This window comes from Xanthomonas sp. 4461, from assembly GCF_024806475.1.
Taxonomy (GTDB): domain Bacteria; phylum Pseudomonadota; class Gammaproteobacteria; order Xanthomonadales; family Xanthomonadaceae; genus Xanthomonas; species Xanthomonas arboricola_F.
This window is the reverse complement of sequence record NZ_JANTYV010000005.1, coordinates 346029-403699: the sequence shown is the minus strand read 5'-3', so window position 1 is coordinate 403699 and position 57671 is coordinate 346029. Positions and strand designations below refer to the sequence as shown.

Sequence of the window (57671 nt, the reverse complement as noted above, 5' to 3'; positions counted from 1 at the left end):
GCCGCAGGCGCTGAGCATTTCATCCAGATGCGCCACCTCGCCCAGCATGCGCTGGCGACGGGTGTGGTGCGCTTGCAGCTGCGTGCGCGCCAGCCAGTGGTCGATCACCGCGCGGCCGCGCGGGCCGGCCTGCGCATCGTCGGCCAGCCACACCCGCGTGCCGGCCGGCGTGGCTGCATCCAGTGCACCCAGACAGGCATCCAACGCCTCGTCGTCGGTGCCGACCGGCACCAGCACGACGGGCAGTGCCGCACTCATTGCGGCTTCTGGCTGGGTTTCAGCGGCTCCATGGCCTTGAACTTCTGGCCGTACTCATCGGTGAGATTGCGTGCTTCCTGCGGGTTGCGCACGATCGACGGGGTGATCAGCACGATGACTTCGCGGCGGGTGTTGCTCTTTCCCTTGGTTCCGAACAACGCGCCGACTACAGGAAGCTTGCTCAGGAAGGGCACGCCATCGCTCGTATCCGTGGTTGTGTCATCAATCAGACCGGCCAGCATGATCGTGTCACCGCTTTGCACAGCAGCTTCTGTTTTGACACGGCGGGTGTTGATGTCGACGTTACAGGCTGCTGCGTTTACCGTTGCGGTCGCCGAAGTACATGCGGCAGGTCGATCACCGGGGCTACTTACTTCTTGGACGATATCCAAAAACACCATCCCGTCCTTCGTCACACGCGGACGCACCTTCAGAATCACGCCAGTATCAATGTATTGCACAGAAGAGAAACTACTGTCGCTACCAAGGCCGGTGTTGATCGACGTTGAATTGATTGCGATGCGCGAGCCGACGTTGAGCGTTGCCTCTGCATTATTTCGCACAAACACCGAAGGCGTTTGGAGCAGTCGCACATTTGTCACCCGATCCAACGCCGTGATGATGGCAGCCGCATTCTTGCCCAGGAACGTCCACTGAGCGCCACCTGCACCGGTGATTTTCCCCGCGATATCGCCCCAGATGTTTCTCCCCGCCGCGCTCGCCAAGCCGGCACCAGCGCCAATTCCGGTTGCATTGACGGCCGAGTCTGCTGCTGCATTGACTGCGTTTTCGAAGTACCAATTGACGCCGTAGCTCAGGTCACCCGTCAAATTCACCTCGGCCACCTGCGCTTCGATATGCACCTGCATCGGCATCACGTCGAGCTTTTCGATGACGTCGCGGATGGACGTCCATGCCTGCGGGGTGGAGCGCACCAGCAAGGTGTTGGTCTCGGCCACGGCCGATACGCCGACCTTGTCGCCTTGCACTTCCAGCGTTACCGCGCCATTGCCGTTGCTGCGCGGCGACAACTGCAGGCTGCCGTTGCCGAGCCCGCCGCCACTGCTGCCACCGGTGCCGCTGCTGCCGAACTCACCGCCCACCGTGCCGCTGCTGCCCCCACTTTCGCCGACGCTGCCGCCGGTCATGCCGGAGCTGCCGCCCATGCTGCTGTCGCGATTACCCAATGCGCCGCCTAGCACGCTGGTTTCCGAGCCCGGCGCCAGCGAAGCGCTGGAGTCGCCGCTGTTGCTGCGCCCACCGAACACTTCCGACAACCGATCGGCTAGGTCCTTGGCCTTGATGTACTTCAATTCGTAGGAGAACAGCCGCACGCCGCCGCCGGCGCTGTCGATGCGGTCCAGCCACTGCTGGATCTGGTCCAGATAGCGCGGCTGCGGGGTGATCACCAGCACCGCATTGGCGTTTTCCAGCGGCATGAAACGGAACATGCCGGCGCTGGGCGTCTTGCTCTGTTCGCCGAACACCTTTTCCAGGTCCGCGCTGACCTTTTCGGCCTTGCCGGACTGGATCGGGAACACGCCGACCGACATGCCCGACAACCAGTCCACATCGAAGATCTGCACGGTGCGCAGGTAGTTTTCCAGCTCGGCGCGGGTGCCGCCCAGGGTGATCACGTTGCGCGCCGGATCGGTGCCGACGATGGCGTTCGGGCGCGCGTACGGCTCCAGCACCTTCTTCATTTCGCTGGCGGAAATGAACTTCAACGGCACCACGCGCACTTCGAAACCGCGTGCGGCCGACGGCGACGCGGTGCTGGGCGCGACGGTGCCGGCCAGCGCCTGGTCGGCCGGCACGATGTTGTAGCGGCCACCGCTGAACACCATGCGCGCATTGTTCCAGCCCAGCACCATCTCCAGCAGGTTCAAGGCCTGCGCCGGAGAGACCGGGTTGGGCGTGGCCAGGGTCACGGTGCCCTGCACGCCGGGGGCAATGACGTAGTTCTGCCCGAGCATGTCGCCCAGGATCGCCTTGACCACCGCCTGCACCGATTCGCCTTCGAAGTTGAAGGTGGCGCTGCCGCTGCTGGCCATGCCCAGGGTCGGAGCGGGGGCGCCGGCAGCGCTCTGGTTGATCATGGTGCCGCTGCCGCGCCGGATCACCGGGCTGGGCTTGGCGCTGGCGTTGCCATTGCCGTCGGCGCGTTGATCGGCAGCGGTCTGGGTGGCGCCGGCAGCGCCGACTTGCGGATCCAGGCGCGCATTGCGGCGCACGTCCGGCGGCGGAGTGGTGGCACAACCGGCCAGCAGGCCAATCAGCAGGGACACGGGAAACAGGCGCGGCGTCATGCGTTCACTCATTGGGTCTGACCGGGGGTAGAGCCGCTTTGGCGCTGCTGTTGCAGCTGGCGGCGTCGGGCTTCGATACGTTCGCGGATGGCACGCATCTGATCGTCGGAGGGGCGTGGGGCTTCCTGCGCGCCATCACTGCGTTGCGGCGGCACCGTCGGCGGGGCTTGCCCGCCAGGCTGCTGCTGTGTCGGCGGGGTGGCAGGCTGCGGCTGAGGCGGTTGCACGGTCGCGGCGGCATCGGGCGACGGCAACGGCGGGACCGCGCCCGCAGCACCACGCGCGGCGGCGTTGGCGGTCGGCGGCTGCCCGCCCTGACCGTTGAACACGTGCAATTCCAGGGTCTGGGTGCCGCCGGGGCCTTCGATGGTGGCACTGCGCGGCTGCAGGGCCAGCAGGCGCCAGCCCTTGACCGCTTCGCCGCCGAGCTGCACGCGCACCGAGTCCTGCGGGTCCAGGGTCAGCGTGGCCATCTTGAAGTTTTCGGTCAGCAGCACTCCGGTCAGGCGCACCGTCGAGGCCGCGCCGCTGCCGTCGTTGCCGGACAGGAAGAACGGATGCGGCAGGCGGTCTTCGGCGAAAGCCGGGTGCGCGGCGATCTCCGAATATTTTTCGAAAGCTCCCAGCCGCTCCGGCGCAGGCGCCGGCAAGGTGGGCAGGCGCTGCACCAGCGCCGGGTCGTCCGGGAGCAGTTCCACGCGCTTGCCCAGCCCGGCCACGGCAAGGATGCATACCAGCAGCGCCCAGCCGACCACCGTGGCCAGCAACCAGGTGCGCAAACCGATCAGGTCAAGGCGCATTGCTGGCCTCCCCGGCGGCGGCGGCGGGCGCGGCATCGGTATTCAACGGCGCAGCGCTGGCACCGGGACGCAGATACCCTGCCAGCTCGAACGCGATGTCCAGGCCGTTGCCGCTTTCGTTGGGCGAGAGTTGGTAGCGCTGTGCCATCACATTGAGGTTATCCACGAACAGCCGCGGCGTGCCGTTTTCCAGGCTGTACAACACCGAGGCGAGCTCCGGCGTGCCGCAGCGCAAGCGCACCTGCACCGCCACGCGGGTGAAGCGGCCCTTGCTCTCCGGCTGCAGCGGGGAGCGGTTGCTTATGGCGCAACTGCGATTGCCGGGGCTGGCGTCCACCACGGCGCGTTCCAGCCGCTGCACCAGCCCGGCCGAGGCCAGTTCGGCAGAGGTTTCCGGCAAGAATCCCGGGCGGCTTTCCAGCGTTTGCCGCGCCTGTCGCAGCCGCTGGCTGACCTGTGGCGCCTGCTGCAGTTGCACGCGCACGCGCAGCTCGCGCTCGCGCAACGATTGCAGCTCGTCCTGCACGGCGATCATCGGCTGGGTGAACCATGGGTGCACCAGCACCAGGTAAGCCACGCCGAGCACCAGCAGCAGCAGGCCCAATGCGATCCAGCGATCGCGCTTAACGCTGCGTGGCATCGGCCGCCTCCTTCGCATCGGGGCCGGCCAGCTCGGCGGTGATGGTGAAACGGTCGACATTGCGACCGGCATCGCTCTGCAGCACGCCGGTCAGCGATGGCGTACGCCACAGCGGCGAGCCTTCCAGACGCCGCACCAGCGAGGACGCTTCGTTGCTCAAACCGATCAGCTGCAACTGCCCGCCTTCGACCGAGAATTTTTCCAGATAGGTGCCTCCGGGCAGGCGCCGGCTCAGCTCGTCCCAGATTTCCACCGAGGTCGGACGCGTGGCGCGTTGCTGCTGGAAGAAGCTGGCACCTTCGACCAGATCCACCAACTGCTGGCGCTCGGCAGCCACCTGCCGCGCGCGCGCGGCGTTGGCCTGGACCTTGGCGCGCAGGTCGTCGGCGGCCTGACGGCGATTGTCCAGCAGCAGCCAGCCGGCCACTGCCAGCAACACCACCGCGGTGGCGGCGAGCAACAGGTTCCAGCGTTGCATCGGGTCGCTGCGCCGCAACCGGCGTGCCGGCGGCAGCAGGTTCACACCCAATGGGGCGCCCTGCGCATCGGCCACATCGATGCCGGACAACGCGTTGGTCCAGGCGTCGGGCACACCGGCCGGGCCATCGATCATGCGCCGCGGCACCACCACCAGCTCGGCATCGAGCTGGCCGTCTTCGCGCACATCGAGCACGCGCGCATCGAAATACACCTGGTCGGCGGTGAACGGGGTCTGCCGGTCGATTTCAAAACGTGCCACGTCCTGCAGCCGCGCGGCGGCGGCGGCGGGCAGGCGCAACGGGCGCCGCAACGCATGCGCCGACGGCAACAGCCAATGCCGCGGCAGGCCATCCAGCGCCGTCGGCAGCACGGCGTTGACTTCCTGCGGCTGCACCGGCCACGGCAGGCTGGCGATCGCCTCGCGGGTCTGATCGCGGTGACGCAGCAACTGCAAGGTCTGCCCATCGAGTTGCAACAACAGGCGCGCCTGCGACAGGCCCAATTGCCATTGCCAACGCTGCGGCAACCACGCCAGCAGCGAGTGCTGCCACCAACGCCAGAAGCCTCCGGCTCCCGGCATGGCGCGTACGCCGATACGACCCAAGGTATCCCGCCATGCGGTCATTGCACTGCTGCTCCCTCTTCCCAACGCAACACGGTGTAGGCCGATCCCGGAACTGCAGACGCGCTTGTCGACACGACCGCCCGCAATACAGCCTCGCGTCCCTGACTCAGTCGCGCCCGGCTCTCGATACTATAAGTGTCAGACCCACCGACCGTCGCCTCGCTGCCCGGCAAACCCGGCGGCGCGTCACGCTGGGCCAGCAGTTGCTGCGCATCCAGGCCCATCGCGGTCAACACCGGGCCGGGCGCAAAGCGCGCTTCCGGGCGCGAGCGGCCGCTGTACAAGGTGATGTTGGGCAGCAACTTGCGATACAACTCGCTGTCCATGCCCAGCACCAGGCGCAGTTCGCCCAGGGTCTCGAACGGGCTGTCCTTTGCGCCATACGGCAGGCCGGCATCGGCGTAATCGCGGTCTTCCGCGCCGCCGCCGGGCTGGCTCAGCGAATCGCCATCGCGCCAATCGACGATGGCACCGGCAATGCGCGTATCGCGACCCTGCTCGCCGCCCACGGCACGCACCAGCCCGGCCAACAGCGCCGGCTCGGCCATGTTCAGATCCACCTTGCCGCTCTCGTCAGTGATACGGATCTCCACGCTGGCGTCGTCCATCTGCCAACGATAGCGCCGGCCGTCTGCGCGCCAGCGTGCCTGGGTATCGGCGCTCTGCAAGCGCGACAGTGCGTATTCCAGGCCGGCACGCGCGTATTCCTGCGCCTGCGCGCCGTTGCGCAGCATAGTGCCTTGCAGGGCTTCCACGCGCGCGGTGAGCGCAAACGCGCCGATCATCGCGGTGAGCAGGGCGATCAGCCACAACACCAGCACCAAGGCGGCGCCACGTATCCGGCTCATTGCCCCGCTCCAGGATTGCTGGATTGCGGCAACGCCACTATCAACGGCGGCCATGCAGCGCCGTCGCTGCGGATCTCGATACGCACCATCAACGGCAGGCGGTCGTGCCATTCCCACTGCGGCAACCATCCGCTCAGGCGACCGTTCTGCGGATCCATGCCACGGTAGCGAAAGCTCACCTGCTGCACGCCTTGCGCCAGCGGCTCCGGCGGCAGCTTGCTGCCTTCCTCGATCGACTTGCCCGATTGCAGCATCGTCAACGCAATTTGCAAGGTGCGCTGCTCACCATCGCCAACCACCGACAACTCGTGCAGGTACGGGCCGCCGCGCCCCAGGTAATCCGGCACATCGGCGGCAAAGCGCATGCGCTGCGGTTCGCCGACGAACAGCATCGGTTGCTGGCTTTGCGGGTCGATGCTCATCGCCAGCGGCAACGCGGCGGCCAACCGACGGCGCAGGAATTCTTCCACCGCGCGCACGCGCTCGCTGCGTTGGGCAATCGCCTCGCCGCGCTGGCTCACCGCGCTGGCCGAGCGCAAGGTGGCAAACGCCAATGCCAGCCCGCCGACCAGCAGCATCGTGGCCAGCAGCACTTCGATCAGGGTGAAGCCTGCGCTGCGCGAACGGATCACGGCGCGGTGTCCTGCGCGGTCGCGGCCACCAGGCGCAAGGTGCGCCATTGCAGCAGTTGATTGGGCGCCTCGCCCCAACGCACCACCAGGGTCAGTTGCAGCAGCTTGTGCGCGCCAGGGGCCACCGGCGCCTGCGGGTTGCGTCGCGGTTCGTCGTAGGGGCGCACATCCATCGACCAACGGAAATGCCCGTCCTCGAAGGTGCCTTGCTGCTGCTCGGGCACCAGCGGCTTGTCCATGCCTTGCAACGCCAGCAGCGATTGCGCATGCAGGGTCGCACGCGTGCTGTCGTCAGCCGCGCGCACCTGGCGTGCAGCGCCGGACAACGACCCCAGCAACAGGCTCAATGCCAGGGCAAGCAACGCGAAGGCGACGATCACCTCGATCAGCGTGTAACCGCGTTGACGCTTCATGGCGCAGGCGCCCGCAGCGGGCCGGAACGCACTTCGCCGGTGATCCAGCCCACATCCACGCGCCAGCGCGCGTCCTTGACCTGCAGATCGATGCGGCCGCCGGTGGAAGCGCCATCGGGGAAGAACTGGATGGCGCCCTGATCTTCCCGCGACTGTACCTGACGCGCGCCGGTGAAGCGCACCTGCAGCGACGACGGCAGATCGCCATGATGGCCGCCGGGCGCTTCCCAACGGCGCTGCAGCGGGTCGATCAGGAAGCGTTGCGGGGTGCCGGTGGCGATTGCCTGGGTGCGCGTATAGCGCAGTTGCGATGCGATCGCCTTGCCGGCGGTGCGCAGGCGCATGCCATCGATGCCGCCGTTCAATGCGGCCGCAGCCAGCACACCGGCCATCGCGATCAACGCGATGACCAGCAGCATTTCAAGCAGCGAGCTGCCACGCGTGCGGGTGCGGCCAGGACCGACTCCATGCGGACGACGCAACGGCTGACACGCAACGCGCATGGCGAGGGCTTATTGGTACTTGATGTCCGAGTCGTAGCTGCTGCCGCCAGGGCGACCATCCTTGCCCAGGCTGATCAGGTCGAACGGCTGGCCATCGCCCGGCGCCCGGTACTCGATGGTGTGACCCCACGGGTCGTTGAGTTCCGCCGGCTTGGCGTACGGGCCCAGCCAGCCGCTGCTGCCGCCGGGCTGGGTGACCAGGTCATCCAGCTTGCTCGGCAGCTTGCCGGTGTCGAGCTGGAAGTTTTCGATCTTGCCGGCCAGGGTCTGGATCTGCGACTTGGCCAGATTGGCCTTGCCGCGATCGGCACCACCCAGCACACGGCTACCCACCAGGGTGAGCACCGCGCCGATCAGCACGATGACGATGATGATTTCCAGCAAGCTCATGCCGGCCTGGCCTGCGCGCGACGGACTACGGGTGATGGAGCGCTTGATCATGAACGATTTCCTTGCACGTCGATGAAGGATGCTGCCGCTACCAGATGACACAGCGGCGATTGCATTGGTTCCCGCGTAGGTGTCGAGCGGTCACCGGAACGTTGTTGTGAAGACGCCGCGCAAGTGAAAGCGCTGCGTGCGGTTAAGCCAGTGTACGAGCGATGCGGGCCGCTGCCGAGTCCCGCTTGCGCCCGCCTGGCTGCGCAGTCGTCTGGCCCGCCGCTCTCAGCCGATCGCATTGGTGAGGTCATACAGCGGTACCAGCACCGAAATGATGACAAGCCCCACCACCGACGCCAGGACCAGCGTGATCAGCGGCACCAGTGCGGCCAGCGCACGGTCGATCGCTTGCGCGGTTTCCAGCTCGAAGGTATCGGCGGTCTTGAGCAACATCGTATCCAGCGCACCGGATTCTTCGCCGACCTGGATCATCTGCAGGGCCAGCCGCGGAAAGCGCTTGCCGCGCGCCAGCGACATCGCCAGGCCATGCCCGTTCTTGACGTCGTCGGCCGCGTTGGCCACATCCTCGACCAGGGCCAGATTGGACATCACGTTGCGCGCGATGCCGATCGCCGCCAGCAACGGCACGCCGTTGCGCAACAAGGTGCCCAGGGTACGCGTCAGCCGTGCGGTTTCCAGGCGCGCGATCAGGCTACCGACCACTTTCTGGCGCAGCAGCCATTCGTCCAGGGATGCGCGGAAGGCGGCATTGCGCCGCTTGCGATCCAGCCATAACCCGAGCACGCCGGGCACCACGATCAGCACGAGCCACCAGTCGCGCACCAGCAAACCCACGCTCAGCACCGCCTGGGTGAACCACGGCAACGCGACATCCAGGCTTTCATACATTTGCGCGAATTGCGGCACCACGTAGCCCAGCAGAAACAACAGCGCGCAACCGACCACCGCCAGCAGGATCGCCGGATAGATCAACGCGTTGATCACCTTGCCCTTGAGCGCGCGGCTGCGTTCCAGGTAATCGGCCAACCGTTGCAAGGTGTCCTGCATGCTGCCGCCGGCTTCGCCCGCACGCACCATGTTGATGTAGAGCTTGGAGAACAACCCGTGCTGCCGCTCCAGTGCAGACGACAGCGGCGCACCGCCGCGCACGGTGTCGCGGATGTCGCCGATGACGCGCCGGCTTTTTTCGTCTTCCGGCAGATCCATCAGGATCGACAACGCACGATCCAGCGGCTGCCCGGCACCGATCAAGGTCGACAGCTGCTGGGTGAACTGTACCAGCGCCGCATTGTCGAACGGCTTCTTGCGCAGCAGCATGCGCAGCGACGGCGAATCGTTTTCGCCGGTGGCCAGCCGCGTTTCCACCGGCAGATGGCCCTGTTCCTGCAGACGCAGCGCCACCTCGGCATCGCTGCCCGCCTCCATCTGGCCGTCGAGCATTTCGCCGTGGGCGTCCAGGGCTTTGTAGCGGTACAGGGGCATCAGGATGGAAGGCCGGGATTCGGGATTCGGGATTCGGGATTCGGTAAAAGCGCGATACCGCGCTGCGTTGGCGCGACTGGGCGCACCTGTGTGCGTGCGCGACGCGTTGCCGAGACCTTGCCCTGCTTATCTTCCGATGCTGAGCATCCGATGCTCATTGTGGCTCCGTTGACTCTCACGCATCCTCCGTCACGCGCAGCACTTCTTCGATGGTGGTTTCCCCGCGCAAGGCCTTGGACAGGCCGTCTTCGTACATGGTGCGCATGCCGGCCTTGCGCGCGAGCTGTTCGATCTCGCCCATGCCGGCGCGGCGCATCACCGCGCGCCGCAGTTCGTCGTTCATCACCAGGAACTCGACGATGGTGGTGCGGCCGAGATAGCCGGTCGGTGCAGCGGCCGAAGCTCGCGGCCGATACAGGTAAATCTCGCCATCGGGCTGCAGACGGCGCAGATCGAACTTGTCGATCTCCTCCGGCGATGCGGCGTAGCGTTCGGCGTTGTCCAGGTCGAGCTTGCGCACCAGGCGCTGCGCCAGGATGCCGTTGATGGTGGAGGTCAGCAGGTAATCTTCCACGCCCATGTCGAGCAGACGGGTGATGCCGCCGGCCGCGTTGTTGGTGTGCAGCGTGGACAGCACCAGGTGGCCGGTGAGCGCGGACTGGATCGCGATGCGCGCGGTTTCCAGATCGCGCATTTCGCCGATCATGATGATGTCCGGGTCCTGGCGCACGATGCTGCGTAGCGCGTTGGCAAAATCCAGCCCGATCTGCGGCTTGGCCTGGATCTGGTTGATGCCTTCGATCTGGTACTCCACCGGGTCTTCGACGGTGATGATCTTCACGTCGGAGGTATTGAGCTGGCTCAGCGCGGTGTACAGCGTGGTGGTCTTGCCCGAGCCGGTGGGGCCGGTCACCAGCATGATGCCGTGCGGTTGCTCGAGCACCTTGCGGAACTGCGGCAGGAAGTCTTCGGTAAATCCCAGCTTGTAGAAATCGAACACCACTGTTTCGCGATCGAGCAGACGCATCACCACGCTCTCGCCGTGCGCGGTCGGCACGGTGCTGACGCGCAGATCCAGCTCCTTGCCCTGCACGCGCAGCATGATGCGACCGTCCTGCGGCAGGCGGCGCTCGGCGATATTGAGCTTGGCCATGATCTTGATGCGGCTGATCACCGCGGCGGTGAGCTTGGCCGGTGGACTTTCGCCTTCCACCAGCACGCCATCGACGCGATAGCGCACCTTGAGGCGGCTTTCGAACGGTTCGATATGGATGTCCGATGCGCGCAATTCCACTGCGTGCTGGATCACCAGATTCACCAGGCGAATCACCGGCGCTTCGGAGGCCAGATCGCGCAGCGCTTCGATGTCGTCGCTGCTGTTGGCATCGCCATCGGCGGTCTCGACGATGGTACCCATCGCACTGCGGCCCTGGCCGTACCAGCGCTCGATCAGATCGTCGATTTCCGAACGCAGGCCGACCTGCAGGAACAACGCACAGCCGGTGGCAAGACGCACTGCATCGATGGCGTAATCGTCGTACGGATCGGCGATCCACAGATCCAGCCGGCCATCGCGTTCGCCCACCGGGCACAGATGAAATTGTTTGAGGAAGCGCAACGACAGGCCCTGCACGTCGGGCAGCATTTCCGGCGGTGTATCGCCGAGTTGACGTGCATCCACCAACGGCAGGCCGAGCACATCGGCGCAGGTCTCGGCATGATCGCGCTCGGACACCAGGCCCAGGCGGCCGAGCAGGGCCAGCAGGCCCATCCCGGATTCGGCCTGCAACTGGCGTGCGCGCAGCAGGTCGGAGTCCTTCAGACGACGGCGTTCAAGCAACGCTTCGACGATGCGCGTTTCCGCACTTCGATGCTCAATTGGATCGACGGCAACCGCGTTCACACTCGTCTCCACTGGTCCGGCGCCGACTGTAGCAGTTTGCCGCGACGATCAACCGCACACATCTGAATCGTCCTGAAAAACAATGCCCCCGGTAATTGGCCGGGGGCATTGGTCACACTATTGCGCTACTTACTGTCGTGCAACGAGGGTCAGCTTCGCGTAATCGGATGCGCCTACCAGCTTGATGTAGTAGGTGCCCGCCTTAGGTGCAGTGAAACGGACGGTTTCGCTGTTGCCGGGACGCGTGGACTTGGCATCGAAACTGGTGGCGCTGGGCTCGGCTTCATAGCTGACGTACACCGACACATCGCCGGTACCGCCATAGGTCATGAAGCTCAGTACCGCACCGGCCTTGGCCTCGAAGCTGTACAGCGTGGAGCTGCCGTAGGTGCCGCTCAGACCGGTCACCGGCGCCTTGTTGGTCAGTGCGATGGCAGTCGGTGCGCAGGTCTCGGTGGCCGGATCGCACGGCTCCACCAGTACCGCTTCCAGCGCAGCCTTGGCGTCGACGATGCCGCTGCCGATCGGGGTGCTGGCCGGCGGGGTCACCGGGAAGCGGCGGCTGGTCTGCTTGAGCAACGCCTCGACCGCAGCCGGAGTCAGCGGGCCGTCGCCCAGGCCGATCGCTGCGCTCTGCACCAGGGCCACGACGCCCGCCACGTGCGGGGACGCCATCGAGGTGCCGCCCAAGCCCATATAGGTATAGCTTCCCGAGGTCGGCGTGGTCGCACCGGTGTAGCCGGCCTGCCATATGTAACCACCCGGATTGCCGTCCACGCTGCCGCCGCCGCCGGGACCGGACAAGTCCACCTTGCTGCCGTAGTTGGAGTAATAGGTGATGCCGCCGGTGATGCGGGTGGCGCCCACGGTGATGGTGTTGTTGCAGCTGGCCGGCGAATGGTTGGCCGCATCTTCGCCGCTATTGCCCGCCGCCACGACCACGGTGGTGCCGCGCGACACCGCACCGTTGATGGCCAGCTGGGTGGCCGAATCGCAGGGCTCGCCCCCACCCAGGCTCATGTTGATCACCTCTGCCGGGTTGGTGTTGGCCGGCACGCCTTCGACCGTACCGCCGGAGGCCCACACGATGGCGTCGGCGATGTCGGAGGTGTAGCCGCCGCAACGGCCGAGCACGCGCACCGGCAGGATGGTCGACTTGGGCGCCACGCCGGCCATGCCGACGCCGTTATTGGTCGCCTCGGCCACGGTGCCGGAGACGTGGGTGCCGTGCCAGGAGCTTTCCTGGGCGACCGAACCGCTGTAGCAGACGTTGTCGGCCTCTTCCCAATCGCCGTAATCCAGTGCACCCGGGACGCGGGCGTCGGTCGGGCGACGCGAGACTTCGGCGTCGGTGATGAAGTCGTAACCCTGCAGGAGGTTGCCGGCAAAATCGGGATGGCCCGGCAGGATGCCGGTGTCCAGTACCGCCACCACCACACCGGCGCCCTGCGACAGATCCCATGCGGCCGGCGCATTGATGCCGCCGTTGGGGTTGCTCAGGTGCCACTGGTACTGCGCATACAGCGGGTCGTTGGGAACCAGCTGCGGGCTCACATCTGTGGCGGCAACACTCTTCTTGATCTCGACCGGACGCAACATGCGGTCGATCTGCACGTCGGCGACGGACGGGTCGTTCCTGAGCTCGACGACCACCTTGTCCACCTGTGCGGCGGTCAGCGTGCTGGACAGCTTGATCAGGTCCGAGCCGATGCCGAGCTTGCGCACATACGTCGCCTTGGCGGCGGCTGCGCTGCTGCGTGCGCCGGTCGCGGCGCCGACCCGGCCGACCGCGGCCTGCACGGCGTTGAGCTTGCTGCCGCGATCGGTCGCAGCGGCGGTGCTGTCCTTGTAGCGCACGATCAGGCGGCTACTGAATGGGGCGCCGGCCGAAGCGGACTGGGTCGGTTCCTTGACCAGCAGTTTCGGTGCGGCAGCCAGGGTGCCGGACGCACCAAGGGCCATCATCAGGATGGCGCCGGTCAGCGGGGTGAGGCGGAAGGTCTTGTCGATCACGGTGAAATCCTCTTCGTGTTTTTCGTGAATCAGGCTTGGAACGGGGTCGACAACACCGCGCAGCCGTGAGCCGGCCTGCGGCAGTTGATCGATCGCTCCTGGTACGGCCATCACTCCATGCGAATCCGTTGGCTGGCCTAGCCACGGTCCTTGCCCGCCCCCTCAGGCCTTACCGCGGCGGCGCAGCTCGGCGCCGCCGCGTTTGATGCAACCCGTGTTACCAGCCGAAACCGGCACCCACGCCGATCGAGCTGTCGTCGCCGCTCAGCGCACCGCCCACGGTCAACGTGGCGCGTGGGCTGATCGCACGCTGGTAGCCCACCGACAACGCCGATTCGCCGTTCTGGAAACCGACACCGGCACCGATGCGGTTTTGCGAGGCGATACCGGCCACGCTGGCGGACATGTTCAACATCGCCGAGCTCATCGCGCCCTGACGATCCAGGCGACGGTTCTGCCGACGCAGACGGTCTTCGATATCGCCCTGATAGCTTTCGAAGCTGTCGGCCATCGCGCTGTAGCGGCTGTCGGTGTAGCTGTTGGCCGCGGCAACACCGCTGTCCAGCTGGCCCTTGTTCACCGCATCGGTGGCACGCGTACCGGCCGCCACATTGGCCACCTGCCGCTCGCCCCCGACGCTGCCCACCGACACCGTATTGGCGCGATCGGCCACCGAGCCCTGACCCAAGGCCACCGCACCTTGTGCACTGGCACGTGCGCCCTGGCCGATGGCGGTACCGGACGCCGCACTGACCTGCGCACCCTCGCCCATCGCCACCGCATTGGTCGCCACCGCCGCAATCTGCGTGTTGGCACCGACCGCAGTACTGCCGTCGGCATTGACGCGCGCATTGCTGCCGATCGCGGTGTCGTTGGGGCCGTGCGCGTAGGCGCTACCGCCGATCGCGGTACCGGTCACGTGGTTGGCCACCGCCGACGTACCGACTGCGGTGGAGGTTGCCGCCGGCGTGATGCTGCCGACCACTGCCGCCGTCGGGGTGCCCTGCACGCCGGCAGTCGCGGTGGCGGTGCCGACGTTGCTTGCTGCATCGCTGGCAGCGGGTGCAGCGACAGCCGGCACCGCGGCGGTACGCAGCGACGTGGTGCTGGCAACCGCAGTGCCGCCACGTGCATCCAGTTGGGTAACCTTGGTATCCAGCGCGGTCAATGCCGCGCCCACGTTGCTGTAGCTGGCGCCCTGAATCACGTAGGTCGGCGCAACGAACACGCCTTGCGCGCCGATCGCCGCGCCGCCGCCGAGGAAGCTGGCGGCATTGCTGAGCGACTGGAACAACTGACCGCCGTTGATCGCGTCAAGGCTGGCATCGGCGATCGCGCCGGCGCCCACGTTGACGATGCGGCGCGTGGCCGGACCGCCGCGGCCATTGCCGCTGCCCACCGACACCGTGTTGGCCTCGTAGGTGCGCGAACCCGAGCCCAACGCCACCGAATCGGCGCCGGTTGCGCCGGCATTGGCGCCCAAGGCGACGCTGTTGACCGCACTCTGGCGGACAAAGGAGTTGTAGCCCAGCGCCACGCTCTTCTCGCCGATGGCGTTGGTCTGCTGACCCATCGCGGTGCTGTTCGTGCCGCTGGCGCTGCTGTCCACGCCCACCGCACTGGCACCTGCGCCGCTGGCGCTGCTGCCGGCGGCAATGGCGACACTGCGTGCACCGCTGGCAGTGGCACCGGCACCTGCGGCGGTGGCGCGATCACCGGTTGCCACGGCCACGCCGGTGCCGGTGGTCTTGACCATGCCACTGGTGGTTTGCACATCGGCCGCCAAGGCATCGAGCTGCCCCTTGTTGACGGCATCGCTGGCGACCTGGCCGTCGCTGACATTGACGATGCGACGCGTCGCCGGACCGCCGCGGCCATTGCCGCTACCCACCGACACCGTGTTGGCATCGTAGGTGCGCGAGCCCGAGCCCAAGGCCACCGAATCGGCACCGCTGGCACCGGCATTGGCACCCAGGGCCACTGCATTGCTGCCGCTTTCGCGCACGAAAGAGTTGTAACCCAGCGCCACGCCGTTTTCGCCGATGGAATTGGTCTGACGGCCCATCGCGGTGCTGTTCACGCCACTGGCGCTGCTGTCCACACCCATCGCACTGGCACCGGTTGCCGAGGCGCTGCTGCCGGAGGCAATGGCAACGCTGCGTGCGCCGGTGGCGACAGCGCCGGAGCCGGCAGCCGTGCTGCGCTCGCCGGTTGCGGTGGCCACTGCATCGCCGGTGGTCTTGAACTTGCTGCTGGTGTTCTGCACATCGGCCGACACCGCATCCAGCTGGCCCTTGTTGACCGCATCGGTCGCCGCCTGGCCATCGCTGACGTTGACGATGCGACGCGTCGCCGGACCGCCGCGGCCGTTGCCGCTACCGATGGACACGGTGTCGGCTTCGTAGGTGCGCGAGCCCGAGCCCAAGGCCACCGAATCGGCGCCGGTTGCGCCGGCATTGGCACCCAGGGCCACGCCGTTGACCGCACTCTGGCGAACGAACGAGTTGTAGCCCACCGAGACCGCGTTTTCGCCGATCACATTGACCTGGCGGCCGACACCGGTGCTGTTGACGCCGGTGGCCGACGCATCCACGCCGATCACGCTGGCGCCGACCGCATCGGCGCGGCTGTTGCCGCCCAGTGCGAGCGTGTTGTTGGCCAACGCCGCAGCGCTCTGCCCCAATGCGGTGGCATTGGTGCCGTCCGCATACGAGTTCCAGCCGATCGCGGTGGTGTAGTCGGCGGTTGCCCACGCACCCGCACCGAAGGCGGCCGCGCCGGTTCCCGAGGCACGTGCCGGGATGAAGCCGAAGAACGTGCTGCCGCCGACCGCAACGCTTTCGTCGCCGGTGGCTTCGCTGAACTCACCCACGGCCACCGCGCTGGCGCCGGAAGCCAGCGATGCGGCGCCGACGGCGGTGCTGTAATCGCTGGACGCCACCGCGCCGTAACCCAGGGCCGACGACAGCCGGCCGCTGGATTCGCTGTAACCGCCAAATGCCGCACTGCCGACGTTGGAGGCCGCACTGCGGAAGCCTGCGGCAGTGGCCTGGTTGTCCGATGCCACTGCCTCGCTGCCGAGCGCAGTGGTGTAGGTGGAACTTGCCTGCGCACCCGCGCCGTTTGCGGTGGCACCGATATCGCCGGCCAGCGCATTGCTGCCGAACGCGCTGCTGTTTTCGGCCAACGCCTGCGCGTTGTTGCCCACCGCAGCGGCACTGGCGCCGCTGGCCAGCGCATCCAAGCCGACGGCGGTGGCCGCATCGGCCACCGCCTGTGCACCTGCGCCCAATGCAGTGGTGCCGGTACCGGTGGCGTTGGCGCCCTCGCCCGCAGCCAATGCGTTATCGCCTTCGACGTACGCGCCGGCATCGCTGTCGTCGCTGCCGCTGGCCTGGAAGTACTTGCTGGTGGCTGCACCGGCTTCGGCAACCGCGTTGAGCTGGTCCAGGTTCACCGCATCGGTGCCCTGGGTACCGGCCGCCACGTTGGTGATCTGGCGCTCGTTGCCGGCGCTGCCCACCGACACCGCAAAGTCGCGATCGGCGACCGAGTCGGCGCCCAGGGCCACGCTGCTTTCGCCGGTGGATTCGGCAAAGTTGCCCAACGCGGTGCTGTTGAGGCCCGGCGCCCACGCGGCGCCACCCACGGCGGTGGAGAAATCGCCGGAGGCTTCGGTCGGCAACAGGCCGAGCAAGGCGCCGCCGACCGACACGCTGTTGTAGCCGCTGGCCACACTGCCCTGGCCGGCGGCAACGCTGTAGGCGCCAGTGGCGGTCGCGTCGCTACCCACGGCGAGCGTGTTGGAGCCGCTGGCGGTGCTGAAGTTGCCCAGCGCGGTGCTGTTGAAACCGCTCGCGGTGGAATAACCGCCGACCGCAGTGGCGTAATTGGCCGTCGCCTGTGCGCCGAAGCCGAGTGCCGCGGCGGTGGTGCCGTCGGCGACGCTTTCTGCGCCGATTGCCGTGGCCGATTCGCCGCTGGCGCTGGCGAAGTAGCCCAGCGCGGTAGATTCGCTGCCCTGCGCCTCGCTCAGCGCACCGACCGCCAGCGACCCATCGCCATATGCGCCGGCCGCTGCACCCAGTGCAGTGCTCTGCGCGCCGGCCGCTTCGCTCTCGCCACCCACGGCCACGGCATAGTCGCCGCTGGCCTGACTGAAGGCGCCGTTGGACACACTGCCGAAGCCGCTGGCTGCAGCGTTGTAACCGGCGGCATTGGCGTACTGCGCCGTTGCGCTGGCGCCGCTGCCGATGGCCACTGCACCGATCGCGGTGGCATTGCTGCTGGCACCGAAGGCGCTGCTGTAATCGCCATCCGCGGTGGCATTGGAACCGGCCGCCGTTGCATCTTCGCCCTGGGCGACGGCAGTGCCGTCGCCGGTCCCGGCATACAGCCGCGCGGTGGTTTCGGCGGTGCCGGCCACTGCGTTGAGCTGATCCAGATTCACCGCATCGCTGCCTTCGGTACCAGCAGCGACATTGGTGATCTGACGCTGGCCATCCACGCTGCCCACCGACACCGTGTTGGCGCGGTCGGCAACCGAGTTGGCACCCAGCGCCACGCTGTTGTCGGCCGATACACTCGTCGATGCGCCAACGGCAACCGAACCGTTGCCCAGCACGATGGCGGTGTCGCCGATTGCGACCGAGGCATCGCCACCTGCGGCCGAGGTGATGCCGACAGCCACGCTGCCCCTGCCATACGCGGTGCTTTCCGCGCCGATCGAGGTGCTGGTGTCGCCGAACGCCACGCTGGCAAAACCCAATGCGGTGGATTCAAGCCCGTTGCCGATGCTTTCGAAACCGACCGCAGTGGCGCCGCGACCGAAGGCCACGCTGGTGCTGCCAAGCGCGGTGCCGTAGAAGCCCGACGCAGTGCTGTCTGCGCCCAGCGCAGTGGCGTAGCGGTCGCTGGCGATGCTGTTGAAACCCACCGCCGTGGCGTTGTTGACGTTCGCAACTGCACCGCTGCCAACGGCCGTGGTGTTGATGTCCGATGCACTGCTGCTGGACCCCAGCGCCGTGCTGTAATCGGCCAGCGCCGACGCATTGGAACCTGCCGCAACGCTGTCCACGCCTTCGGCGATTGCAGCGCCCTCGCCGGTGGCCACGAAGGTGCGTGCGGTGGTGGATGCGACATCGGAAACGGCGGTGAGCTGATCGAGATTGACCGCATCGGTGCCTTCGGTACCGGCAGCGACGCTGGTGATCTGACGTTCTGCGCCGGCCGCGCCAACCGACACGGTATCGGCGCGCGTGGCGACCGAATTGGCGCCGAGCGCCACCGAGTTGGCGCCGCGTGCGGTGCTGTAGTAACCCAGCGCCGTGCTCAGCTCACCGCTGGCCCAGGACTCCGGACCGACTGCGGTTGCGCCTTCGCCCGGTGCATAGGCGAAGTAGCCCACCGCCGTGGCTTCGGTTCCCGACGCCTCGCTCAGCGTGCCGACGGCGGTGGTGTAGGTGCCCGATGCGATCGCACCGGCGCCCAGCGCAGTGGACGCCTCGCCACTGGCCTGGGTCTGCACGAAGAAACCCAACCCGGGAATCAGATCCACCGGCCCGCCCACGGCGGTGCTGCTGGTGCCGCTGGCGCTGGTCTGGGTACCGACGGCAGTGGCGTAATCGCCACCGGCGTTGGCCACCGCACCGAATGCCGATGCCTGGGCACCGGCGGCATATGCGCCGACGCCGAACGAGGACGCCGCGAACCCATCGGCATTGGCGCTGGCGCCGACCGCCGTTCCGCCAACACCGGCACTGGTGGCACCGGTGGTGACCGGCACCCCGCCGTTGGTGACCAACGGCTGGCCGTCTGCGTCGACCGCAGCGCCGCCCACGGCCACGCTGGCCGGGCCATTGGCCTGTGCGTTATGGCCGAACGCTGCGCTGTTCTGACCGGAAGCGAGTGCGTTGGCACCCACGGCCGTCGCGTTCTCGGCCACGGCATTGGCGCCGGTGCCGAGCGCGGTGGTTGCAGTACCGACGGCATTGGCGGCATTGCCTGCGGCCAATGCGCTGTCGCCCTCGACATAGGCGCCGACGCTGTCGTCGCCCGGGCTTGCCTTGAAGAACAGCGCGGTGTCTTCGGCCACATCGGCCACATCGCGCAGCTGCGCCACGTTGACCGCATCGGTGGCGTTGATGCCGGCACCGACGTTGGTGATGCGGCGCGTTGCAGGGCCACCGCGCCCATTGCCGCTGCCGACCGACACCACTTCGTCTTCGTGGGTGCGCGAGCCTGCGCCCAGCGCAACCGAGTTGGCACCGGTGACGCCGGCATTGGCGCCCAGCGCCACGCCGTTGACGCCGGCCTGGCGCACAAAACTGTTGTAGCCGATGGCCACGGCGTTTTCGCCAATCGCGTTGGTCTGGCGACCGATCGCGCTGCTGTTCACGCCGCTGGCGCTGCTGTCGGCACCGGTGGCGACGGCGCCGGTGGCGCTGGCCTTGCTGCCGGCACCGATGGCGGTCGCCTTGGCGGCAGGTGCGGAGGCGCCGCGGCCGACTTCGACCGATTGCGCGCTGGCGGGAAGCGGGGTGGCCAGTCCGGCGCCACCGAGCGCCAGGGTGATGGCGGCAGCCAGTGCCAGGCTTTGGCGGCGGTCGATGAGCGAGGCTGGAGCAACGGCTCCGGGGCTGTCACCGCTGGCCAGTTCCGAGGCCACGGCCCACACGCCCAATGATTTGTTCCAGACCTTGCGATAAATCCGATTCATCGACGTACGACTCCTGAGTTGTTGGGACTGGTTTTTGGCGAGCGCCCACCCTCGGAAGGCCTTTCGGCCACGCGATTCCCCGTGGTTGTGCGCGCTATGGGCCTTGCGGCGATGGGCGGCTTGCGCCTGCACCCTGGGTAGTCAAAAAGTGAACGCTACCCAACCATAGAACTGCGCAAAGTGTTAACAGCCGTCAAATCAGGCGTCAAGTTTTTGACAGAAAGCGAAGATATGAGTGTTTTCCGTCACACTTCTGCTTGCGTTTATTAGATTTTTGATAATTGTTTGGAAAACAGCGACCTAGATCATGTCTCGCAAGACATTTCCAAGCTGAATAGCCAAGCCCATGACGGACAAAAAAACCCGCTGGCGAGACGCCAGCGGGCTTGGTTGCGCAAAAACGCAGCAGGAATGGGTCAGACGGCAGGTCAGCCCACCGCCAGCCGGCCACAATTGCCTGGCTGGCTCGCCGGGGTCGGCGCCGGAGGCAATTGCGCCAAGGAAATGACGACTACGCCAGGCGCCGCTGCCAGGCGTCGACTCATTGGCGCGCCAGCAGACTCACGCCATCGAAGCTGGCCCCCTCCAGTTTGAGCACATAGGTGCCTGCACGCGGCGCGGTAAAGCGCACCGTCTGGCTGGTGCCGCTACGTGTGGAGGCGCCATCGTTGTCGTCGGCACTGGGGACGCGCCCAAGCGCCACGTACAGCGACGCCTGGCCGCTGCCACCGAAGCTGAGAAAGCTCAGCACCTGGCCTGCGGATGCCTGAAAGGTGAACACACCCGCATCCCCGGCCACATTGGACACGCCGCGCTGGACCGTGCCGTTTCGCAAGGTCTGGGCATCCAGCGTGCAACCCAGGTCATCGGCATCGCAACGCCGCAGTGCGCGGGCGACCGCCGCGCCCGCGTCGACGATGCCGGTACCGGCCGGGGTTGCCGCAGGCGGCAGCACCGGGAACGTCCGCGCGCTGCGCTTGAGCAGATTTTCCAGTGCCGCCGGCGACAGCGGCGCCTTGCCATCGGCAATCAATGCGCTTTGCACCAATGCCGCCACGCCAGCCACGTGCGGAGAGGCCATCGAGGTACCGGCAAACGTGCTGCCGCCGTAGGTGTACTGCCCCGAGGTCGGAGTGGTTTTGCCGGTGTAGAACGTCTGCCAGATGAAGCTGCGGATCGGGCCATCGTCGGTGGCAAAGAACTGCGAGCTGCCACCGGGCCCGGCCAGATCGACCTGACGGCCGAAATTGCTGTAATCGGTCAGCCCGCCGGTCGCGCGCGTGGCAGCCACCGCGATCACATTGGCGCAATTGGCGGGGCTGGACGTCGACACGTCCGAGGCCTCGTTGCCCGCGGCAACCACCACCGTGGTGCCGCGCGATACCGCACCGTTGATCGCTGACTGGGTTGCCGCATCGCAGGCCCCGCCGCCGCCCAGGCTCAGGTTGATCACTTCGGCAGGATCGCGGTTGTCCGGCACACCGTCGACATGCCCACCGGACGCCCAGACGATGGCGTCGCTGATGTCCGAGCTATAGCCGCCGCAATGCCCGATGACGCGCACCGGAAGAATCTTCGCCTTGTTGGCGACGCCGGCTCCGCCGATTCCGTTGTTGGTGAGTTCGGCAACCGTGCCGGCCACATGCGTGCCGTGCCAGCTGCTGTCTGCAGCCAACGAGAAAATGCCGCAATCGCCATCCTGTTCGACCCAGTCGCCGCGATCCAGCCCGCCCGGTGCGCGCGCATCGCTGTCGCGCCGCGAAACGAACGCATCGGTGATGAAGTCATAGCCGGCCAGGACGTTGCCTGCCAGATCGGGATGGCTGGGCAGGATGCCGGTATCCAGCACCGCAACCACCACGCCTTCGCCGTGCGTGCTGCTCCAGGCCGGGGCAACATTGATGCCGCCCACCGGGTCGAGCAGATGCCACTGGTTGGTCTGCAGCAGCGGGTCGTTGGGCAAGCTGCCGCCGGTGGTTTGCAGCGGATACATGCGTCGATCGACCTGTGCAGATTCCACTGCTGGATCGGCCGCCAATGCCTGCACAAGCCGATCGGCATCGGCACGACCGAGCTGGGCGGGCAGCCTGATCAATGCACCACCCACCGCCAGCGTGCGCAGATACGCAGGCGCCACAGTGCCGCCCGCACGCGCAGCCGGTGCCAGGCGGATCGAGGCACGCGCTGCCGCAGCGGTGATCGTCATCGATGCACTGCGCCCCACATCGCGCGCAGCCACGCGCCCGGCGCGGTATTTGACGATGATTCTGCTGACCGGCGCGTCGGCCATGGCCTGTCGACGCTGCGCGCCAGCTGCTGCCGGATCGCGTGTTGCCGCGCCGGCCACCCCGATGCAAGGGGATAGCAGACATGCACAGCAGACGAGTGCAACGATGCGAGAAGAAAAGTGCTGGATCACGATGGAGTTCCTTCAAGGTGGATGCAACGACAAGGACGGGGAAAGCGCAGCCCGGCGTCAGACCGCGCATTTGGATGCAAGCGCGCACGCTGTTGCTGAGGGCTACCAGCCGAAACCGGCACCCACGCCGATCGAGCTGTCGTCGCCGCTCAGCGCACCGCCCACGGTCAACGTGGCGCGTGGGCTGATCGCACGCTGGTAGCCCACCGACAACGCCGATTCGCCGTTCTGGAAACCGACACCGGCACCGATGCGGTTTTGCGAGGCGATACCGGCCACGCTGGCGGACATGTTCAACATCGCCGAGCTCATCGCGCCCTGACGATCCAGGCGACGGTTCTGCCGACGCAGACGGTCTTCGATATCGCCCTGATAGCTTTCGAAGCTGTCGGCCATCGCGCTGTAGCGGCTGTCGGTGTAGCTGTTGGCCGCGGCAACACCGCTGTCCAGCTGGCCCTTGTTCACCGCATCGGTGGCACGCGTACCGGCCGCCACATTGGCCACCTGCCGCTCGCCCCCGACGCTGCCCACCGACACCGTATTGGCGCGATCGGCCACCGAGCCCTGACCCAAGGCCACCGCACCTTGTGCACTGGCACGTGCGCCCTGGCCGATGGCGGTACCGGACGCCGCACTGACCTGCGCACCCTCGCCCATCGCCACCGCATTGGTCGCCACCGCCGCAATCTGCGTGTTGGCACCGACCGCAGTACTGCCGTCGGCATTGACGCGCGCATTGCTGCCGATCGCGGTGTCGTTGGGGCCGTGCGCGTAGGCGCTACCGCCGATCGCGGTACCGGTCACGTGGTTGGCCACCGCCGACGTACCGACTGCGGTGGAGGTTGCCGCCGGCGTGATGCTGCCGACCACTGCCGCCGTCGGGGTGCCTTGCACGCCATCGGCTGAGCCAAGGCTGCGTGTCGCCGCGCCGCCAGCTGCAGCGACAACAGCCGTCTGCGCGGCCGCGGTGGATGTGGATTGCACAGCGTCCACCGCATCGCCTGTAGCGCCCGCCCCCATAGACCGCGCACCTGCCGACGTCATGCGCGCTGCAGACGCGCGCGATGCGGTTGCAGTCCCCGCACGCGCATCCAGCTCGGTGACCTTGCTGTCCAACGCAGTCAATGCAGCCCCCACGTTGCTGTAACTGCTGCCTTGAATCACATAGGTCGGCGCAACGAACACACCTTGTGCGCCGATCGCCGCACCGCCACCGAGAAAGCTCGCCGCATTGCTCAACGATTGGAACAGCTGGCCACCGTTGATCGCCTCCAGGCTGCCGGCGGCGATCGCACCGGCACCGACGTTGACGAGACGACGCGTTGCCGGACCGCCACGGCCGTTGCCGTTACCCACCGACACCACATTCGCCTCGCTGCTGCGTGCGCCCGCGCCCAACGCCACCGAATCGGCACCGCTGGCACCGGCATTGGCTCCCAGAGCAACCGCGTTGCGACCGCTCTCGCGGGTAAAGGCGTTGTAGCCCAGCGCCAGGCTGTTGTTGCCCAGTGCGCGCGCCTGTACCCCCAAGGCCACTGCGGCACTGCCCGCTTCGCCGACGAATACACCGACGCTGGCATCGCGCCCGATTGCAATCGCATCCGGCGCATCGGCCTTGGCATTGGTGCCCAAGGCGATGTTGTCGCCGTAGAAGATCGAGGTATCGGCGCCGCTGCCGATGGCGATGCTTCTGGTCGATGCGGCACGCGCGTCGTAACCGATGGCAACCGCTTGTTCGGCCTGCGCGGACGCAGATGCGCCCAGCGACACCGTGCGTGGCCCGAACGAGCCAGCGCTATGGCCGATGGCCACCGCATCGACGTTGTCGTCGTTACCGAAGACATTGGCGTTGTAGCCCAGCGCAATCGCGTAATCGGCCTGGCTGCGCGCACCGGCACCGATGGCGACACCGCCCATCCCCGAACTGGCTGCGTTCTGCAGCGTGTTGCTGATCAGCGAATAGCCGCCGATGGTGATGCTGCGCTCCCCGAAGGCTGCCGCGCTGCTGCCCACGGCCACGCTGCTTTCGCCGTTGCTCAGCGCGTCGAAACCGACCGCTGTGGTCAACCTGCCTGCGGCGATCGCATTGAAGCCCAACGCCGACGAAGCAGCACCACGTGCGGCCGAAAAGCCGCCGAGCGCCGTCGTGGTGTCTTCCAGCGCCTGGGCGCCGAAGCCGACTGCGGTGGACTGCGCGCCGACTGCCGATGCACCGGTGCCGACCGCCGTGGCGAACGTCTGCATCGCAAGCGCACCGCCACCCAATGCCAGCGCACCGCGCGCCTGTGCGGTGGTCGCACGCTCCTGTTGACCGACGATGAAGCCGCTGGCATCGAACAACGGCACACTGGCCACACCGCCCAACGCGACGGCGGATGCATCCGACGCGCTGGCATTGCGGCCAACCGCCACCGCATCGCGGCCGACCGCCGCGCTCCCGGAGCCGAATGCGTTCGCGCCCTCGCCCAGCGCATTGCTGGCGCTGCCCAGCGCAATGGCGTTGCTGCCCTCTGCAAATGCGGCCGGCTCGTCCACATCGGACTTGGCCGACGCCAGCTGGCTGTCCAGACGCAGGGCAACTGCACGCACGCCATCGAGCTGGCCCACGTTCACCGCGTCGGTTGCTTCGGTGCCGGCGGCGACACTGGTGATCTGTCGGGTCAATCCGGCCTGCACATCGCCCACCGACACCGTGTTGCTGCGGTTCGCATACGAATGCGCGCCCAAGGCCACCGCGCTGGCGGCCGAGCGGTTCCAGGCGTCGTCGATCAGGTTGCCCACCCGCGCACCGTAGCCGATCGCCAGCGCATCCACGCCATATGTCTGCGCGTCCGCACCGATGGCGGTGTTGTTGCCATTGAACCAGGAAGTGGCCGCACGCGCGCCCAGTGCGATGCTGTTGTCGGTCACGCTGGCTGCGTCATAGCCAATCGCCAGCGCACCGTCGCCGGACGTCAGCGCCCCGCCACCCAGCGACACCGCACGCGGCGAAAACGCGCCGGCAGAATGCCCGATGGCGATCGCATCGGTATTGCCCGGCCGATTGGGGAAGATATTGGCGTTGTAGCCGATCGCAATCGCGTAATCGGACTGACTCTGCGCACCTGCGCCGAGCGCGATGCCGCCAAGCCCGGTCGCTGCATTGATCGCGTTCTGCGTGCTTTGGCTGGCGCCGCCGATGGCGACGCTGTCGGCACCGCTGGCAAGCGAACTGTTGCCCACCGCCACCGTGCTGATGCCGGTACCGCGTGCGCCAAAACCCACTGCAGTGGCGAAATCGGCGCCTGCATTGGCGCTGTAGCCCAGCGCCGCACCGCCAAACCCGGAGACCTGCGACAGGCCGCCCACGGCAGTGGCACCATCCTGCGACGTGCGTGCGTGATAGCCCAGCGCCGTGCTCTGCACACCGGCGGCAATGCTGCCGGTGCCGACCGCCGTCGTCAGCGGGTCGACTGCCTTGGCACCGCCACCGATTGCGGTGGAGGCGACGCCGGTGGCCTCGGTGGTCTGCTCGCTGCTGCCGACGACAAAGCCGAATTCGTCGTAGTCGTACACCGTTGCAACGCCGCCAACCGCCACCGCAGAGGTACCGATCGCCACCGCATTGCGCCCCACTGCCGTGGCATCGCGCTCCAGTGCCAGGCTGCCCGCTCCCAGCGCGCTGGCGCCATCGGCAAGCGCATTGCTTGCCGCCCCCAGCGCAATGGCGTCGCGCCCGTCGACGAAGGGAGGCAGGTCGGCATCGTCTTCGGTCGGCATCGACGCGGTGGCCATGGAGGTCGGCGCTGCGGCACCGGCAACCAATCCCGTCGACGCACCAGCGGCAGCCAGTGACTGCGCGCACAGACGTTGACCGTCGACCACGCTGCACTGCGTGGCCGGATGGCGCGCCTGCGCCATTGCGTCGACCGTGATGGAACCGCCCGCCAGCACCATGCAGATGGCAGCGGCAAGGCCACCGCGTGCATGCACGCGGCACCGCGCCTGCATGTTCGAGATAATCGAGCAATGCTTCGCCTTGCCGGAGGGCGACTGCCCCTCGGCATTTTCGATATTTTTCATTAAACACTTACTCCCCATTATGGTCTGGCGTGTGAGAACCGACCACCGCACGCCTGATCGGCGCGCAGTCCCCCTGAGGTTTTATCGAGCGCAGCAGCTCTCCTTCACCGGAATTCACCCGAAAAAGAAGCGACAGTTGAGTGCGTAGCGGACGAGCGACGTGTACTGGATACGTAACGCTCGATGAATTTATTGAAAACCCGAATAACTAAATGCGAATCGCATCACGCACACAGAAAAAATTACCTTCGATTCTAATAACTAGCATTTTTGATAGTTACTCGAAGCAAACCTTATGGTTTTTACGGAACCTTGTTGCGGTTGCGCAGCCGCACCTGATCACGCGCCGCAGCGTGTCGATCGCCGCGCTGCAGCCCGGTGTGGGACACGCTGCCGGCTGGGCAACCCCACCGACCGCCACGCAGGACCAGACTGACCAGAACGCGTCAGCAGTCGCCCAACACATGGGGATTGCACGCGTCTTCGGGCGACAGCACCGATGCAGTGCGATGTGCGGTACAGCCCGTCACACCAAGACAGCCATGCACGCACTTGCGATGACGTGACCGCGCACGCCATGGCATCACACGAAAACGGCCGTGTGCATCGCTGCACACGGCCGTCGGGGGGAGGCACGCGCGCACTCAGCGCACGCGGCTTCGGATCATCGACTCAACCGCACCACACCCGCGCGTTACGGAACATCCGCAGCCACGGCGAATCGTCGCCCCAGTCGGCCGGATGCCAACTCAGGTTTGCCGTGCGCGGCGTGCGCTCGGGATGCGGCATCAGGATGGTGGCGCGGCCATCGGTACTGGTCAGCCCGGTGATACCGTCCGGCGACCCGTTCGGGTTGAGCGGGTACTGCGATGCCACCGCGCCGTTACCGTCGACGAAACGCAGCGCCACGCGTGCGGCGGCCTGGTCCACGGCCGTGTCGAACTCCGCACGGCCTTCGCCATGCGCCACTGCCACCGGAATCCGCGAGCCGGCCATGCCGCGCAGGAAGATCGACGGCGACTCCACCACCTCCAGCAACGCGGTGCGCGCTTCGAACTGCTCGCTGCGATTGCGCAGGAAACGCGGCCAGTGCCCGGCACCGGGAATGATGTCCTTGAGCTGGCTGAGCATCTGGCAACCGTTGCACACGCCCAGCGCGAACGTATCGCTGCGCGCGAAGAACGCGGCAAACGCATCGCGCAATGCCGCGCGTTCCAGGATCGAGGTGGCCCAACCGCGGCCGGCACCCAGCACATCGCCATAGCTGAAACCGCCACAGGCGGCGAAGCCGGAAAACTGCGCCAGATCCACGCGCCCTTCGATCAGGTCGCTCATGTGCACGTCGAACGCGCTGAACCCGGCACGTTCGAAGTTGTAGGCCATTTCGATCTGCCCGTTGACGCCCTGCTCGCGCAGGATCGCCACCTTGGGCCGCGCACCGGTCGCCACGAACGGCGCGGCCACATCCTCGGACGGGTCGAACACCAGCTTGGGACGCAGGCCGGGCGCCTGGAAATCGCGCGCCAGCGCGCGCTCCTCGTCGGCGCTGTCGGGGTTGTCGCGCAGCTTCTGCATGGCGTGGGTCACCGACCACCAGGCATCGAACAATTCTTCCCAACGCCATTCCGCCAGCACACGCCCCTGCCCGCTCACGCGGATACGCGGCGCGCCAGTGGGGCGTGCGATGCGCTGCGCGCATTCGGTCAGTGCATGCCGCTCGACCAGATCGGCAAACGCGGCGCGATCTTCGCTGGCGATCTGCACCACCGCACCGAGTTCTTCATTGAACAGGCTGCGGAACGCGTCTTCGCCCCACGCATCCAGGGTGATATCCAGGCCCTGACGCGAGGCGAAGGCCATCTCGCACAGCGCCGCAAACGCACCGCCATCGCTGCGATCGTGATAGGCCAGCAACAGCCCGCTCTGGCGCGCATCGCGGATCAATTCGAAGAAACTGCGCAGCCGCTGCGCATCTTCCAGGTCCGGCACTTCGCCACCGAACGCCGGCAAGGCCGCATCGTCGGCATACACCTGCGCCAGTACCGAGCCACCCAGACGCTGCTTGCCGCCGCCCAACCCGATCAACCACAGCTCGCTCTCTTCGTCGTTGCGCAACAACGGCGTCAGCTGCGTGCGCACATCGCCAACGGGCGCGAATGCACTGATGATCAGCGAGACCGGTGAAACGCTCTTGTGCGTTTCACCGGGAATGGGGAATGGGGAATGGGGAATGGTGGAAGCGGAGGGCTGCGGCGTTTCGCCATTCCCGATTCCCGATTCCCCATTCCCGACAACCCACTGCGCCTGCATCGACAGCGAGTCCTTGCCCACCGGCACGCTCAGCTCCAGCGCCGGGCACAGCTCCATGCCGATCGCACGCACGGCGTCGTACAGCAAGGCGTCTTCGCCGGCATGGCCGGCCGCGGCCATCCAGTTGGCCGAGAGCTTGATGCTGTCCAGCGTCTGCACCGGAGCGGCGCACAGATTGGTGATTGCCTCGCCCACCGCCATGCGCGCGGACGCTGCTGCGTTCAACAGCGCCAGCGGAGTGCGCTCGCCGATCGACATCGCCTCGCCAGCGAACGTCTCGAACCCGGCCAGGGTGATCGCACAGTCCGCCAGCGGCAGCTGCCACGGCCCGATCATCTGCTCGCGCGCGGTCAAGCCGCCCACGCTGCGGTCGCCGATGGTGACCAGAAAGCTCTTGGACGCCACCGTGGGATGCGCCAGCACGCGCAAGCCGGCCTCGTGCAAATCCAGCCCGGCAGTCTGCAGCACCGGCCACTGCGGCGCCGGCGGATGCACCGCGTCGCGATGCATCTTCGGCGCCTTGCCGAACAAGACATCCATCGGCAGGTCGATCGGCAATGGGGAATCGGGAGTGGGGAATGGAGAATGGTGAGAAGCGGCCTCGGCAGCCGGCAACGCGCCGTTACGATTCCCGATTCCCCATTCCCCATTCTCGGCGTCGAAGACGCCATAGCCCACCACCAGCCGCTCCTCGGCCGTCGCCACGCCAACCGCCGCAAACGGGCAGCGCTCGCGCGCGCAGATGGCGGCAAATTCGTCCAGCCGCGCCTGTGGCACGCCCAGCACGTAGCGTTCCTGCGATTCGTTGCACCACAGTTCCAGCGGCGACAGCGAGGGGTCGTCGGTGAGCACGCGACCGAGGTCGATGATGCCGCCCACGCCCGAATCGTGCAGCAGCTCGGGAATGGCGTTGGACAGCCCGCCCGCACCCACGTCGTGGAACCAGCGGATCGGATTGTCGATCCCCAGCGCCACGCAGCGGTCGATGACCTCCTGGCAGCGGCGCTCCATTTCCGGGTTCTCGCGCTGCACGCTGGCAAAGTCCAGCGCCTCGGCGCTGTCGCCGGCCGCCACCGAACTGGCCGCACCGCCGCCCAGGCCGATCAGCATCGCCGGGCCGCCCAGCACGATCACCGCATCGCCGGGCTGCAGGCGCAGCTTTTCGACCTGGTTGCGATCGATCGCGCCCAGGCCGCCGGCCAGCATGATCGGCTTGTCGTAGGCACGGGTCAGGCCCGGGCCTTCGGCCAGCTCGAAGCTGCGGAAATAGCCGAGCAGGTTCGGCCGGCCGAATTCGTTGTTGAATGCAGCACCGCCCAGCGGCCCGTCGAGCATGATGTCCAGCGCCGGGGCCATGCGCGGGTTCAGCGCGCGCGGCGCTTCCCACGGCTGCGGCAAGGTGGGGATGCGCAGGTGCGAGACGGTGAAACCGGTCAGGCCGGCCTTGGGTTTGCCGCCGCGGCCGGTGGCACCCTCGTCGCGGATCTCGCCGCCGGCGCCGGTGGCCGCGCCGGGAAACGGCGCGATCGCGGTCGGGTGATTATGCGTTTCCACCTTGATGGCGAATGCCGACGGCAGCACCGCTTCGCTGCGGTACTGGCCGGTGGCCGGGTCCGGGCGATAGCGCGCGGCCGGCACGCCTTCCACCACCGCCGCGTTGTCGCTATAGGCCGACAAGGTGTGCTGCGGGGTCTGCTGGTGAGTGTGCTTGATCATGCGGAACAGCGAGCGTTCCTGCGGCTTGCCGTCGATGGTCCAGCTGGCGTTGAAGATCTTGTGCCGGCAGTGCTCGGAGTTGGCCTGGGCGAACATCATCAGCTCGACGTCGGCCGGGTCGCGCCCCAGCGCGGCGAAGCGCTCGCGCAGGTAGTCGATCTCGTCCTGCGCCAGGGCCAGGCCCAGGTCGCGGTTGGCCTGCTCCAGCCCATCCAGTGGCACGCGCTGCAGATGACCGGGCTCGGGCACGTTGAACAGCGCTTCGGCGGCAGCGGCCGAGCCGAGCAGCGACTGCGTCATCGGATCGTGCAGCAGCTTGGCCACGGCGGCCTGCGTCGCGTCGTCGGCCGGCCAGCCGGCCAGATCGATACGGGTGCCACGCTCCACGCGCTGGATCGGCTGCCCGGCGCCGCGCACCAGTTCGGTGGCCTTGCTCGACCACGGCGACAGCGTGCCCAGGCGCGGCACCACGTAGCGCGAGGAAGCCGCCTCGGCCTGCGGCGCGGGGGCGGCTTCGGCCTGCAGGATCCGCTGCAAGGTGGCCTGGTCGGGCGCTTGCCCGGCCTCGGCGCGGATGAAATAGACGTGCCAGGCGCCGGTGATGCGCAGCGCGGGGACGAGGGTTTGCAGGCGGGTTTCGAGCCGAGCGCGGCGGAACGGCGAAAGGGCGGAAGCGCCCTCGAGGACCATCATGTCCGGGGAACCGTGTCAGAAACGGGGCTGCAGATTGTAACGGAGCTGATGGGCCGGCGCCGGACCTGGCGTGGGTGGGCCACCGATCTGTCGGCTGATGCGTCGCACGGACTGCCCCGATTCGGCGCATTCCGGCCCGATGCGGCAACGGCGAAGGCGGATGGCAATGCCAGCAGGAAATGCGGCGTACAGCTGTCGCCGGCCTGGGTAACAGCGCGCGTGCGAGGTCAGCAGCGTTGGCCGAAGCCGGTCCGCCGCTGCTCCAACCCCACAGCGCGGCTGACAAAACGGCGGTGCTCACCACCAGGCGGGTGCGGCCGGTGCCGGGTGCGGCATGGACCACGCGTACACGCCGGCTCCTCTGCGCCATCCATGCCCATCTGACGACTGCCCGCTAAGTTTGTCAGCCGCTCTAACCCCGAAACGCAAGAGGCCGGAATGCATGCGCATTCCAGCCTCTTGATCGATCACACCAACCGCCGCAGCGGCCAGCCTCCAGGCAGCATCGCGCCGCCAACGGATCCCTCAGCGGCTGCCGCCGGCAGTGGTGACCGCGCGCTTTTCCAGCGCTTCGCGCAGCTGCGCCGGCGGCAGATAGCCACCGAGCTGGGTGCCGTCCGGCGCAAAGATCGCCGGGGTGCCGTTGACGCCCAGACGCTGGCCCAGCGTGTATTCCATCGACACCGGATTCTTGCAGTCCTTGGAGTTCACCGGCTGGCCCGACTTGGCTGCCGTCAGCGCCTGCTTGCGGTCGGCCGCGCACCACACGGCAATCATTTCCTTGTGGTCCTGGCTGCCCAGGCCCATGCGCGGGAAGGCCAGGTATTCCACCGCGATGCCCTGCTTGTTGAGCTCGCCGATCTCGCTGTGCAGCTTGCGGCAGTAGCCGCATTCCACGTCGGTGAACACGGTCACGGTGTACTTGGGGTTGGCCGGTGCGAACACGATGCGGTCGGCCTTGGGCACGGTCTCCAGCTGCTTGCGGCGATACGCCAGCAGGCCCGGGCTGGCGGCGAACTGCTTGTTCTGGATGTCGAACGGCTGCGCCTGGATCAGGTAACGGCCGTCATCGCTGACGTACAGCACCTGCCCGCCGACCACCACTTCGCGGAACCCGGGGAACGGCGCGGCGCCGATGTAATCCGGCTTGAAGTCCGGGTCCAGGGCCTTGAGGGCGGCGCCGACGCGCTGATCCACATTGCCGGTCGCGGCGGGGGCGGCAGCGGCGGCTGGCTTGGTGCCGACGTTGCTTGCCGCAGGCTGCGACGATTGTGCGCAGGCGGTAAGGCTGAGCGCGCCCAGCAGCGCGGCGATGGCAAGACGATACATTCACGCATCCAGTGGAATCGGGGTGGCTCGATTCTCGCACAGGGTGGATGAAGCCTGGCAGCGGCCGCGACAGTTTGTTCGCTCGCTCGCCGGCGAGTTCGTGGCACTCCCGGTCCGGACAGGCGGATTGTTGCGCTTGGTGTCGCTGCGTCAGGGCTTGCGGGCATTGACGCGGGAGTCGGCACGGCGGGATTGCCGGTGACGGCCGTCGCGCCCGGGTGCGCTCTTACGTGTGTGATCCCGGGTGTGCTTTGCTTGCTGTCCTGCGGCAATTCACCGTGGCCTGGGAGCCGGCCATGGCGCTGTTACGCAGCATAAGGCGTGGCGTGCGACTTCCTTGGAGCGCAAACCTCGGCCACAACGCAGCAAGGCAAGCGTTGGCGACACCTGACCGCTAACCAGCGTTGGCATCGCATTCCGCGCATCACGTTCTATGCTGTGGCGATGTCAGCCAGCAGCCCTGCCGAACGTCGCCAACTCACCCAACAGCTGCCGCCGGTGCAGGCGGCCGATGCCGCCGCCATCGAGCGCTTTCTGGATCGCTTGTGGGCCGAGCAGGGCGTGGCGCGGCAGACGCTGGACAGTTACCGGCGCGACCTGGAAGGGTTGGCACGGTGGCGCGACGGTGCCGGCGGTGGATTGCTCGGCATCGATCGGTCGGTATTGTTCGATTACCTGCGCTGGCGGACCGAGGCCAGGTACTCGCCGCGCAGCAATGCCCGGCTGTTGTCGACGTTGCGGGCCTTCTACGGCCTGTGCCTGCGCGATGGCGTGCGCAGCGATGATCCCACTGCCCTGCTCGACCCACCCCGGTTGCCGCGCTCGCTGCCCAAGGCGCTGACCGAAACCCAGATCGAGGCCTTGCTGGCGGCGCCCGATGTCCAGGCACCGCTTGGCCTGCGCGACCGCGCCATGCTCGAGTTGATGTACGCCGCCGGCCTGCGGGTCAGCGAGCTGGTGAATCTTCCGGCGGTGGGCGTCAACCTGCGCCAGGGCGTGCTGCGAGTGACCGGCAAGGGCAGCAAGGAGCGCCTGGTGCCGCTGGGCGAAGAGTCGCAGCATTGGCTTGAGCGCTATCTGCATGAGGCGCGCCCGCTGCTGGCCGGTCACAAGGCCGTGGCCGCAGTCGACGGGCAGGTGCCGTTGTTCATCGATGCGGCACGCCAGCCGCCCAGCCGTCAGCACTTCTGGACCTTGGTCAAACGCTATGCGGCGGTGGCCGGCATCGACCCGGCCACGGTCAGCCCGCACGGCCTGCGCCACAGTTTTGCGACCCACCTGCTCAACCACGGCGCAGACCTGCGCGCGCTGCAGATGCTGCTGGGCCACAGCTCGCTATCGACCACCCAGATCTACACGCTGGTGGCAAGGCAGCACCTGCAGAAGCTGCACGCCAAGCATCACCCTCGCGGTTAGCGAACCTAGCGCAAGACCCAGCACGCGCGCCGCATTCACTCGCGCGCATCACACAGGCAGGAGCGCACCTGGGCGCGACGCTGTCATCGGAAAGCCCTTAGGTCAAACGTGCCCGGATCCCAAGCACGGCCTGGGTGACACGAGACGGCGCGAGCCCACATTGTTTCCGTAGCGCCTGGACCGCAGCGGCGACAGCCCCTGCGCCGCCACCGAGGCTCTGGCCGCAGCCACCTGGCGGACCGCACAGCCAGCGTCGGCCGCTGTGCGTTGGGGACTGCATTAGTGCAGCGCGGCGTTGCCGCATCGCTGGCGCCGGCTATGCTCGCGCCATGACTTCGATCGCCGCATCCGATTCCCCACGACCGGCCGCCCTGCTGCACTGGCGGCTATTGTCGATGTGCTACGACGCCTGGCCGGTGCTGGCGCTGTGGATGCTGATTTCGGCCGCTTTCACCCTGGGTTTCACCCTGGCCGGGCACCCGGCGCGCGAAAACATCGCACCGTTCAGTGCCTGGCAGTGGCTGCTCTGGCTGTGCTGCTGGGCCGCCGCCGGGGTGTACGCCACCCTGAGTTGGCGCCGCGGCGGCCAGACCCTGGGCATGCGTCCCTGGCGACTGCAGCTGGTCGGCCCGCAAGCCTCCTGGCGCGCGTTGTGGATCCGCTATGCGGTGGGCACGCTGTCGCTGGCTTTGGGCGGACTAGGATTCTGGTGGGCCTGGGTCGATCGCGATCGGCTGACATGGCACGACCGCGCCAGCGGAACCAGAGTGCAGCGGATAGTCAGACCCAAGGCCTAGCCTATGGCGCTCACCGCCGTGCCGGTGCGGCCGATGCTCGATGCGACAGGGGCGACCCGCATGCTCGGGTTCTGAGCGCGCCGTCCGCACCCACCAGATGATTGGCTCGCCACGTCTTCCTGGTGGCTCACACTGTCAGCGGCGCTACGCGGCACGCGCACGGCGTGAGGGACGCACAACCGGGACCAGACCACAGCGACTTTCAAGCCACCGGCCTGACGGTTGGATGTGGATGTGGCAGCGACGGACCGGCCCCCGCGAATCCAGCTAATCGAGGTCGCGTTATAGACAAAAGCAGGGCGGCAGCAGAGTGAAACTCACTGTCCGCGCCCATCCGTATTGGATGGGTCTTTCCAAGCCGGGCCATGGTCTCTGAAGGTGTTCTCCAGCGCACGGCCCAACAGATAAAGCGCCAGGAACATGGGCGCCACCATCAGCGTATAAGCCGTCGCCCAGGATAGCTGGACCGGCAGGCGCGTCAGGCCCAGGCCATCTGCAACCATCATCTGCAACATCACTGGCAGTTGCTTCCACACCAGTTGGCTTTTGTAGTCGACCTGCGGGTCGTGCGCAAAGCGCTGACAGAACGCAATCAGTGCCGCATACGGCACGCACATCGCCAATCCGGTCAGGCTCAGCCGGCGCACGTCAGCTACTTCGCCGCCGGAACAACCATGCAGACACGCCCAGCATCACCATCGGCGGCAGTGCATAGGCGATGCGATAATCGAGCTTGAGCGCGCCTGCCATGCGGCCGAAGAACAGCTGCAGCAGCCAGAAGCCGAGCGCGAACAGGATGCCCAGGAACAGCCGCTTGCCCAGGCCGCCGCTACGCAGCGAACCGAACGAGAACGGAATCGCCGCCATGCACAGCGCCAACACGTTGAGCGGGTAGAACCAGCGGCTCCAGTACTGATCCTCGTAATCGCGCGCATCCAGGCCGTTGCGGCGGCGGTACTCGATGCTCTGCTCCAGCTCGTGCGCGGAGAGGTTGCGCGGCTTGGCCAGGCCGGCCGCCAGCGCCGCCGGACTCAGCTGCGATTGCCATGGCAGCTCGGGGAAGGTTTCGCGCTGTACCGAGCGTTCCTGGAAGGTATCGCGACGCACCTGGCGCAAGGTCCAGCGGCCGTCGCGATGCTCGGCCACGGATGCGTAGGTCAGCTGTTGCAGCCTGCCGTTGGCGTCCAGGTGATACAGCCGCACATCGTGCAGGTCGAGCGCGGTACCGCCGCCGTCGAGCAGCTTTTCTTCGCCGCTGAGCGCATTGAGGAAGGTGTCGCCTTCGCGTGCCCACAGGCCCGAATAGCGCGAGGACGCCATACTGTTGTTGTAGCGGGCGCTGGCCTTGAGCGTATCGGCCTGGTTCTGCGCCCAGGGGCCCACGGTCTCGCCGCTGATCACCATGGAGGCGGTCAGCAAGGCCATCGCTGCGACCACCGAGGCCGACATGCGCTTGCGCGAGACGCCCAGCGCCCGCAAGGCGGTCAGCTCGGATGTGGCCGCCAGTTGGCCCAGGCCCATCAATGCGCCGATCACTGCGGCGGTCGGAAACAGGGTATAGGCGCGACGTGGCACGGTGTAGGCCACAAAGGCCACCGCGTGACCGAAGCTGTAGCTACCCTGGCCGATGTTCTTGGCCTCGCTGGCAAACGCGTTGACCAGGTCCAGCCCCAGCAGCACCGCCCAGGTCAGCAGCACGGTGAACAACACCGCGCGACCGACGTACCAATCATGGACCCGCGGGGTCAGCCTCATGCGCCCGCCCTCGGCCGACGCACGCGGCCATCGCGCGCATACGCCCAGACCGCCACCGCCAGCAGCGGCAGCGTCAGCCACCACAAGCCCAGCGCAGCCGGGGTCTTGCCATTGGCGATCCACTGGGTGCCGACGATCATCAGGTTGGTGCCCACCATGTAAGCCAGGAAGGCCAGCATGATCCGGCCGTAACGCTGTTGCCGCGGCGCGCTGCGCGACAGCGGCAGGGTCAGCAGGGCGAATGCCAGCGCCAACAGCGGCGGCGCCAGGCGCTCATGCAGCTGCGCGCGCGCCGCCGGACGCTCATCGGAAAGCAGTTGGGTGGTCCACATCACTTCCGGGTCGTTGGCGTCGTGGGTGCGGGTGCGGTCGGGCAAGGCCACGTCGTTGCTGGCGAACTTCATCAAACGGTAGTCCAGGGTGTCGCCGGCGGCCGGGCCTTCGATGCGGTAGCCGTCCTCCAGGCGCAGGTAACGGTCGGTCTTGCCTTCGAAGAACATCGCGCCACGTTCGGCAGTGACCACGTCCAGGCGGTCGTCCTTCTGCCGTTGCATGAAGACCTTGCCCAGGTTCTTGCCGTCGGCCGAGATGGTGGTCAGGTACACCACCCCGCCGCCGGACAGCGGGGTGAACTTGCCCGACTCCAGGCCGGCCATCAGCACGCTGCGGTTGGCGTCTTCCAGCATGGTTTCGGCAGTGCGGCTGGCCCACGGACCCAGCCACAGCGAGCACAGCCCGATGATCACCACTACCGGCACCACCAGCATCAGCATCGGCCGCAACATGCGCCTTGGGCCTACGCCAATGGCGGTGATGACGGCCATTTCTGAATCGCGGTACAGCCTTGCCAGGGCCAATAACAGGCCCAGCATCAGCGCCAGCGGCAGGATGATCGGCAGGTAGGCCACGAACTGCAGGCCCACCTGGGACAGCAGCAAGCGAGCGGGGATGCGGCCATCGGCGATATTGCCGAGGATATCCACCAGCACGCCGCCGACGCTGACGACCAGCAGCACAATCAAGGTGGCCAGGAAGCTCTGGGTGAAATCGCTAAGCAGATATCGATCGAGCTTCGGCATAGGGTGGGCTTGTTTTAAACTCTCGGATTCGTTCGCGGCGTCGCCAGCCTAGTCAGGTTGGCGTAAACAGCCCGCGATTGTACGGATTTGCCTACGGAATCTGATCAATGGCCCTGCAATTCACCCTGAACCAAGACGCGCCGGCAAGCGCCGCCGTCGACTGCATCGTGGTTGGCGTGTTCGCCGACAAGACCCTGTCGCCCGCTGCGCAGGCGCTGGACAGCGCCAGCCAGGGCCGTTTGACGGCGCTGGTGGCACGTGGCGATGTGGCTGCCAAGACCGGCAGCACCACCCTGGTCCACGACCTGCCCGGCGTGACCGCTCCGCGTGTGCTGGTGGTGGGGCTGGGCGAGTCCGGCAAGTTCGGCGTGGCGCCCTACCTCAAGGCGATCGGCGATGCGACCCGCGCGCTGAAGACCGGCGCGGTCGGCAACGCCCTGCTGACCTTGACCGAATTGCCGGTCAAGGCGCGCGACAGCGCATGGAACATCCGCCAGGCGATCATCGTCAGCGACCATGCCGCCTACCGCTACACCGCCACGCTGGGCAAGAAGAAGGTCGACGAGAGCGGCCTGACCACGCTGGCGATCGCCGGCGACGACGCCCGCGCGCTGGCCGTGGGCGTGGCCACCGCCGAGGGCGTGGAGTTCGCCCGCGAGCTGGGCAACCTGCCGCCGAACTACTGCACCCCGGCCTACCTGGCCGACACCGCGGCCGCATTCGCCGGCAAGTACGCCGGTGCCGAAGCCGAGATCCTGGACGAGACCCAGATGGAGTCGCTGGGCATGGGCTCGCTGCTGTCGGTGGCGCGCGGCTCGGCCAACCGCCCGCGGCTGATCGTGCTGAAGTGGAACGGCGGCGGCGACGCGCGTCCCTATGTGCTGGTCGGCAAGGGCATCACCTTCGACACCGGCGGCGTCAACCTCAAGACGCAGGGCGGCATCGAGGAAATGAAATACGACATGTGCGGCGGCGCCAACGTCATCGGCACCTTCGTCGCCACGGTCAAGGCCGAGCTGCCGATCAATCTGGTGGTGGTGGTGCCGGCGGTCGAGAACGCCATCGACGGCAATGCCTATCGCCCCTCCGACGTGATCACCAGCATGTCCGGCAAGACCATCGAGGTCGGCAATACCGACGCCGAGGGCCGCCTGATCCTGTGCGATGCGCTGACCTACGCCGAGCGCTTCAACCCCGAAGCCCTGGTGGACGTGGCCACGCTGACCGGCGCCTGCATGGTGGCGCTGGGCCACCAGACCGCCGGCCTGATGAGCAAGCACGACGACCTGGCCAACGAACTGCTGGCCGCCGGCGAGCACGTGTTCGACCGCGCCTGGCGCCTGCCGCTGTGGGACGAGTACCAGGGCCTGCTGGATTCCACCTTCGCCGACGTCTACAACATCGGCGGCCGCTGGGGCGGCGCGATCACCGCCGGCTGCTTCCTGTCGCGCTTCACCGAGAACCAGCGCTGGGCGCACCTGGACATCGCCGGCGTCGCCAGCGACGAAGGCAAGCGCGGCATGGCCACCGGACGCCCGGTGGGGCTGTTGACGCAGTGGTTGCTGGACCGCGCCGCAGGTGGGAATTGAGAATCGGGAATAGGGAATCGTGAAATCCTTCTCCTCTCAGTCATCGCCGCGACCTTCGAGGTCGCGGCGATGCCGTGACCATTCCCGATTCCCCTCTCCCGATTCCCTGCCCTGATGCCCCGTGCCGACTTCTACCTGATCGCCAAACCGCGCTTCCTCGACGAACCGCTGCGGCTGGTCTGCGAGCTGGCGCGCAAGGCCAACGACGCCAACCTGTCCACCCTGATCCTGGCGCGCGACGCCGCGCAGGCCGAGGCGCTGGATGACCTGTTGTGGGCATTCGACGACGAAGCCTACGTACCGCACCAGATCGCCGGTACCGACGAGGAAGACGAACTGGCGCCGGTGCTGATCGCCGCGCCCGAGTTCGCCGCACCCTCGCGCCCGCTGGTGATCAACCTGCGCGACGACCCGTACCTGGGCGCCTGCGACCGCGTGCTGGAAGTGGTGCCTGCCGACCCCGCCGCCCGCGAACCGCTGCGCGAACGTTGGAAGCAGTACAAGGCCCTGGGCCTGGAACTGACCAAGTACGACATGTGAATCGGGAATGGGGAATAGGGAATAGGGAATCGAAACCCGGCTCTCTCCCATTGGACCATCACCGAGCAGTACACCCCGCTTTACCCATTCCCTATTCCCGACTCCCCATTCCCTTCCTTATGACCACCCTCGCCTCCAGCTACGAACCCTCTTCCTTCGAATCGCGCCTGTACGCGCAGTGGGAGGCGGCCGGTTACTTCGTACCGTCCGGCAAGGGCGAGCCCTACACCGTGCTGCTGCCGCCCCCCAATGTCACCGGGACGCTGCATATGGGCCATGCGTTCCAGCAGACGCTGATGGATGCGCTGGTGCGCTACCACCGCATGCGCGGCTTCGATACGCTGTGGCAAGTGGGCACCGACCATGCCGGCATCGCCACCGAGATGGTGGTGTCGCGCAACCTGGCGCTGGAAGGCAAGGGTGAGACGCGCGACTCGCTGGGGCGCGAGGGCTTCATCGCCAAGGTGTGGGAGTGGAAGGCCGAATCCGGCGACACCATCGAGCGCCAGATGCGCCGCCTGGGCACCTCCAGCGACTGGTCGCGCAGCACCTTCACCATGGACCCGCAGCCGTCGGCCGCGGTCAACCAAGCCTTCGTGCGCTGGTACGAGCAGGGCCTGATCTATCGCGGCCAGCGGCTGGTCAACTGGGACCCGGTGCTGAAGACCGCGATCTCCGATCTGGAAGTGGAAAACGTCGAAGAAGACGGCTTTTTGTGGTCGATCCGCTACCCGCTGGCCGATGGCGTGACCTACGAGCACGTCGAACACGATGCCGACGGCGCCGAGACCCTGCGCGAAACCCGCGATTACCTGGTGGTGGCCACCACGCGCCCGGAGACCATGCTGGGCGATACCGCAGTGATGGTGCATCCGGAAGACCCGCGCTACACCACGCTGCACAGCGCGCGCATCGTGCTGCCGCTGACCGGCCGGCAAGTGCCGGTGATCACCGACGACTATGTCGACCGCGCCTTCGGCACCGGCGTGGTCAAGGTCACGCCTGCGCATGATTTCAACGATTATCAGGTGGGCGTGCGGCATGACCTGCCGCTGATCAACCTGTTCACGGTCACCGCCACCATCAACGAGAATGCGCCGGAACGCTACCGCGGCCTGGATCGCTACGACGCGCGCAAGCTGGTGCTGTCCGAACTGGAAGACCTGGGCGTCTTGGTGGAAACCAAGCCGCACAAGCTGCAGGTACCGCGCGGCGACCGCACCGGCCAGGTGATCGAGCCGTATCTCACCGACCAGTGGTTCGTCAAAATGGACGCGCTGGCCAAGCGTGGGCTTGAGCTGGTGGAGAGCGGCCAGATCAAGTTCGTGCCGCCGAACTGGATCAACACCTATCGCCACTGGATGGAGAACATCCAGGACTGGTGCATCAGCCGTCAGCTGTGGTGGGGGCATCGTATTCCGGCGTGGTTCGACGAGGCAGGCAAGTGCTACGTCGGCCATGACGAAGCCGAGGTGCGCGCGAAACACGGCCTGGGTGCCGACGTCGCGCTGCACCAGGACAGCGACGTGCTGGAAACCTGGTTCTCTTCGCAGCTGTGGCCGTTCTCCACCCTGGGCTGGCCGGATGCGAACGCGATGGCCGAGCGCGGTTTCGAGCGCTATCTGCCTTCCAGCGTGCTGGTCACCGGCTTCGACATCATCTTCTTCTGGGTGGCGCGCATGATCATGGCCACCGACAGCTTCACCGGCCAGGTGCCATTCCGCGATGTCTACATCACTGGCCTGATCCGCGATGCGCAGGGCCAGAAGATGTCCAAGTCCAAGGGCAACGTGCTGGATCCGCTGGACATCATCGACGGCATCAGCATCGAAGACCTGGTGGCCAAGCGCACCAACGGGCTGATGCAACCGCGCATGGCGGAGAAGATCGAAAAAGCCACCCGCCGCGAATTCCCGGACGGCATCATCGCGCACGGTGCCGACGCGCTGCGCTTCACCATTGCCGCACTGGCCACGCATGGCCGCGACATCAAGTTCGACCTGGGCCGCGCCGAGGGCTACAAGAACTTCTGCAACAAGCTGTGGAACGCCACGCGCTTCGTGCTGATGAACACCGAAGGCGCGCGCTTTGCCGGCGTGCCGCAACCGCGTACCGAAGCGGAGAAGTGGATTCTGGCGCGGCTGGACAAGGTCACCGCGGAAACGCATGCGCATTACGCCAACTACCGCTTCGACCTGCTGACGCAGTCGTTGTACGAATTTGCCTGGAACGCGTTCTGCGATTGGTTCGTGGAGCTGGCAAAGCCGGCGCTCAGCGGTGCCGTGCAGGACAACGACGCCGCGGCCAGCACGCGTCACACCCTGCTGTACGTGCTCGAATCGCTGCTGCGCCTGCTGCACCCGCTCACCCCGTTCGTCACCGAAGAGCTGTGGCAACAGGTCGCGCCGCGCCTGGGCATCACTGCCGCAACGATCTCCCTGCAGACATTCCCGCAGGTTGGCGATGTGGACACCGGCAGCTACGCCAGCGCAGAAGCCGATGTCGAATGGTTGAAGTCGATGGTGTCGGCATTGCGCCGCGTGCGCAGCGAGTTGAACGTGCCGCCGTCCAAGCAGGTGCAGCTACTGCTGCAGGCCGGCACCGCCGACGACCGCACGCGCGTGGCGCGCTTCGCATCGCAGCTGGCGTTCCTGCTCAAGCTCGAATCCATCGACTGGCTGGACGCCGGCCAGGACGCTCCGCCTGCGGCTGCCGCCATCGTAGGCGAACTCACGTTGCTGGTGCCGCTGGCAGGCCTGGTCGACATGGAGGCCGAGCGCACCCGCCTGGACAAGGAGATCAAGCGGGTGGAAAGCGAAATCGGCAAGTGCAACGGCAAACTCGGCAATGCCACCTTCGTGCAGAACGCACCAGCGGCGGTCGTCGAACAGGAGCGCGCGCGCTTGAACGACTGGACCGTGCAATTGACCGGCCTACGGGAACAACGCGCCAAGATCTGACGCAGCGGATCGTCTCGGTGCGCCGCAACTGCACGGTCACGCATCCGTGCAAGCGGCCACCGATGCGACAGCAACACTGGGCCGGGCACTGGGCGGATCGCTCAGAGCGATGAAGGCATTCACTGCTTGGTGATGCACCGACCATCGTGACCGGCCCTTGGCCGCCCACCCTCGCGGGACCTTCTGCGGCATGGATGCCGCAGAAGAGCCTCCATGGACGGATTCACGGCGTGTCCCGCGATGGTGGGCGGCCAAGGGCCCTGCAGCCAAGTCGCAGACCAGACGCCTGGCGCATCATCCATCCGCAGCAATCGCTTGCAGACACCGATATCTACGCGATGCCCCCCGCCGGGCACCACACCCAAGCAAAACCCGACAGCGCTGGCCGCGCGTTGTTTCGACGCAAGCACCGCATCGGGCATCATGGAGCGATGAAGATCTATCTCGTTGGCGGCGCAGTCCGCGATGCCCTGCTTGGCCAGCCGGCCGGCGACCGCGACTGGGTGGTGGTGGGCGCCGATCAGGCGCAGATGCAGGCGCAGGGTTTCAAGGCGGTGGGCAAGGACTTCCCGGTCTTTCTGCATCCGCGCAGCGGAGAGGAGTACGCGTTGGCCCGCACCGAGCGCAAGTCAGGGCGCGGCTACCGCGGCTTCGTGGTGGATGCCGATCCGTCGGTGACGCTGGAAGAAGACCTGCTGCGCCGCGACTTCACCATCAACGCCATGGCGCGCGACGAAGACAGCGGCACCCTGGTGGACCCGTACGGCGGCGCCCGCGATCTGCAGGCGCGCGTGCTACGGCATGTGGGCCCGGCCTTTGTCGAAGACCCCGTACGCGTCCTGCGTGCGGCGCGCTTCATGGCGCGGCTGGCACCGCTGGGTTTCAGCATCGCACCGGACACGGCCGCACTGATGCGCGAGATGGCGGCCAGCGGCGAACTGGACAGCCTGGTGCCCGAACGCGTGTGGCAGGAACTGCGCCGCGCGCTGACCTGCGCACAGCCGGCCGCGTTCTTGCGCACCTTGCACGACACCGGTGCGCTGCGCGTCATCCTGCCCGAGCTCGATGCGCTATATGGCGTTCCCCAGCGCGCCGAGTTCCATCCGGAAGTGGATACCGGCCTCCATCAGGAGATGGTCAGCGACATGGCCGCGCGGCTGGCACCGGGCGATGCGCTGATCGGCTTTGCCGCGTTGACCCACGACCTGGGCAAGGCGCTGACTCCGCCGGACGAATGGCCGCGCCACCTGATGCACGAACAGCGCGGCGTTGCCCCGCTGCAGGCGCTGTGCGAACGGCTCAAGGTGCCGCAGGACTATCGCCAGCTCGCAGTCACCGCCTGTCGCGAGCACCTCAACATCCACCGTCTGGCGGAACTACGCAACCGCACGGTGCACGAACTGCTGGTGCGCTGCGATGCATTCCGTCGACCGGAACGCATCGCGCAACTGGCACTGGTCTGCGAAGCCGACAAGCGCGGCAGGTTGGGCAGCGAAGAGGCCGCCTATCCACAAGGCGAAGAACTGAAGCGCCTCCATGCCGCCGCCCTGGCGATCAACGCGCGCGACCTGGCAGCCGAAGGTCTGCAAGGCCCGCAAATCGGCGAGGCATTGACCAAGGCGCGCATCGCGGCGATTGCCGACGCACGTAAACGCAACAAACACAACGATGGCAGCAGCAACGAAGATGCTTCTGCACTTTCCTGATCGGCATCTTTAGCGCGCAACGCGCTATCGATGCGCCTCAGGGACACCTGTCCGCAGCTGGTGTGCAGCCGTGCGGCATTGCGGTTGCACACCTGCCAGGCCGCCATCTCGATCAAGCGAGCGCCCACGCGCTGTGGTGCCGTGCTGCCAGGCTCGGACGACCCTGTCTTGATGGACACCCGAAGCTGCCGACTCCACGCGTTCTCGCCCGCCACTCACTGCTTAGCGACGAGCGGCTGCATCGCGCAGCCGCTCGGCATCCCTCACATCTTGAAATTCAGGCTCAGCATGAAGGAGCGGCCGTTCTTGTAGATGTAGTACGGCTGGTTCTTGTTGCCGATGTAGCTGAAGTAGGTCTCGTCCAGCAGGTTGGTGGCTTCCAGCGCCACGCGTAGCCGCTCGGTGGCCTGATAGCCGAACGAGGCATCGACCTGGGTGAAGGCATCGGTCATCTGCTGGCCGTTGAGCCGACCGATCTGGGTGAAGTACTCCGACCGCCAGCCCAGATTGACGCGCGCGCTCCACTTGCCCTGCTCGTAGTACGGGCTGATGTTGTAGGCGTTGCGCGAGTTGTACGGCAGGCTGTAGTCGCCGTCGGTGTTGGAATCGGAATACGTGTAGTTGGCGACCACACCGAAGCCGTTGCCGAAGTTGTGCTGCAGATTGAGCGCCACGCCCTGCACCTTGGCGTCGCCGGCATTGGTCGGCACCGAGGTCTGGTAGGTGCTCGACCCACCGGTGGCGTTGTTGAAGAACACCCGGTCCTGCACCGTGGTCAGGATGTAGTTGGAGATATCGCGCGAGAAGAACTCGCCGCTGAGCAGGCTGCTGTCGGAGAAGTACCACTCCACCGACGCACCGAGGTTGGTCGACTCGTAGGGACTCAAACCGGGGTTGCCGGTGGACGCGGTCAACGTGGTGTCGTCGGTGGCCACGTACGGCGTCATGTTGGTGTAACGCGGTCGCGCGATGACCTTTGAGGCGGCAAAGCGCAGCATCAGATCGTCGCGCAGGTCGTAGGCGATATTGAAGGCCGGCAACCACTTGCCGTAGCTGTTGAGAAAATTCACCGGCGTGTAGCTACCGCCTGGTGCATAACTGAAGCCATCGGTGGAGTCGCGCGTGTGCACGTAGCGCACGCCGATATTGCCGCGATAGCGCTCGCCGGAAAAGTTGCCCTGCAGGAACCATGCACGGTTCTGCTCTTCGATGCTGTAGTTGCCGGCGTAGCTGATCGGCAGGCCGTCGTCGCCTTCCAGCCCGCCGATGTAGCGGCTGATGGCACCGCGATTGATGGTGGACCAACGTTGCATGTCGGCGCTGGTGGACAGGCCATCCAGATAGCCGGACGGCGTGGTGCCCGGCGAAAAATCCGCCAGCGTGCTGCCATCGTTCGGCGCCCAGGTGCGGCTATAGGATGACTGTCCGGTGGCGTGGTTGGTGAGCTTGATGCCGGTGAGGATCTGCGTGAACGGCCCCCATTCCACCGCATGGTCGAAATCCAGCTGCAGGTAACGCTCCTTGTCGTACTGCGGGCTATGGCTGGCCGAGGCATTGTTCAGTTGCATCGCCGCCGCGTTGGTGGGGTCGGTGCTGTAGTCCATCGCGGTGCGACGCCCGTCGATGTTGTAGCTGTACCCGGCAAGATTGCGGAACTGGATGCCGTAGATGCGCTCGGCACCGCCTTGCGAGCTGGTGTAGCCCACCTGGCTCGAGGCATTCCAGCCATCGCCATGCCAGTCGGCACGCAAATGGATGCTGCCGGTGGTGACATCGCTGTTGCGCAGGTAGCCGTCCAGATAGGTGTTGGACTGGTCGCCGAAGGTGCCCGAAGTGGCCACGCCGTTTTCGAAGCCCAATGCCTGCGCGTCGCCTGGATTGGAGCCCCAATAACCGTAACGGCTTTGGTTGTAGTTGTCGAAGTTCTCGGTGACGTACAGACCGGTCAGGTTGAGCTCGAAGTCGGCATCGGGCTTCCACTGCAGCGCAGCGCTGATGCCATCGCGTTTACGCGTCTGCTGGAACAACGCGGTGTTGATCGAGGTGGGAAACACGCCGGTGTTGTTGCCGACCACCGCAGGCGGAAACGCGGCGCCAGCGACATCGTCGTAACCGAAGATCTCCACACCCTCGCGGCGCAGCACACGCTGGGAGTGCATCACCGAGGTCAGTACGCCGAAGGTGTCGTCCTGGTTCTTCCAGCTATACAGCGCCGATGCGTTGGGCTTGCCTTGTTCAGACCGGTCGTTATAGCCGTAGCTCACCGTACCGGTCAGCGTATTGCGCTCCAGCTCCAGCGGTTTGCGCGTGTGCACGATCACCGTGCCACCGATGGAGCCTTCGTCGATGCGCGCTTCCGGCGTCTTGTAGACCTCCATCAGGCCGACCACTTCCGGCGCCAGCGTGCTGTAGTTGAACGAGCGGCTGTCCGGGTCGTTGGGGTCGCCACCCCAACTGGTGGAGGCAATGGTCTGGCCATTGAGCAGCACGCGGTTGAGCGCCGGGTCGGTGCCGAGAATGCTGACCTTCTCGCCTTCGCCGAACTGGCGATCGACGGTGATGCCCGAGAGCCGCGACAGCGACTCGGCCACGTTGGTGTCGGGGAACTTGCCGATGTCTTCGGCGCTGATCGCATCGACGATCGCATCGGCATTGCGCTTGACGTTGAGCGCCTTGCCCAGGCTGGCCTGGTAACCCACCACCTTGACTTCGTCCAGCGTGGAGACCGAAGGATTGGCTGGTGCCTGTTGCTGCGATGGCGCGGCGACGGGCTGTTGCTGTGCGGGTGCAGGGTCGGGCTGTTGCTGCGCAGAAGCGGGAAGTGCCAGTACGCCGCTCATTGCGGCGGCACCGATCAGCAGGCCGCGCACCGCCGCGCCCAATCGCGCGGGTTGCGGCCAATGCCTTGATGCAGCCTTGCTCGAGCAAGCACTGTGCGCATGTGCTGGATTGGCTTGGAGAGCCTTCGTCAAGCGCAATTTGAAGGGGTCCTGCGGCGCTGCGCAGAGACGATGGCGCAAGTCGATTGACTGTGCAGTGGGCAGGCGTGGTGCGGTAATAGACAACGAAAACAGACGGGGAAACAGCATTACGTTGACCTCGTGGCTGATGCGTCAGGTCGCAACCGGTGGGTTGCACTAAGGCGCGCCATGCGCGCCGTGCCGCGATCCGCCCCCTGTGCCGGACCGCAAGCAGTGATCCGCGCGGCTCTACAACGCGTGCGGATCGAGGCACCAACCCGTGCATGGCTGGCGCAGTGATGTGTTCGACTGGAACAGGCTCCTGTTCGCTGACAACGTTATCAGCGAAGGTGCCTTCCGATAGTGGCACTGTCAACCAACGGTCAGAAATGCCTGGATTTATGCGAGATACGCCGTGGTCGCCGTCGATTATGGAATAGCAGCGTGACCCGCATCGCAATCCTGACGGCAGCACATGCAGACCACTGCGCCAGTCAGCTTGACGTGGGAAGGCTCCGCAGCGAAATGTTGCAATGCAAAGTGCGGCCTTGACGACTCACCAAACCCGCGTCATCCATGCCACGAGCTTTTCTGCGCACGCACTTTCATCAAAAGGCACCGTCACAGCTCCGCGCGCCGCATTCGAATACAGCGGGCTAGCGCGATACATGCAAGTGCGTTGCAGGCCTCGTTGCGTCAGTGTGCGAGGCAGCGGTAAGACGTCGCCGTACCAACGTGACAGGCGGATGCACGCGGCGTGACTTGTTTCGGGCATCAGCTCTCACATAGCTGTCGTGCGGATTGCACAGTCCCCAGACGAAGACCGACCGACACAGACAGGCCATGCACAGACTGCCTTGACGGGCTGCTGTAACCGCCATCGGCAGGATGTTCGCCAATTCCTTACACCTGCTGCGCCCATCCGACCGTGAGCGCAGCAGTCGTGCTCAGTCGCGCTGCCCGGCCACCCAGGTGTTCACTACCTGCACGTCGGCGTCCACCAGTACCAGATCGGCCTGGTAGCCGGGTGCGATGCGCCCCAGCCGGTCGCCCAGGCCGATGCATTGCGCCGGATACGTGGACGCCATGCGCGCGGCTTCGGCCAGGTCCACACCCAGCCAGCGCACGCTGTTGCGCACGGCCGTGGCCATGTCCAGCGCCGAGCCGGCCAGGGCGCCATCAGCATTGCGCACCACGCCATCCACCGCAGTGATGGTTTCGCCGTACAGGTCGAAGCTGGGGCTGTCGCTGCCGACCATCGGCATGGCGTCGGTGACCAGCAGCAGCTTGCCACGCGGTTTGGCCGCCAGCGCCACGCGCAGGCTGGCCGGATGCACATGCACGCCATCGACGATGACACCGCACCACACGTCTGGATCTTCCAGCGCGGCGCCCACGGCATTGGGCTCGCGCCCGGCCAGTTGCGACATCGCGTTGTACACGTGCGTAAAGCCACTGACGCCAGCAGCGATGCCATCGCGCGCCTGCTCGTAGGTGGCTGCAGTGTGGCCGGCGAACACGATTGCACCGCCAGCCACGAACGCGCGGATGTCATCCAGCGGCACGCGCTCGGGCGCAAGCGTGATCAGGGTGACGCCGTTGTCCAGCGAGGTATCGACGGCGATCTCGTGCGCGTCCGGCAGGCGGAACTTGTGCGCGTCGTGGGTGCCCTTGCGCGCAGGGCTCAGGTACGGGCCTTCCAGATGGATACCGAGAACGCCGGGCACGCCTTGTGCGATGGCCTGGCGCGTGGCGTCGATCGCCTCGGCCATCACCTGCGCGGTGTCGCTGATCAGCGTGGGCAGCATGCCGGTGGTGCCGAAGCGGCGGTGCGCTGCGGCAATCGTGGCCAGCGCCTGGGGGTCGCGCGCGTTGTTGAACAACACGCCACCGCCGCCGTTGACCTGGATGTCGATGAAGCCGGGCAACAAGGTCGCGCCGGCCAGATCCACGCGAGCGGCCGCCTGCGCCACGCGCGCATCGTCTGCCGCAACGACGGCCTGGATCTGCGCACCGTCCAGCAGCACGACCAGACCATCCTGCAGGCCGTCATCGGTAAGTACGCGTGCGTTGCACAATGCCTGAATCGGAGAAGCATCCATGTTCAAACTGTTTCCGTAACCTTGTTCAAGTGCGGCGGCAGATCGGGATTGTGACCGCGCTGCAGTGCCAGCGCATTGATCGCGCGGTAGAAGCTCTGCACGGTCAGCAGCGGCGCGCACGCCGGGTGCGCGGCATCGGCCAGCGGCAGATCGCCATCGGGCGCGGCCAGCCACACCTGCGCGCCACGTGCACGGAATTCTTCGGCCAGCGCGCGCGTGCCTGCACCGGTTTCGTCGGGCTGCGCAAACACCAGCACCGGAAAGCCCGGGCCAACCAATGCCATCGGCCCGTGTTTGACCTCGGCGGAGCTGTAGGCCTCGGCATGCAGGCCGCAGGTTTCCTTGAACTTCAATGCCGCTTCCTGCGCCGCACCCAGGCCCAGCCCGCGGCCAAGCACGAACAGGTTATGTGCGGGCGTCAGACCGGTGGTCAGCGCGGACCAGTCGGCCTGCCAGGCGCTGCGCAACTGTTGCGGCAACGCGTCCACTGCGGCGAGCAATGCGGGGTCGTTCTTCCACACCGCACCCAGGTGCAGCACCGCGGCGAGCGAGGCGAGGTAGCTCTTGGTGGCGGCAACGCTTTTTTCCGGGCCGGCACCGAGCGCAATCACCACATCGGCCAGCTGCGCCAGCGGCGAATCTTCCACATTGACCAGGGCCACCACGCGCGCACCGGCGAGTTTGGCGGCCTCGGCATTGCGCAGCAGATCCGGGCTTTTGCCAGATTGCGAAATCACGATGTACAGCGCGCCGCGCAGTTGCAGCGGCGCTGCGTAGACCGAGCCCACCGATGGCGATGCGGAGGCGGTGACGATGCCCAGCTGGGTCTCGAACAGATACTTGGCATAGGTCGCTGCGTGGTCGGAGCTACCGCGCGCGCAGGTCACCACGAACGGTGGCGGGTTATCGCGCAACGACTGCGCAAGCGCAGCGATGGTGTCGGCATTGCGCGCAAATTGTGCGGCGACCACATCGGCGGTCTGCGCGGCTTCGCGGAACATCAAGGTCTGCGTTTCGGTGGGGAGGCTCATCGGGGCTCAGGCGGATTCGGGGGGAAGGGGTTTGCCGGTGGACGCGGGCGCCGGCGCAGTGGAGCCGCGCACCACCAGTTGCGGTACGAAGCCACGATTCTGCAATTGCGCGGGCTGGTCGTCGTAGGCATCGCTGCGCAGCTGGCTGATCAACAAGCGTGCGGCGTGCCGCGCGATGTCGTCGGTGGCCTGCTTGGCGGTGGTCAATGCGGGCCACGATTGCCGCGAAAACGGGCTGTCCTCGAAGCCGGCGATCGACAACTGATACGGCACATTCATGCCGGTGGACTTGGCCGCGGCCAGTACGCCGGCGGCGATTTCATCGTTGCTGCCGAAGATGGCGGTGGGCGGCTCGCGCAGCGACAGCAACCGACGCGCGCCACGGAAGCCATCGTCGAAGGTGTAGTCGCCGGGAATCACCAGATGCTTGTCCAGCGCAATGCCATAGTCCTTCAACGCCGCCTCGTAGCCGGCATAGCGCTCGCCGCTGGAGCGATGCTGCGGGCCGCCCCACAGGAAACCGATGCGTTGATGGCCGAGCTGGATCAGATGCTCGGTGATTTCATACGCGGCATCGCGATCGTCGATGTACACACATGGGCCGTCGCCGGGATCGTCGGTGGCGGCGATGATGCGCACGCTCTTGATCCCGCGCGCGGCCAGGCCGGCGAGCAGTTCGGGGCGTTCGGACATCGGCGCGGTCAATACCACGCCGGCCAGGCGCGAGCGCTGCACCCATTCGGCCAGCTCTTCGGCCAGCAATGGCGAGGTGGAGTCGCAGGGATGGATCTGCAGGCCGAAGCCGGTTTCGCGGCAGGCGGCCAGCACGCCGTTCTGGATGCCGATGATGTGATATGGATTGGGGTTGTCGTAGACCAGGCCGATCACGAACGGCGTGCCGCTGCGCAGATTGCGTGCGGACGGATCCGGCTCGTAGTCGAGATCGGCGATGGCACGCAGCACGCGCGCACGCGTGGCCTGCATCACCGAGGGCTCGTTGTTGATCACACGCGACACGGTCTTCAACGAGACCTTGGCGCGCTCGGCGACGTCTTTGATGGTGGGCCTGCGCATGGAAGTGCCTTGTTCGTCGGAACGCATCATGCCGCGTCGCTCACTTGGCCTGGGCCGGCAGGCCCAGGCGATGACCGCGCAGCGAATAGAACAGGATGTACAGATAGCACGGCACCATCAGCGCAGCGAACACGACCTGGAAGTCGTAGTGCTGTTTGAGAATGGCGAACAGCTGCGGAATGATCGCGCCGCCGGCAATGCCCATCACCAGCAGCGCCGAACCGATCTCGGTGAAGCGGCCAAGCCCGCGAATGGCCAGCGGAAAGATCGCCGGCCACATCATCGCGTTGGCGAAGCCCAGCGCGGCGACGAAGCCCACCGACACATAGCCATGGGTGAACAATGCACCCAGCGAGAACAGCACGCCCAGCACCGCCGACACGCTCAGGTAACGCGCCTGCGAAATGACGGTGGGGATCAGCGCCAGGCCGGCGAGGTAGCCCAGCAGCATCGCGCCCAGCGTGTAGGAGGTGAACAGCTTGGTGCTGTCCAGCGGCAGGTTGAAGCCATGTCCGTAGGTGCCGATGGCATCGCCGGCCATCACTTCCACGCCCACATAGACGAACAGGCACAACACGCCCAGCCACAGGTGCGGGAACTGGAAGATGCTGGATTTCTGCACTCCGGCAGCGCCGGGGGTTGCATTGGCTTCGGAAGCCTTGAGTTCGGGCAATGGCGAGAACAGCACGCCGATGGCCAGCAACAACAGCACGCCGGACATCACCAGATACGGTGCGTGGATCTTGGCGGCGAATGCAGTGAGCAAGGTTTCCTTGGTTGCGGCATCGGCACTGGCGACTTGCGCGGACAGGTCGCCGATACCATGCAGCACCAGCGAGCCGATCAGGATCGGCGCCAGGATGCCGGCGATCTTGTTGCAGATGCCCATCAAGGCGATGCGGCGTGCGGCACTTTCGATCGGACCGAGGATGCTGATGTACGGGTTGATCGCGGTCTGCAGCAACGCCAGGCCGCTGCCGATCACAAACAGCCCGCCCAATGCGCCCGGATACCAGCGTTGGGTGGCGAACTGGCCGAAGCCGGCCGCGCCCACCGCCATCACCACCAGGCTCAGCGCCAGGCCCTTCTTCATGCCGGTGCGCTTGAGGATCCACGACGCCGGCAGCGCCAGGAAGAAGTACGACAGGTAGAACACCATCAGCACCAGAAACGCGTTGACCTCATTGAGGTCGAACGCCAGCCGCACGAAGGTGATCAGCGGCCCGTTGATCCAGGTGAAAAAGCCGATGATGAAAAACAGCACGCCGACGATGGCGATCGAGACAACGGGATTTGCGGGCCTGGCGGTAGTCATGGATCGGCTGGCTCTGAGGTTGTCGTAGGGAATGCCGTTGGGGTCAGCGGCGCAGTTCGGCGACGAAGTCGTAGAAATCGTTATGGCAATAGGTGTCGGTCAATTCGATCGCGCTGCCGTCGCGCGCATAGCCCACGCGCACCACATGCAAAATCGCCTCACCGGTTTTCATGCGTAGATGTTCGGCCAGACGCGCCGGCAGGTTGATCGCGCGGAAGTACTGCAATGCGCGCACCACCGGCGTGCCCTGCGCATCCAGATAGCTGTACAGCGAATCGCCCACCTGCTGCGGGTCGGCCACGATGCGCTGCGGCAGCACCGCATGCTCGTAGGCCATCACGCGGTCGTCGGCGCTGCGCAGGCGGGTCAGCGAGGCCACTGCCGCATCCGGCGACAGGCCCAGGCGCAGGATCTCTTCGCCATGCGCCGGGCGCAGCCGCCGCTCCAGCCAGCGCGTGCCGGGCTCGTAGCCCTTGATGCGCAGCGTTTCGCTGAAACTGGTCAGGCCACTGAGCTGGTGCTGGATCTGGGTGGTGACGAAGGTACCGGCGCCCTGCCGACGCGAGACCAGGCCTTGTTCGACCAGTACATCGACCGCCTGGCGCAGGGTGACCCGCGAGATCTGCAGGCGCTCGCACAGCTGGCGCTCGGCCGGCAGCGCCTCGCCGGCCTTCCAATGACCGCCACGAATGGCGTCGGTGAGTTTGCCGGCCAGCTGCAGGTACAGCGGGGTTGGCGCGGACGCGTCCAGGTGCAGGTCGTCCAGTCGCTTGTCGGCGTCCGCCTTGGCCTTGGCCATTCGTTAGTCCCGCCTGCCCGAATTCGATAGGTCCAATATAGTACCAATCTACAGCGACGCACCAGCCCTGCGCTGCGCCGGCCCATCTGGACGGGTCGGGCGGGCGTGTGCGACGCCAGCGGGGCGCCTGGGGCTTGACCGGCGAATGTCGGCGCGGCGGGCACTGGTCTGCATTGCACGGGGTGCCGTCTCGGCAACCGGCTTGGCAAGGCAGCGTGGCGGCCAGCCGATGTGTGGCCAGGCAGATCAGACCAATTTTGCCGGCACTGGAGGTCTTGGACCGGCAGCCAGCGGGCAGCGGAAACCGCTGCGCCACGCAACCAGCCCTCCCCGCTTCGCCAGCAGTGAGCGGCGCTACAGCTGCCCCTGATCGACGCGCACCAGCCAACGCTCCGGCGTCTGGACGAAGCCGAGCAGTTGCAGGCCCAACTGCAGCGCGGTGTCGTTGCCGGGCTCGACCTGGGTGCGCCACTGCCAGCGGCCATCGCGCTGCAGCCGCAGCTCGGCGCCGAGGTCGACGCCTTCGGGCAGGCCGCCATCGGGCGCGAGCGCCAGCACCAGGGCATCGTCCACGCAGCGCGGGCTACCGCGCAGACGCAAGGGCAGCAGTCCGGCGGCTTCGCCACCTGCGTTGGGCAGCACCTGCACGGCGACATCGCCGCCGGCCTGCGTGCATCGTGTGGCATCGAAGATCGCATGCACCTCGCGCAGATCGATCGACAGATCCAGCAGGGCCACCCCACCCGGCTTGCGCAGCAACAGGCGACCAGTGGCCTGCTGCACACCGTATCGGGCGCCCTGCAATGCCACCAGCTGCGCGGTGGCCGAGCGCAGCTGCACCTGGCGTTGCCCGCGCAACAAGGGCAGCGGGCGCAGACGCACGCCGACATCGCCCACGTCCATGGTGGTCCAGGTCACGCCACGCAGGGTGCCGTTCCAGATCGAGCCCTGTGCTTCCAGCGCGGTGAACGGCAGCGTCTCGATCGGCAGCACCAACCGCAGCGGCAAGGTGGCGATCACGCCGACGACCAGCAGCGCGCTGCCCAGCAACAACCAACGCACTGCCCTCATGGCGCGATGCCCGAAAACGTGCAGCGTACCTGCAGCTGCCCGTCGCGGCGGGTGATCTCAAGCGCCGAAGGCGTCAGGTCGTGATGCTGGCGCAGCTGTTCCAGCCAGGCGAACAGGACGGGGCTGGTGACGGTGTCGATCTGCACTGCGAGCGTTCCGGTCGGACTGCGCTGTTGGCGGGTGATGGTGATCGTGGCATCGCGCGCGCTTTGCGTAATGCGCGCCAGCGGGATGGCGGCCACTGTACCGCCGTGCGATGCGCGCGCCATCAGCAGCACCTCTGCGGCGTGGTCATACCGTGCCTGCGCGCCGCTGCGCCAGTGCCGCAGCGGCACCAGCAGCGCATACCAGCCGATGAAGGCAGCGATGGCGGCAACCATGACCGCGACCATGACGCGTTCGCGCGGTGCGCGGCTCTGCCACCATACCGGCATACCTTGCAACGTGTTCATCGCGGCGGCTCCAGTTCCAGCGAAGTGGCGAGTCTGTCATCGCGGGGCTGGCCCGCGCCTGCACGCAGCTGCCAACCGGCGCGGCCGAGCTGGGCGGTGAAGCGCTCCAGTTGCGCGGCGTCGCCATGCAGCAAGGTGACGCGCAGCGGACCTTGTGGTTGGTAAGCGAGCGCATCCAGTTCCGCACCCGGTACTGCGTCGACTGCGGCGAACACTGCCGCCAGTTGCGTTGCGAATGCGTTCTGCGGGGCGCCGGCCTGGCGTGTCTTGTCAGCGCCAGAGGACATGCCACTCGGCCCCATCAGCTGGGCGCTGCGCCGCTGCAGGAGCTGCGCGCCGATGTCGTAACGCAGGCTCTGCGCCACCATCACAAGCACAGGCGAGAGCACCAGCAGCGCAAGCAACCACGCAAGCGTGCGTGGCCGCAGGCCCTCCCGTTGCGGCGTTGACGCGGCAAAGCCTTGCTGGCGCAGATTGATCGGCGCGGTGGCGGCATGCCGCGCAAACTGCGCGATGGCGTGCATTGGATCCGGCCCCGGCGGCGGCATTGGGGCGATCGGAAGCGATGCGACCAGCACCTGCGCAAGCTGCGGCTCCAGGCTGCAGGCGATACGCGTGCCACGCAGCAACCAGCGGCCATCCCAGTGCAGCAGCGTCGGCGGCTGATCCGGCGGCGCGTCGGCCAGCAGCAGACAGTCGGGCACTACCGCATCGGGGACGACACCCAGCTCTGCCGCACGGTCGAGCCACTGCCGCATCACCGCGCCATCCACTGCGGCCACCAGCCGCGTGCCATCGCTCTGTGCCTGGTCGGCGATCACCACATGCAGCGTCTGTGCATCGCCTGCCAGATGCTCGGCCAGCTGCAGCCGCGCCGCAGCCAGCGATTGCGTGATGCTATGCCCGGGCAAGGCCAGCCAACGCAGATGCACGTCCACGCCCGGCACCACCAGCACCGTCTGCGTCGTTGGCGCGCGTTGCGCATTCAACGCATCCTGCGCCAACACGTGGCCGTGTGCATCCACGCGCACGCTGATGGGCTGCGCTGTGGCATCGGCCGGCAACAACAGCAGGGTGCTACTCATTCGTCGGGGCTCCATTGACGTGCCACCAGCCGCACGCGGCCGGCAGGGTCCTGTTGCAGCAATGCCTCCAGCAGAACCTGCGCACCGGCGTGGTCGACCTGGCTGTAGAGGGAAAAATAGGACGTGCGCAATTGGATCTGCTGAAACACCGCATCCGGCAACGCCGCCTGCATGAGTGCGGGCTGCTTCCAGAACACCGCCGCATCGCGCCAACCGCCAACCGGCCGCGCGGCGATGATGCGGCGTGCGGCCGGCAACTCCACCGCGCCTTCGGTCAAGGCCGCCAGCACCGGCGCATCTTCGGCGCGTAGCGTGTTGATGTTGATCGGCGACAACCGCCCTTCGGGCAATGCGCACACATAGGGTTGCAGCTGCGCGACGAGCGCCGGCGTGTAACCGGCGACGGCGCGCAGCTCGCTGACGCCGGCCAACAAGGTCGCGCCGGTGCGCGCCGGCACCGCCGCTTGCAGATAGCGGTCGTCTTCGGCGCCCTGCGCGCCCGGCTGGGTATCGCTATCGATCCAGTCCACCAACGCATCGGTGAGCGCCTGCGCCTGTTGCGGGGCGATATCCAGCGCGTCCAGCAAGGCCAGGTACTGGTTGGCGCCATCGTCGCTGCGTTGCCATTGCTCGGGTGCGCCCATCACCACGCTGTTGAGGTTGAAGCAACCACCGCGATCGCGCAGCCGTACGCTCACCATTCCATCGTCCAGCGGGAAGTTGATCGGTTGGTCGTTCCAGCCACCGTCCAGCGTGGTGCGCAGCGGGTCGCGCCTGGCCAAGGCCTGCAAGCGTTGCCGCGCCACGGCCTCGCTGCCCAGCGCATACCACTGCGCCTGCGTCATCGCTTCTGCGTTGCCGCTGCGGCGCAACCCAAAGCGCAGGTCGTTCAATACCGCCACCATCAGCAGCGTCATCACCGCCACCAGCAACAGCACCGTCAGCAATGCGACGCCACGTTGTTGCGCAGGGGCATGCAGTGCGCTCATGCGCGCCCCTCCGGCAGTAGGAACAGTTGCCGTACGTGACCCCATTGCTCCAGATCCAGCTCCAGCAACAGTGCATCCGGCAGTGCCTCCAGCCCGCCGCTCCAGCCATCGCTCCACTGCGCGCGATAGTGAAACGCCACCTCGGCCGAACGCACACCGCGCAGCAGCACCTGCGGCGCCCCGGCCACCGCGCCATCCAGCGCCGGCCGCGCGCTGCGCTCCAGACGTCCGTCGACGATGCGGTACTCGACGTATTGCAGCGACGCACGCGGCGCCTGATCCGGATTGCTCCAGCCACGCCGGACAAAGCCGAACAAAGGCCCCTGTGACCCGGGCGCACGTGCAACGAACGCGGTGCGCGCGGCGCTGCCATCGCTGTTGCGCGTGCGCCGTACC

General features: G+C 66.7%; 38 protein-coding genes and 1 other RNA gene (2 of these 39 cut by a window edge). 7 read left to right on the top strand and 32 right to left on the bottom strand.

The window, feature by feature from the left end; genetic code table 11:
- The 17 genes from FHY19_RS18495 to purL form a co-directional block, all read right to left on the bottom strand.
- A protein-coding gene (locus FHY19_RS18495) for a glycosyltransferase (RefSeq protein WP_259167672.1) crosses the window boundary here: on the bottom strand, nt 1-258 show its 5' portion. Its footprint begins 582 nt before the window's first position; the window shows 258 of its 840 coding nt (coding positions 1-258); its start codon is at nt 256-258; its stop codon lies off the left edge, out of view.
- The gene (gene gspD, locus FHY19_RS18490; protein WP_259167669.1) at nt 255-2579 is read right to left on the bottom strand and encodes a type II secretion system secretin GspD; all 2325 of its coding nucleotides are present in this window, start codon (nt 2577-2579) and stop codon (nt 255-257) included. Before gspD ends, FHY19_RS18495 begins: the two co-directional genes overlap by 4 nt.
- A complete protein-coding gene (gene xpsN, locus FHY19_RS18485; protein WP_259154959.1) occupies nt 2576-3367 on the bottom strand; it encodes a type II secretion system protein XpsN in 792 nt (263 codons plus the stop codon). Before xpsN ends, gspD begins: the two co-directional genes overlap by 4 nt.
- Nucleotides 3357-4007, bottom strand: coding sequence for a type II secretion system protein GspM (gene gspM / locus FHY19_RS18480; protein ID WP_259154960.1), 651 nt, complete (start codon nt 4005-4007; stop codon nt 3357-3359). Before gspM ends, xpsN begins: the two co-directional genes overlap by 11 nt.
- A complete protein-coding gene (locus FHY19_RS18475; RefSeq protein ID WP_259154961.1) occupies nt 3991-5112 on the bottom strand; it encodes a PilN domain-containing protein in 1122 nt (373 codons plus the stop codon). Before FHY19_RS18475 ends, gspM begins: the two co-directional genes overlap by 17 nt.
- Nucleotides 5109-5960 carry a type II secretion system protein GspK gene (locus FHY19_RS18470; protein ID WP_259167668.1) on the bottom strand — a complete coding sequence of 284 codons (852 nt, stop codon included), beginning with the start codon at nt 5958-5960 and terminating at the stop codon, nt 5109-5111. The genes FHY19_RS18475 and FHY19_RS18470 overlap by 4 nt, the downstream gene beginning before the upstream one ends.
- Nucleotides 5957-6592 (bottom strand): type II secretion system protein J, encoded by a 636-nt coding sequence (locus FHY19_RS18465; RefSeq protein WP_259167666.1) that lies wholly within the window; start codon nt 6590-6592, stop codon nt 5957-5959. The genes FHY19_RS18470 and FHY19_RS18465 overlap by 4 nt, the downstream gene beginning before the upstream one ends.
- Complete coding sequence (locus FHY19_RS18460) at nt 6589-7005, bottom strand: prepilin-type N-terminal cleavage/methylation domain-containing protein (RefSeq protein WP_259154964.1); 417 nt, start codon at nt 7003-7005, stop codon at nt 6589-6591. The genes FHY19_RS18465 and FHY19_RS18460 overlap by 4 nt, the downstream gene beginning before the upstream one ends.
- Entirely contained in the window at nt 7002-7508 is a 507-nt protein-coding gene (locus FHY19_RS18455) for a GspH/FimT family pseudopilin (protein ID WP_259154965.1), read from the bottom strand. Before FHY19_RS18455 ends, FHY19_RS18460 begins: the two co-directional genes overlap by 4 nt.
- 9 nt (nt 7509-7517) lie before the next feature.
- Nucleotides 7518-7949: a type II secretion system major pseudopilin GspG gene (gene gspG / locus FHY19_RS18450; protein WP_039426219.1), complete on the bottom strand. Its 432-nt coding sequence runs from the start codon at nt 7947-7949 to the stop codon at nt 7518-7520.
- 225 nt (nt 7950-8174) lie between these two features.
- Nucleotides 8175-9392 (bottom strand): type II secretion system F family protein, encoded by a 1218-nt coding sequence (locus FHY19_RS18445; protein WP_005988200.1) that lies wholly within the window; start codon nt 9390-9392, stop codon nt 8175-8177.
- Between the two features lie 175 nt (nt 9393-9567).
- Nucleotides 9568-11295 carry a type II secretion system ATPase GspE gene (gene gspE / locus FHY19_RS18440; protein ID WP_259154982.1) on the bottom strand — a complete coding sequence of 576 codons (1728 nt, stop codon included), beginning with the start codon at nt 11293-11295 and terminating at the stop codon, nt 9568-9570.
- 129 nt (nt 11296-11424) lie between these two features.
- A complete protein-coding gene (locus FHY19_RS18435; RefSeq protein ID WP_259167730.1) occupies nt 11425-13308 on the bottom strand; it encodes a S8 family peptidase in 1884 nt (627 codons plus the stop codon).
- Nucleotides 13309-13525: 217 nt separating this feature from the next.
- Complete coding sequence (locus FHY19_RS18430) at nt 13526-20026, bottom strand: ESPR-type extended signal peptide-containing protein (RefSeq protein ID WP_259167665.1); 6501 nt, start codon at nt 20024-20026, stop codon at nt 13526-13528.
- A 541-nt stretch (nt 20027-20567) separates the two neighbouring features.
- Entirely contained in the window at nt 20568-22445 is a 1878-nt protein-coding gene (locus FHY19_RS18425) for a S8 family peptidase (RefSeq protein WP_259167664.1), read from the bottom strand.
- 102 nt (nt 22446-22547) lie between these two features.
- Nucleotides 22548-26435, bottom strand: coding sequence for a YadA-like family protein (locus tag FHY19_RS18420; protein WP_259167728.1), 3888 nt, complete (start codon nt 26433-26435; stop codon nt 22548-22550).
- Between the two features lie 744 nt (nt 26436-27179).
- On the bottom strand, nt 27180-31226 hold the full coding sequence (gene purL / locus FHY19_RS18415) for a phosphoribosylformylglycinamidine synthase (protein ID WP_259167662.1): 4047 nt from the start codon (nt 31224-31226) through the stop codon (nt 27180-27182).
- A gap of 334 nt (nt 31227-31560) precedes the next feature.
- Here purL and FHY19_RS18410 point away from each other — a divergent pair.
- A non-coding RNA gene (locus FHY19_RS18410) (sX9 sRNA) lies at nt 31561-31635 on the top strand.
- Between the two features lie 116 nt (nt 31636-31751).
- Here FHY19_RS18410 and FHY19_RS18405 read toward each other — a convergent pair.
- Nucleotides 31752-32555, bottom strand: a complete 804-nt coding sequence (locus tag FHY19_RS18405) for a DsbC family protein (RefSeq protein WP_259167660.1) — start codon at nt 32553-32555, stop codon at nt 31752-31754.
- 444 nt (nt 32556-32999) lie between these two features.
- Here FHY19_RS18405 and xerD point away from each other — a divergent pair, with 444 nt between their 5' ends.
- Entirely contained in the window at nt 33000-33971 is a 972-nt protein-coding gene (xerD, locus tag FHY19_RS18400) for a site-specific tyrosine recombinase XerD (protein WP_259167659.1), read from the top strand.
- Nucleotides 33972-34300: 329 nt separating this feature from the next.
- Complete coding sequence (locus FHY19_RS18395) at nt 34301-34768, top strand: RDD family protein (protein WP_259167657.1); 468 nt, start codon at nt 34301-34303, stop codon at nt 34766-34768.
- A 317-nt stretch (nt 34769-35085) separates the two neighbouring features.
- On the opposite strand, the gene FHY19_RS18390 is transcribed toward FHY19_RS18395, so the two are convergent.
- Genes FHY19_RS18390 through lptF form a run of 3 tightly spaced genes read right to left on the bottom strand, consistent with a single transcriptional unit; the run spans nt 35086 to nt 37602 of the window.
- Complete coding sequence (locus FHY19_RS18390) at nt 35086-35415, bottom strand: hypothetical protein (RefSeq protein ID WP_259154994.1); 330 nt, start codon at nt 35413-35415, stop codon at nt 35086-35088.
- A 1-nt stretch (nt 35416) separates the two neighbouring features.
- Nucleotides 35417-36523 carry an LPS export ABC transporter permease LptG gene (gene lptG, locus FHY19_RS18385; protein WP_259154995.1) on the bottom strand — a complete coding sequence of 369 codons (1107 nt, stop codon included), beginning with the start codon at nt 36521-36523 and terminating at the stop codon, nt 35417-35419.
- A complete protein-coding gene (lptF, locus tag FHY19_RS18380; RefSeq protein WP_259167654.1) occupies nt 36520-37602 on the bottom strand; it encodes an LPS export ABC transporter permease LptF in 1083 nt (360 codons plus the stop codon). The genes lptG and lptF overlap by 4 nt, the downstream gene beginning before the upstream one ends.
- Nucleotides 37603-37709: 107 nt before the next feature.
- On the opposite strand from lptF, the gene FHY19_RS18375 reads away from it, so the two are divergent.
- From FHY19_RS18375 to FHY19_RS18360, 4 genes are all read left to right on the top strand, one after another.
- Complete coding sequence (locus FHY19_RS18375; RefSeq protein ID WP_259167652.1) at nt 37710-39191, top strand: leucyl aminopeptidase; 1482 nt, start codon at nt 37710-37712, stop codon at nt 39189-39191.
- Nucleotides 39192-39305: 114 nt separating this feature from the next.
- Nucleotides 39306-39731, top strand: coding sequence for a DNA polymerase III subunit chi (locus FHY19_RS18370; RefSeq protein ID WP_057673282.1), 426 nt, complete (start codon nt 39306-39308; stop codon nt 39729-39731).
- 119 nt (nt 39732-39850) lie between these two features.
- Nucleotides 39851-42691 (top strand): valine--tRNA ligase, encoded by a 2841-nt coding sequence (locus tag FHY19_RS18365; protein WP_259167649.1) that lies wholly within the window; start codon nt 39851-39853, stop codon nt 42689-42691.
- 431 nt (nt 42692-43122) lie between these two features.
- Nucleotides 43123-44397: a multifunctional CCA addition/repair protein gene (locus FHY19_RS18360; protein ID WP_259167647.1), complete on the top strand. Its 1275-nt coding sequence runs from the start codon at nt 43123-43125 to the stop codon at nt 44395-44397.
- A 263-nt stretch (nt 44398-44660) separates the two neighbouring features.
- Here the strand turns inward: FHY19_RS18360 and FHY19_RS18355 are convergent, their stop codons facing one another.
- The 11 genes from FHY19_RS18355 to gspJ form a co-directional block, all read right to left on the bottom strand.
- A complete protein-coding gene (locus FHY19_RS18355) occupies nt 44661-47237 on the bottom strand; it encodes a TonB-dependent receptor (RefSeq protein ID WP_259167646.1) in 2577 nt (858 codons plus the stop codon).
- A 1067-nt stretch (nt 47238-48304) separates the two neighbouring features.
- Nucleotides 48305-49459, bottom strand: coding sequence for an N-acetylglucosamine-6-phosphate deacetylase (nagA, locus tag FHY19_RS18350; RefSeq protein ID WP_259167644.1), 1155 nt, complete (start codon nt 49457-49459; stop codon nt 48305-48307).
- Nucleotides 49460-49461: 2 nt separating this feature from the next.
- Nucleotides 49462-50490 (bottom strand): SIS domain-containing protein, encoded by a 1029-nt coding sequence (locus tag FHY19_RS18345; protein WP_259155045.1) that lies wholly within the window; start codon nt 50488-50490, stop codon nt 49462-49464.
- A 6-nt stretch (nt 50491-50496) separates the two neighbouring features.
- Entirely contained in the window at nt 50497-51564 is a 1068-nt protein-coding gene (locus tag FHY19_RS18340; protein ID WP_259155046.1) for a LacI family DNA-binding transcriptional regulator, read from the bottom strand.
- A 40-nt stretch (nt 51565-51604) separates the two neighbouring features.
- Nucleotides 51605-52879, bottom strand: coding sequence for a sugar MFS transporter (locus tag FHY19_RS18335; RefSeq protein WP_259155047.1), 1275 nt, complete (start codon nt 52877-52879; stop codon nt 51605-51607).
- A gap of 43 nt (nt 52880-52922) precedes the next feature.
- Nucleotides 52923-53645, bottom strand: a complete 723-nt coding sequence (locus FHY19_RS18330; protein ID WP_259167727.1) for a GntR family transcriptional regulator — start codon at nt 53643-53645, stop codon at nt 52923-52925.
- 387 nt (nt 53646-54032) lie between these two features.
- Nucleotides 54033-54749, bottom strand: coding sequence for a type II secretion system protein N (gene gspN, locus FHY19_RS18325; RefSeq protein WP_259167642.1), 717 nt, complete (start codon nt 54747-54749; stop codon nt 54033-54035).
- The gene (locus FHY19_RS18320) at nt 54746-55201 is read right to left on the bottom strand and encodes a type II secretion system protein M (RefSeq protein ID WP_259167641.1); all 456 of its coding nucleotides are present in this window, start codon (nt 55199-55201) and stop codon (nt 54746-54748) included. The genes gspN and FHY19_RS18320 overlap by 4 nt, the downstream gene beginning before the upstream one ends.
- Complete coding sequence (gene gspL / locus FHY19_RS18315; protein WP_259167639.1) at nt 55198-56286, bottom strand: type II secretion system protein GspL; 1089 nt, start codon at nt 56284-56286, stop codon at nt 55198-55200. Before gspL ends, FHY19_RS18320 begins: the two co-directional genes overlap by 4 nt.
- Complete coding sequence (gene gspK, locus FHY19_RS18310) at nt 56283-57275, bottom strand: type II secretion system minor pseudopilin GspK (RefSeq protein ID WP_259167637.1); 993 nt, start codon at nt 57273-57275, stop codon at nt 56283-56285. The genes gspL and gspK overlap by 4 nt, the downstream gene beginning before the upstream one ends.
- Nucleotides 57272-57671: the 3' portion of a type II secretion system minor pseudopilin GspJ gene (gene gspJ, locus FHY19_RS18305; RefSeq protein WP_259167635.1), read on the bottom strand. The gene runs 203 nt beyond the window's last position; only the last 400 of its 603 coding nucleotides appear in the window; the start codon falls outside the window, past its right edge; its stop codon occupies nt 57272-57274. Before gspJ ends, gspK begins: the two co-directional genes overlap by 4 nt.

Excerpts from the sequence above, each read along its gene's own strand:
- gspD (WP_259167669.1), bottom strand. The coding sequence starts at position 2,579 with ATGAGTGAACGCATGACGCCGCGCCTGTTTCCCGTGTCCCTGCTGATT.
- xpsN (WP_259154959.1), bottom strand. The coding sequence starts at position 3,367 with ATGCGCCTTGACCTGATCGGTTTGCGCACCTGGTTGCTGGCCACGGTG.
- gspM (WP_259154960.1), bottom strand. The coding sequence starts at position 4,007 with ATGCCACGCAGCGTTAAGCGCGATCGCTGGATCGCATTGGGCCTGCTG.
- FHY19_RS18475 (WP_259154961.1), bottom strand. The coding sequence starts at position 5,112 with ATGACCGCATGGCGGGATACCTTGGGTCGTATCGGCGTACGCGCCATG.
- FHY19_RS18470 (WP_259167668.1), bottom strand. The coding sequence starts at position 5,960 with ATGAGCCGGATACGTGGCGCCGCCTTGGTGCTGGTGTTGTGGCTGATC.
- FHY19_RS18460 (WP_259154964.1), bottom strand. The coding sequence starts at position 7,005 with ATGAAGCGTCAACGCGGTTACACGCTGATCGAGGTGATCGTCGCCTTC.
- FHY19_RS18455 (WP_259154965.1), bottom strand. The coding sequence starts at position 7,508 with ATGCGCGTTGCGTGTCAGCCGTTGCGTCGTCCGCATGGAGTCGGTCCT.
- gspG (WP_039426219.1), bottom strand. The coding sequence starts at position 7,949 with ATGATCAAGCGCTCCATCACCCGTAGTCCGTCGCGCGCAGGCCAGGCC.
- FHY19_RS18445 (WP_005988200.1), bottom strand. The coding sequence starts at position 9,392 with ATGCCCCTGTACCGCTACAAAGCCCTGGACGCCCACGGCGAAATGCTC.
- FHY19_RS18430 (WP_259167665.1), bottom strand. The coding sequence starts at position 20,026 with ATGAATCGGATTTATCGCAAGGTCTGGAACAAATCATTGGGCGTGTGG.
- FHY19_RS18420 (WP_259167728.1), bottom strand. The coding sequence starts at position 26,435 with ATGCAGGCGCGGTGCCGCGTGCATGCACGCGGTGGCCTTGCCGCTGCC.
- purL (WP_259167662.1), bottom strand. The coding sequence starts at position 31,226 with ATGATGGTCCTCGAGGGCGCTTCCGCCCTTTCGCCGTTCCGCCGCGCT.
- FHY19_RS18405 (WP_259167660.1), bottom strand. The coding sequence starts at position 32,555 with ATGTATCGTCTTGCCATCGCCGCGCTGCTGGGCGCGCTCAGCCTTACC.
- xerD (WP_259167659.1), top strand. The coding sequence starts at position 33,000 with ATGTCAGCCAGCAGCCCTGCCGAACGTCGCCAACTCACCCAACAGCTG.
- FHY19_RS18395 (WP_259167657.1), top strand. The coding sequence starts at position 34,301 with ATGACTTCGATCGCCGCATCCGATTCCCCACGACCGGCCGCCCTGCTG.
- lptG (WP_259154995.1), bottom strand. The coding sequence starts at position 36,523 with ATGAGGCTGACCCCGCGGGTCCATGATTGGTACGTCGGTCGCGCGGTG.
- lptF (WP_259167654.1), bottom strand. The coding sequence starts at position 37,602 with ATGCCGAAGCTCGATCGATATCTGCTTAGCGATTTCACCCAGAGCTTC.
- FHY19_RS18375 (WP_259167652.1), top strand. The coding sequence starts at position 37,710 with ATGGCCCTGCAATTCACCCTGAACCAAGACGCGCCGGCAAGCGCCGCC.
- FHY19_RS18370 (WP_057673282.1), top strand. The coding sequence starts at position 39,306 with ATGCCCCGTGCCGACTTCTACCTGATCGCCAAACCGCGCTTCCTCGAC.
- FHY19_RS18365 (WP_259167649.1), top strand. The coding sequence starts at position 39,851 with ATGACCACCCTCGCCTCCAGCTACGAACCCTCTTCCTTCGAATCGCGC.
- FHY19_RS18360 (WP_259167647.1), top strand. The coding sequence starts at position 43,123 with ATGAAGATCTATCTCGTTGGCGGCGCAGTCCGCGATGCCCTGCTTGGC.
- FHY19_RS18355 (WP_259167646.1), bottom strand. The coding sequence starts at position 47,237 with ATGAGCGGCGTACTGGCACTTCCCGCTTCTGCGCAGCAACAGCCCGAC.
- nagA (WP_259167644.1), bottom strand. The coding sequence starts at position 49,459 with ATGGATGCTTCTCCGATTCAGGCATTGTGCAACGCACGCGTACTTACC.
- FHY19_RS18345 (WP_259155045.1), bottom strand. The coding sequence starts at position 50,490 with ATGAGCCTCCCCACCGAAACGCAGACCTTGATGTTCCGCGAAGCCGCG.
- FHY19_RS18340 (WP_259155046.1), bottom strand. The coding sequence starts at position 51,564 with ATGCGCAGGCCCACCATCAAAGACGTCGCCGAGCGCGCCAAGGTCTCG.
- FHY19_RS18335 (WP_259155047.1), bottom strand. The coding sequence starts at position 52,879 with ATGACTACCGCCAGGCCCGCAAATCCCGTTGTCTCGATCGCCATCGTC.
- gspN (WP_259167642.1), bottom strand. The coding sequence starts at position 54,749 with ATGAGGGCAGTGCGTTGGTTGTTGCTGGGCAGCGCGCTGCTGGTCGTC.
- FHY19_RS18320 (WP_259167641.1), bottom strand. The coding sequence starts at position 55,201 with ATGAACACGTTGCAAGGTATGCCGGTATGGTGGCAGAGCCGCGCACCG.
- gspL (WP_259167639.1), bottom strand. The coding sequence starts at position 56,286 with ATGAGTAGCACCCTGCTGTTGTTGCCGGCCGATGCCACAGCGCAGCCC.
- gspK (WP_259167637.1), bottom strand. The coding sequence starts at position 57,275 with ATGAGCGCACTGCATGCCCCTGCGCAACAACGTGGCGTCGCATTGCTG.